The organism is Hymenobacter terrenus (assembly GCF_000972495.1).
GTDB lineage: Bacteria > Bacteroidota > Bacteroidia > Cytophagales > Hymenobacteraceae > Hymenobacter > Hymenobacter terrenus.
Genome location: NZ_LATM01000023.1, coordinates 1 through 57,671 on the forward strand (window position 1 = coordinate 1; position 57,671 = coordinate 57,671).

40 protein-coding genes and 1 riboswitch are annotated in these 57,671 nt (G+C 58.6%); of the genes, 8 read left to right on the forward strand and 32 right to left on the reverse strand.

The genetic code is table 11. The annotated features are described in order from the left end of the window. Positions 1 to 27 precede the first annotated feature (27 nt). The 9 genes from WX88_RS20425 to WX88_RS20465 all read right to left on the reverse strand — a co-directional run bounded on the left by WX88_RS20425 (position 28) and on the right by WX88_RS20465 (position 10,751). Positions 28 to 495: an SMI1/KNR4 family protein gene (locus WX88_RS20425; protein WP_082116181.1), complete on the reverse strand. Its 468-nt coding sequence runs from the start codon at positions 493 to 495 to the stop codon at positions 28 to 30. Between the two features lie 132 nt (positions 496 to 627). Beyond that, positions 628 to 1,086 carry an SMI1/KNR4 family protein gene (locus WX88_RS20430; protein ID WP_046246281.1) on the reverse strand — a complete coding sequence of 153 codons (459 nt, stop codon included), beginning with the start codon at positions 1,084 to 1,086 and terminating at the stop codon, positions 628 to 630. Further along, positions 1,083 to 1,619 (reverse strand): HNH endonuclease, encoded by a 537-nt coding sequence (locus WX88_RS28960; RefSeq protein WP_197076875.1) that lies wholly within the window; start codon positions 1,617 to 1,619, stop codon positions 1,083 to 1,085. The genes WX88_RS20430 and WX88_RS28960 overlap by 4 nt, the downstream gene beginning before the upstream one ends. Before the next feature lie 48 nt (positions 1,620 to 1,667). Beyond that, entirely contained in the window at positions 1,668 to 2,078 is a 411-nt protein-coding gene (tssD, locus tag WX88_RS20440) for a type VI secretion system tube protein TssD (RefSeq protein ID WP_046246282.1), read from the reverse strand. A gap of 226 nt (positions 2,079 to 2,304) precedes the next feature. Then, positions 2,305 to 2,925: a PKD domain-containing protein gene (locus tag WX88_RS20445; RefSeq protein ID WP_046246283.1), complete on the reverse strand. Its 621-nt coding sequence runs from the start codon at positions 2,923 to 2,925 to the stop codon at positions 2,305 to 2,307. Positions 2,926 to 2,984: 59 nt separating this feature from the next. Further along, positions 2,985 to 3,707: a LytR/AlgR family response regulator transcription factor gene (locus WX88_RS20450; RefSeq protein ID WP_046246284.1), complete on the reverse strand. Its 723-nt coding sequence runs from the start codon at positions 3,705 to 3,707 to the stop codon at positions 2,985 to 2,987. A 55-nt stretch (positions 3,708 to 3,762) separates the two neighbouring features. Continuing rightward, positions 3,763 to 7,365 (reverse strand): hybrid sensor histidine kinase/response regulator, encoded by a 3,603-nt coding sequence (locus tag WX88_RS28045; RefSeq protein WP_082116182.1) that lies wholly within the window; start codon positions 7,363 to 7,365, stop codon positions 3,763 to 3,765. A 134-nt stretch (positions 7,366 to 7,499) separates the two neighbouring features. Continuing rightward, positions 7,500 to 9,557 carry an OmpA family protein gene (locus WX88_RS20460; protein WP_052732907.1) on the reverse strand — a complete coding sequence of 686 codons (2,058 nt, stop codon included), beginning with the start codon at positions 9,555 to 9,557 and terminating at the stop codon, positions 7,500 to 7,502. Between the two features lie 126 nt (positions 9,558 to 9,683). Further along, on the reverse strand, positions 9,684 to 10,751 hold the full coding sequence (locus WX88_RS20465; RefSeq protein WP_156176310.1) for a tetratricopeptide repeat protein: 1,068 nt from the start codon (positions 10,749 to 10,751) through the stop codon (positions 9,684 to 9,686). Positions 10,752 to 11,430: 679 nt separating this feature from the next. Between WX88_RS20465 and moeB the strand changes: the two genes are divergently transcribed. After that, positions 11,431 to 12,534 (forward strand): molybdopterin-synthase adenylyltransferase MoeB, encoded by a 1,104-nt coding sequence (moeB, locus tag WX88_RS20470; protein ID WP_046246286.1) that lies wholly within the window; start codon positions 11,431 to 11,433, stop codon positions 12,532 to 12,534. Positions 12,535 to 12,742: 208 nt separating this feature from the next. Here the strand turns inward: moeB and WX88_RS20475 are convergent, their stop codons facing one another. Continuing rightward, positions 12,743 to 13,351, reverse strand: a complete 609-nt coding sequence (locus tag WX88_RS20475) for an HD domain-containing protein (RefSeq protein ID WP_046246321.1) — start codon at positions 13,349 to 13,351, stop codon at positions 12,743 to 12,745. A gap of 485 nt (positions 13,352 to 13,836) precedes the next feature. On the opposite strand from WX88_RS20475, the gene WX88_RS31525 reads away from it, so the two are divergent. From WX88_RS31525 to WX88_RS20500, 5 genes are all read left to right on the forward strand, one after another. Continuing rightward, positions 13,837 to 16,065, forward strand: coding sequence for an ATP-binding protein (locus WX88_RS31525; protein WP_052732908.1), 2,229 nt, complete (start codon positions 13,837 to 13,839; stop codon positions 16,063 to 16,065). Positions 16,066 to 16,222: 157 nt separating this feature from the next. After that, positions 16,223 to 17,611 (forward strand): sensor histidine kinase, encoded by a 1,389-nt coding sequence (locus WX88_RS20485; protein ID WP_052732909.1) that lies wholly within the window; start codon positions 16,223 to 16,225, stop codon positions 17,609 to 17,611. 499 nt (positions 17,612 to 18,110) lie between these two features. Then, positions 18,111 to 20,102, forward strand: a complete 1,992-nt coding sequence (locus tag WX88_RS31530; RefSeq protein WP_156176311.1) for a tetratricopeptide repeat-containing sensor histidine kinase — start codon at positions 18,111 to 18,113, stop codon at positions 20,100 to 20,102. A gap of 50 nt (positions 20,103 to 20,152) precedes the next feature. Further along, the gene (locus WX88_RS20495) at positions 20,153 to 20,530 is read left to right on the forward strand and encodes a response regulator (protein WP_046246287.1); all 378 of its coding nucleotides are present in this window, start codon (positions 20,153 to 20,155) and stop codon (positions 20,528 to 20,530) included. A 102-nt stretch (positions 20,531 to 20,632) separates the two neighbouring features. Next, entirely contained in the window at positions 20,633 to 21,679 is a 1,047-nt protein-coding gene (locus tag WX88_RS20500) for an adenylate/guanylate cyclase domain-containing protein (protein ID WP_046246288.1), read from the forward strand. Between the two features lie 154 nt (positions 21,680 to 21,833). Here the strand turns inward: WX88_RS20500 and WX88_RS20505 are convergent, their stop codons facing one another. The 10 genes from WX88_RS20505 to WX88_RS20550 form a co-directional block, all read right to left on the reverse strand. Continuing rightward, positions 21,834 to 25,136 carry a cyclic nucleotide-binding domain-containing protein gene (locus tag WX88_RS20505; protein WP_046246289.1) on the reverse strand — a complete coding sequence of 1,101 codons (3,303 nt, stop codon included), beginning with the start codon at positions 25,134 to 25,136 and terminating at the stop codon, positions 21,834 to 21,836. Then, entirely contained in the window at positions 25,133 to 25,723 is a 591-nt protein-coding gene (gene tssD / locus WX88_RS28055) for a type VI secretion system tube protein TssD (protein ID WP_262489854.1), read from the reverse strand. The genes WX88_RS20505 and tssD (WX88_RS28055) overlap by 4 nt, the downstream gene beginning before the upstream one ends. Then, positions 25,720 to 26,208: a YrhA family protein gene (locus WX88_RS30330; RefSeq protein WP_156176312.1), complete on the reverse strand. Its 489-nt coding sequence runs from the start codon at positions 26,206 to 26,208 to the stop codon at positions 25,720 to 25,722. Before WX88_RS30330 ends, tssD (WX88_RS28055) begins: the two co-directional genes overlap by 4 nt. Positions 26,209 to 26,216: 8 nt before the next feature. Next, positions 26,217 to 27,593: a type VI secretion system tube protein TssD gene (gene tssD, locus WX88_RS28060; protein WP_052732912.1), complete on the reverse strand. Its 1,377-nt coding sequence runs from the start codon at positions 27,591 to 27,593 to the stop codon at positions 26,217 to 26,219. Positions 27,594 to 27,961: 368 nt separating this feature from the next. Further along, positions 27,962 to 28,777, reverse strand: coding sequence for a PKD domain-containing protein (locus tag WX88_RS28065; protein WP_052732913.1), 816 nt, complete (start codon positions 28,775 to 28,777; stop codon positions 27,962 to 27,964). A gap of 30 nt (positions 28,778 to 28,807) precedes the next feature. Next, on the reverse strand, positions 28,808 to 30,325 hold the full coding sequence (locus WX88_RS20530) for a RagB/SusD family nutrient uptake outer membrane protein (RefSeq protein WP_046246292.1): 1,518 nt from the start codon (positions 30,323 to 30,325) through the stop codon (positions 28,808 to 28,810). A gap of 23 nt (positions 30,326 to 30,348) precedes the next feature. Continuing rightward, positions 30,349 to 33,531 (reverse strand): SusC/RagA family TonB-linked outer membrane protein, encoded by a 3,183-nt coding sequence (locus WX88_RS20535; protein ID WP_082116184.1) that lies wholly within the window; start codon positions 33,529 to 33,531, stop codon positions 30,349 to 30,351. Between the two features lie 1,094 nt (positions 33,532 to 34,625). Next, complete coding sequence (locus WX88_RS20540; RefSeq protein WP_046246293.1) at positions 34,626 to 36,551, reverse strand: 7TM diverse intracellular signaling domain-containing protein; 1,926 nt, start codon at positions 36,549 to 36,551, stop codon at positions 34,626 to 34,628. Between the two features lie 242 nt (positions 36,552 to 36,793). Then, positions 36,794 to 39,322 carry a DUF5686 and carboxypeptidase-like regulatory domain-containing protein gene (locus WX88_RS20545; RefSeq protein WP_046246294.1) on the reverse strand — a complete coding sequence of 843 codons (2,529 nt, stop codon included), beginning with the start codon at positions 39,320 to 39,322 and terminating at the stop codon, positions 36,794 to 36,796. 332 nt (positions 39,323 to 39,654) lie between these two features. Continuing rightward, positions 39,655 to 40,056 carry a hypothetical protein gene (locus WX88_RS20550; protein WP_156176313.1) on the reverse strand — a complete coding sequence of 134 codons (402 nt, stop codon included), beginning with the start codon at positions 40,054 to 40,056 and terminating at the stop codon, positions 39,655 to 39,657. A 216-nt stretch (positions 40,057 to 40,272) separates the two neighbouring features. Here WX88_RS20550 and WX88_RS20555 point away from each other — a divergent pair, with 216 nt between their 5' ends. Beyond that, positions 40,273 to 41,163 (forward strand): LysR family transcriptional regulator, encoded by an 891-nt coding sequence (locus WX88_RS20555; protein WP_046246296.1) that lies wholly within the window; start codon positions 40,273 to 40,275, stop codon positions 41,161 to 41,163. A 122-nt stretch (positions 41,164 to 41,285) separates the two neighbouring features. Here the strand turns inward: WX88_RS20555 and WX88_RS20560 are convergent, their stop codons facing one another. The 5 genes from WX88_RS20560 to WX88_RS20580 all read right to left on the reverse strand — a co-directional run bounded on the left by WX88_RS20560 (position 41,286) and on the right by WX88_RS20580 (position 47,528). Continuing rightward, the gene (locus WX88_RS20560) at positions 41,286 to 42,620 is read right to left on the reverse strand and encodes a family 1 glycosylhydrolase (protein WP_046246297.1); all 1,335 of its coding nucleotides are present in this window, start codon (positions 42,618 to 42,620) and stop codon (positions 41,286 to 41,288) included. A gap of 109 nt (positions 42,621 to 42,729) precedes the next feature. Then, the gene (locus WX88_RS20565; protein ID WP_082116186.1) at positions 42,730 to 44,424 is read right to left on the reverse strand and encodes a GMC family oxidoreductase; all 1,695 of its coding nucleotides are present in this window, start codon (positions 44,422 to 44,424) and stop codon (positions 42,730 to 42,732) included. Positions 44,425 to 44,682: 258 nt separating this feature from the next. Further along, positions 44,683 to 45,279: a gluconate 2-dehydrogenase subunit 3 family protein gene (locus WX88_RS20570; protein WP_046246298.1), complete on the reverse strand. Its 597-nt coding sequence runs from the start codon at positions 45,277 to 45,279 to the stop codon at positions 44,683 to 44,685. 255 nt (positions 45,280 to 45,534) lie between these two features. Beyond that, positions 45,535 to 46,380 carry an SDR family oxidoreductase gene (locus tag WX88_RS20575; RefSeq protein WP_046246329.1) on the reverse strand — a complete coding sequence of 282 codons (846 nt, stop codon included), beginning with the start codon at positions 46,378 to 46,380 and terminating at the stop codon, positions 45,535 to 45,537. Positions 46,381 to 46,754: 374 nt separating this feature from the next. After that, on the reverse strand, positions 46,755 to 47,528 hold the full coding sequence (locus tag WX88_RS20580) for a glucose 1-dehydrogenase (RefSeq protein WP_046246299.1): 774 nt from the start codon (positions 47,526 to 47,528) through the stop codon (positions 46,755 to 46,757). A gap of 156 nt (positions 47,529 to 47,684) precedes the next feature. On the opposite strand from WX88_RS20580, the gene WX88_RS20585 reads away from it, so the two are divergent. Further along, complete coding sequence (locus tag WX88_RS20585) at positions 47,685 to 48,041, forward strand: winged helix-turn-helix transcriptional regulator (protein WP_046246300.1); 357 nt, start codon at positions 47,685 to 47,687, stop codon at positions 48,039 to 48,041. An 80-nt stretch (positions 48,042 to 48,121) separates the two neighbouring features. On the opposite strand, the gene WX88_RS30335 is transcribed toward WX88_RS20585, so the two are convergent. From WX88_RS30335 to metH, 7 genes are all read right to left on the reverse strand, one after another. Beyond that, positions 48,122 to 49,267, reverse strand: a complete 1,146-nt coding sequence (locus WX88_RS30335; RefSeq protein WP_046246301.1) for a PA14 domain-containing protein — start codon at positions 49,265 to 49,267, stop codon at positions 48,122 to 48,124. A 744-nt stretch (positions 49,268 to 50,011) separates the two neighbouring features. After that, positions 50,012 to 50,452 carry a putative signal transducing protein gene (locus WX88_RS20595; RefSeq protein WP_046246302.1) on the reverse strand — a complete coding sequence of 147 codons (441 nt, stop codon included), beginning with the start codon at positions 50,450 to 50,452 and terminating at the stop codon, positions 50,012 to 50,014. 25 nt (positions 50,453 to 50,477) lie between these two features. Next, entirely contained in the window at positions 50,478 to 50,996 is a 519-nt protein-coding gene (locus WX88_RS20600) for a hypothetical protein (protein WP_156176315.1), read from the reverse strand. A gap of 91 nt (positions 50,997 to 51,087) precedes the next feature. Further along, positions 51,088 to 51,636, reverse strand: coding sequence for an energy transducer TonB (locus WX88_RS28070; RefSeq protein ID WP_197076876.1), 549 nt, complete (start codon positions 51,634 to 51,636; stop codon positions 51,088 to 51,090). Positions 51,637 to 51,781: 145 nt separating this feature from the next. Further along, positions 51,782 to 52,261, reverse strand: coding sequence for a tetratricopeptide repeat protein (locus WX88_RS20610; RefSeq protein ID WP_052732917.1), 480 nt, complete (start codon positions 52,259 to 52,261; stop codon positions 51,782 to 51,784). Positions 52,262 to 52,393: 132 nt separating this feature from the next. Beyond that, positions 52,394 to 53,350, reverse strand: coding sequence for a methylenetetrahydrofolate reductase [NAD(P)H] (gene metF / locus WX88_RS20615; RefSeq protein ID WP_046246304.1), 957 nt, complete (start codon positions 53,348 to 53,350; stop codon positions 52,394 to 52,396). An 84-nt stretch (positions 53,351 to 53,434) separates the two neighbouring features. Continuing rightward, positions 53,435 to 57,151 (reverse strand): methionine synthase, encoded by a 3,717-nt coding sequence (gene metH, locus WX88_RS20620; protein ID WP_046246332.1) that lies wholly within the window; start codon positions 57,149 to 57,151, stop codon positions 53,435 to 53,437. A 200-nt stretch (positions 57,152 to 57,351) separates the two neighbouring features. Next, a riboswitch (SAM riboswitch) is annotated at positions 57,352 to 57,458 on the reverse strand. Positions 57,459 to 57,671: the final 213 nt, after the last annotated feature.

Consider the following 57,671-nt stretch of genomic DNA (forward strand, 5'->3'; position numbering starts at 1 on the left):
TCAAACCACGTCCCTACTCTGTCCGGCTTAGCTAGACCACCTCACAGGGGTGTAGTCGCGCAACGAATCGCAGAACTCAGTAAAAGTGTCCGCTACAAAGTAGGTGTTGCCCTCTCCGTCCTTAGATTGAGGGAAAGAATCGTTGTGGTCCCAATAGTAGATGCCTGCTGTATCCTCGCCGGCTACCGTGTACAGTAAAAAACGGCCTCCTGCATCTTTGCCAATAATGAGGGTGTAGGGGTCAATTTCATCGCCGTATTCCTTCAACCAATAGGCCATTGTCAGGCCGCGAGAGGTAGGGTTAGTAAGCCCAAACAGCACATGCAGCATTACTTCTTGGTCGAGGTCCTTGACAAAAAACGTTTGGTCGAGAATGTCCACGCCGTTGGTCTGCAATAGAAACTGGCGGTAATCATCAGGCAAACGTGCGCCGAGTTGTTGCTCCAAGGTAACTATATCTTGCTCGGTGACTGCGCTAAAAGGCATGCAATTCATCGTTACAGGCTCTTGGACGTTTGGAAACTACCCTGCCCAGTCGAGGACGAAACGGCAACGCTGGGTGGGGTAGCAGCCGAGGGCTCTTCACCAGAGTTGGCTGCGCTTCCGATTAATCGGCGAAGGTCAGGGTTAAAGTTTTGCTGGGGTATAGTCCATAAGTGAATCGCAAAATTCTGCGAAGGAATCAGCAACAAAATACGTATTTCCTTCTTCTTCTGATGATTGAGCGAAGAAATGATTATTGTCCCAGTAGTACACTCCTTTTTCCTCACCACTGGTAGCGTAAAGCAAAAACCTGCCTCCTGGGTCAGAGCCGATAAGCAGATCCGTAGGCCCTATTTCGTCACCTAATTCCTTCAACCAATAACCGAGTGTGAGGGACCTAGACCGGTGGTGAGTAATCCCAAAAAATACATCGAGCATCACGTCCTGATTCAAATCCTTCACAAAAAAGACTTGGCGGTTCGCTTTAGCTCCATTGTTCCCTAGTAGGAAGTTTCGATAGTCTTCCGGTAGGGGGAACCCTATCTTTTGCTCGAAAGCTATAATGGCTGCTTCATCAAGCCTGCCCCAAGAGGTAATATTCATGATAGTTTGCCGCGTTTGGTGGATTTATATGTCTTACCAGTACTGATGGCCCTAGTCTGTTTGACCATGTAACGACCGCCATAATGCGTGAAGCGTTGGTGTATTTCTCGGTCTACTTCCTGCATTGTCCTCATGTTCTGCTTGTGATGCCACGTATTGTCCTCCAATTTTGGTCCGTTTGGTGCTTTTGCATCGGCTTTGTCAAAGTCAGTGGTGCAATCACCCTGCATATCGTCAATGTCAACCTGCTGACGGGTGTACTTGTCAAAATTGGGTTCGTCGCCCTCGTATTCAACCGAGTTGTGTTCCCAATCAGTGTATTGCCAATTGCCATTGGGAAGCACTTCAATAGAACCGCCTTTCTTATACCATTTGGCAATGGTAGGCGCATAGAGGGGCTTTTTTCTGGGATTAAGCGCGGTTTTGGGCGGTCGAGGAGATTCCGGCCGCGCCTTTGGTGTGGTGGGAGGCGGGGGCGGTTGCAGCGCAGCGGCCAGGTGGGGCGAGGGCAGCGAGGGCAGCGAGGGCAGCAAGTCGGCCGGTTTGCTCAGGGCGCGGAACCGGACCTGGGCATCCTGCTCTCACCACAGGTTGGAATGGGCTTCGACGTGAGCGCCGTTGAGGGCAACGGCCGCAGCGGCGAAGGACACGTCCACTGCCAGCGAGGGCTGCCCCTCCCGGCCGCGGGCATCGAAGCGAAGCTCATAGTTGACGCAGTAGGCGTTGTAGAACGTGAGCCGGTGCCGGGTGTGGCCTTCGGCCTGAAAAAAGCCTACGTGCCCGCTGATATGACGGAACGAGTCGAGGACTAATTGCTCCCAGATGGTCCAGAAAGCCGTTTCGCCGGTGAAGGTGAGTTTGAGACGGTCCAGTAGCACGGTGCTGCTGGGGCGTCCCCGCGCGTCGATGGGCTGGTAGAGCGAGTGACTGACGTGGGTGCAGCGCGCCCGCACGCCGGCCCCCTGAAACTCGGCATGTAGAATAGGAGGCATGGTAGCGTAGGGGAAGGAGTCCGCGAAAATACAGGATTGCTCCTACTGCCGGTGTGAGTACTCGCCTCCCTGCCAGGGGAAGGCTCATGCCGTTTCGCCGCTGGTGCGCGTTTAAAGGGGGGTAAGTTCTAAACGGTGGTCGCGTTTTAAGTTATGGCTACCAGATGTTTAGTAGGCGAAAAAGCCGCGATATGTGTTAGGAGGCAGCACGCACAGCGGCTGCCGGCTACGGCTCGACTACGATTTCGCGTGAGACACAGTGGCTGGCTATGCAGGCGTCGGACCCGTAGCCCCGCATGCTAAACCGCACAGAATACGTGCCGGGGCGCCGGAAAACGTGCTGGGCCGTGCGACCTTGAACCACGGTGCCGTCGCGAAAATCCCAGATGAGCTGCACGTTTTGGCAGGCGAGGAGCTGAGCCTCGGGGGCGGCAAAGGCGACGGACTGGCCAACGCGCACCCGGCTGGGCTGAGCAGAGAAATCCACCACGTCTTGCTGCACGAGGTTGATAGGAATGTATTTCTGGCCGGTGCGCACCTCGCCGGTATTATCGACTATGACGTCGAGCTGCACCACGTAGTTTTTGCGCTCCTTATAGCAATGATTCACGACGGGCCCCGTGAGGGTGGTGCCGTCGCCCATTTGCCAGCGATAGGTGAGAGGGCCGGCGGCGGGGTCAATGGACGCGCGACCGTCGAGGTCGACGCACAGCATGCGGGGTAGCGGCGGGCCACAATTTACACTGGTAGTATCGCCGGCTTGCTGAGCATTAGCGCCCGCGCTTGCCAGCAGCAATACCACGAAAGGAATAAGCGTAGCGCGGAAAGTAATCGGGCAAGCGCGCATACTGCAGAATTAAGCGGGAGAAATGTTGAATACAACCGGATGCCTGACAATAGGTGCGGCTAAAATTTATTGAGGCGTTGCAGGACCTCCCGTAGGTAGGTCTGGCCCACAGGAATGTGCTTACCTTCAATGATTACCGAGCTGTCTTCGAGGACTTGGATACGGTTGATATTAACGATGAAGGAACGGTGGACGCGCACGAAGCGGAGACTGGGAAACTTCTCCTCTACTGCCTTCATGGTGCTGTACACGATGAGTTTGCTTTGGCCGGTGACGATATGGACATAATCGCCGAGGGCCTCCACGTAAAGCACTTCATCAAACCCCACACGCACTAGTTTACTGTCAACTTTGACGAAGGTGAAGTCCGCATCGGGAGCAGGCGCCTCAATGGCATCGGCGCCGGGGGTGGGTTGGCGCTGGAAGGCCTCAAGAGCCTTTTGCGCGGCTTGCAGGAAGCGGGCGTAGCTAACGGGTTTTACCAGATAGTCGACCACGGCATGCTCAAAGGCCTGCACGGCGTAGTCTTTGCTGCTCGTAATAAGCACGACCAGAGGCTGGCGTTGCATGGTGCGCAGCAAGTCGATTCCCGACAGTAATGGCATTTCCACGTCCAGAAACAGTAGGTCGATGGGTTGCGTACGCAGTGCCTCGGCTGCTTCAATGGGGTTGGTGTAGCTGCCGGCGGTGGACAGAAAAGGCGTGTTGGCGATGCAATTGAGCACCACTTGAACTGAGAGCGGGTCGTCATCGACAACCAGGCAACGCAGAGCAGTAGACATACTGGCGGGCTTTTAAGGAATTCTGCTGGCGAATGTAGCTTGCCGGGAGCGGTTTTTAAGCTTCGGCGCGGGCTTCGAGCTGGGGGTAGAGCTCGGCCAACTGCTGGCGGATGGTGGCCACCAGGGGTTCGCAGTAGGGGCAGGCAGGGTGGCGGGCGGCGCGTTCCAACTCGTCGAGCTGCGTGTGTAGCACCGGCACGCCGAAGTATGCTACCTGACCTTTCAGCTTATGAGCAGTGCTGGCCAGAACCGCGGGGTCGCTCGGGCAGGTAGCGGCCAACAGGGCTTCGAGGGCGGGGGCCTCGGCGAGGAAAGTGCGCACAATCTGGCGGAGGAAACCCTCGTTGCCGCCGGCCAGCTCTTCCAGTAAATGCCAGTCGGGCGAGATGGTGGAATGAGTGGGTGAGTTAGCGGCCGAGCTATCGGCTTGTGAACCAGGCGACTGCTCGGCGGCTGGGCGGCCAGTGAAGTAAGCCAGACGAGCGTAAAGCACCGCTGGCTCGAAGGGTTTGGCCAGGGTATCATTCATGCCAGCGGCCAAGGCCAATAGCCGGTCCTCGGGCAGTACGGATGCGGTGAGGCCAATGATGGGAAGCCGCTGGGTATCGGGAAACTGCTGGCGGAGTTGCCGAGCGGCTTCGTAGCCGTCCATTTCGGGCATCTGCACATCCATCAGAATGGCGTCGAAGGGCTGGGAAGCGGCAGTGACGGCTTCCACGGCGAGGCGGCCGTTTTCGGCAATGACGACCTGAATATTCCAAGCTTCCAGGGTTTTGCGTGCTACGAGCTGGTTGAGGGCATTGTCTTCGGCCACCAGCACGCGAAGGGCGGGCTCGAAGGGTGCGAGCAAGCCGTGGTGCGCTTCGGGCTGGGCGGCGTCGGGGTTGGCTACTTCGTAGGTTAGCTCGAAGAAAAACTCGGAGCCTTGACCTTCTTCGCTCGTCACGCCTAGCTGGCCGCCGTGGAGCTGCACGAGGTTGCGGGCAATGCTCAAGCCCAGGCCTGTACCACCGAACTCGCGGGTGGTGGAGGTGTTAGCCTGCGAGAAATCCTCAAAAATGGCCCCCAGCTTGTTGGAAGGAATTCCAATTCCGGTATCGCGTACCGAAAAGCGAATAGAGGAGTGAGTAATCGAGATAGGGGAGGCATGCGCCTGGGCGACTACCGATACGGAAATGGTGACACCGCCTTGCCGGGTAAATTTGATGGCATTGCCGACGAGATTTACCAAAATCTGGTTGAGGCGCACCGGGTCGCCCAGCACGGCGGCAGGCACGTTGTCGGCTACGTTCACGGAGAAAAACAGCCCCTTGCTCTCGGTGGCAAATTTGAACATGGCAGCCAGCCGCCGCACTGCTTCGGGCAGCCGGAAGGGCACTTGCTCCAAGGTAAGCTTGCCGGCTTCCATCTTGGAGCTGTCGAGGATGTCGTTGATGATAACCAGCAGGTTTTGCGACGACGACTCGATGGCCGTGAGATACTCGCGCTGCTCGGTAGTGGGATGGGTGGCTTGCAGCAGGTTGGTGAGGCCGATAACGGCATTCATCGGGGTGCGAATTTCGTGGCTCATATTGGCCAGAAATTGCGCTTTCGCCTGGCGTGAGGCTTCGGCCGCGTCGCGGGCCACTACTAGGTCGGCGTTGATTTCTTCAATGTGAGCTTTTTGCTGCCGCAGCTCGGCGGTGCGCTCTGCCACGGTGCGTTCCAACACGAGCTGGGTGTGGCGCAAGGCGCGCTCACGGGCCCGCACGATGCCAAATACTGAACTCCCCACGCCCAAAATCACCAGTGTGGCAAACCACCAAGTGCGCCAAAACGGGGTGGCAATGCTAAAGCTAACGGTGCGGATGGCGCTCCAGGGGCCTTCGGCTCCGCGGCGAGCCCGCACCTCCAGCTTGTAGCGGCCCGCGTCGAGGCCGGGGAGCTGTGCTTCGGGCGCGGCACTGGGCCGGCTCCAGGCATCGGCGAGGCCCAGCAGGCGGTACTGGTATTCCAACGGCTCGCCGCTGGCCGCCAGGCTCAGTCCTTCGAAGCCAAAGCGCAGCCGGTGGCGGGTGGCCGATAACTGGCCCAGTCCTGCTACCGGGCGCGGGTCGCCGTCAACTTCGGCAGCGGTGAGCATCAGGCCCGGCGGCAGCTCCCGCGTCCGGTCGAGGGCCTCGTGCAGGTCGAGCCGCACGAGACCGGCGCGGGTGGCGGCCCACGCCACGGGTTTGACCTCGGTGGTCAGGGCCAGTGGTCCACGGCAGTCGCGTACCAGGGTGTCGGTGGCCGCGGCCAGTGGAGTGAATTTTCCGGTGCGCACCTCAAGCAACGAAAGCCCTTGCAGGTGCGAAAGCAGCAGCCACGCGCCTGCATCAGCAGTTTTAGTGAGGGCGGGAAGCGCGAGCAAGCCGTACACAAAGTTGGTGGAGCGGCTGCGGTCGGCACCATAATGTTGCCAGGTTTTGCCAGTCAGGCAGTACAAGCCCTGGCCCTCGGTGCCCACCCAGACGCGGCCCGTGGCGTCTTCGGCAAAGCTGCTGATGGCTACCCCGCCGCTGCTCAATTGATAGTATTCAAAATGCTGCGCAACAGGGTCGTAAGTCGCCAGGCCAGTGCCATGGGTGCCTACCCATACCCGGCCGGTGTGGTCGGCCAGTAGGGCGTATATCGTATTGTGTAGCAAGCCTTCGGCCGTGGTGAAGTGGCGTACCGGCTGAGTAGTGTCGGCGGGGATTTGGTAAAGGCCGTCGGCCGTAGTACCTACCCAGAGGCCGCTGCCCGCCGCGTAGGTCAGGGCCGTAACTTCAAGGTTGGTGGGGAGAGTAATGACCCGACGCGGCGGGCGCGAGGGCGTGTATTGCCAAAGCCCGTCGCCATCGGTGCCGGCCCAGTACCCGCGCCCAGAGTTTGGCAGCGGCAGCACGGCCCGTATCGGCATGGTCGGGCCGTTATTCAAGAGCTTGCTGAGCCTGCCATTGGGGCTGGCAGTTTGCAAACCGGCGGCGGTGCCGATAACCAATGTTCCCTGGGCACCGGGGCACAAAGCCACTGGCGGCGAACTGCCAGCCGGAGTGGGGTAGCGGCGCAACTGACGGTCGGAGTGCCGCCACAGGCCGTGCCCAGCTGTGCCCAGCCAAGTATTGCCCTCGCGGTCTTCGAGCAGACAGATGGGCACCACGTTGGGAGGCAGGCGCAGGTAATAGCGCCGCAAGTAGCGATTAATAGCCGTGGTATCGACGGGCGGCGGGCCATCGGCAGATAAGCGCAGGCTGGTGGGCACCGTGGCTCGGGTTGTAGCCGTGAAGACGCTCAGAGCATCTTTTTTAACCGAAATTCCACCCTGATAATGTCCCACCCACAACTGGCCACTGACCGGGTCTTCGCGCAGCGACACCACAAAGTCCTCGGCCAGTCCGTCGTCTTTAGTGAAGGTGACGAAGTGGGTGCCATCGTAGCGGAGGAGGCCTTCGCCCGTGCCCAGCCAGAGGTAGCCTTGCCGGTCTTGCAGCAGGGCGTAGATAAATGGCGGCCGTAGCCCTTCGGCCGGTCCAAACTGACGCAAAAAGGTTTGCTGAGCACTAGCGGGCCTTGTGAGCAGCAGCAGCGTTGTCAGCAGCGCCAGCAACAGCAGGCCCAACCGCCGGGTGTACAAAAAGTGAAGCAGTAATTTCAAGCAGAGAGTGTAGCCCGACCAGTTGACTAGTCGTTTGACACTGCAAGGTAGAGCGTCGAGCTTCCTTATTCGCTGACATTCCGATTGTCAGCCCATATGGCGGCATGAAAGCGGGTTTTTGCTCGGCTACGGTTCTACTTGGCGGTTACCTTAAACTCGGTACGGCGGTTGAGCTGCCGACCGGCTTTCGTGGTGTTGGGGGCTACGGGCTTGGCTTCGCCGTAGCCGGCGGCAGTGAGGCGCGTTGCCACGATGCCGTGCTGGGTGAGGTAGGTGACCACCGCTTGGGCGCGCCGTTTGCTGAGGTCCTGGTTTCTGGCGGCTTCGCCCACATTGTCAGTGTGACCGGCCATTTCCAGCTTCAGGGCCGGGGTTTCAACCAAAAGCTTTTGCAGGCGCTCCAACTCAGCCTTGCTTTCGGGGCGCAGAGTGGCCTTGCCAGTGTCGAAGAAAATGTTGCGCAGCACGATGGTGGTGCCCACTTCCAGGCGCTTCATGGGAATATCCTTTACTACCTCGGCATAGGCGGCGCCTACGGGTAGATTAAAGTTTTCGGAGTGAAAGAGGTAACCATCCTGCCGCACCACAATGCCGTAGTTGGTGCCCGAGGGCAAGCTCACCAGGTACTTACCCGAGGTGGCGTTGCTGCGAAACGAGGCAATGGTCTGCCCGCTGATGTTGTCGATGAGGTCGATGGTGGCTTCGAGTGGCTTTTTGGTGGCGTCATCAGTCACGGTGCCTTTGAGGATGGTGACTTGAGCCGTGGCTACTGCCACGGCTGGGGCTAGTATGGCCTGCTTCACTGGGGCGAGGCGGGAGGCCAGCAGCTGGTCTTCTTCGCTTAGAAGCGGCTGTTTTTCGGGGCCAAGGAAGGTGATGCGGTAGATGTCTTTGGCGCCCAGCCCACCGGGCCGGTCGCTGGAGTAGTAGCCGTGCCGTCCTGAGGCCGAGGTTACAAAAAACACATCATCGTCGGGCGTATTGATGGGCCAGCCGAGGTTTTCGGGCTCGCTCCATTTCCCATTTTCAAACACCGACTTAAAGATGTCGTAGCCACCCATGGAGTTGTGACCTTCCGAGGAGAAGTATATCGTTTTACCATCGGGCTGCATGAATACGCCTTCCTCGCCGTAGGCGGTGTTGATAATCGGCCCTAAGCTCACGGCTGGGGCACGGCTTTCAAGCTCTACTTTATAGATGTCGGAGCCCCCTGCGCCGCCCGGCCGGTCGCTCACAAAGTAGAGGTAGCGGCCATCAGGCGAGTAGCTGGCAGAGGTTTCGTGGCCGCGCGTATTGATGCGTGCGCCTAGCTGCTTGGGCTTACCCCACGTGATGCCGTGGAGGCTGGCTTCGAGCAAGTCGCCGCCATTGGTGCCCTCGTACACGAGCATGCGCTGGCCGTCAGGCGAGACGCCGACGGTTGCGTTGTGGTCTTCGGTGTTCACGGGCGTGCCTAAGTTGGTGGCGCGGCTCCAAGTCTTGTCCTTCCAGGTTGCCTCGTAAATGTCTTCAAAATAGCCATTCCCTTCAGGGTCCTTTTTGCCGCCCGTTGAGCCCGACCGGCGCGAGGTGATGAGAATGGTCGACTCGTCGGCCGATACCACCGGCCCGTAGTCCGAGTCTGCCGAGTTCAGCTCCGGCCCGGCATTGTCGATGAACACACGCGTGGGGTGCTCCATCAGTTGCTGGCCATTGCGGCACTCCTGAATGCGCCGCTGCAAGTCGTTGCCCGTTACCGCGCCGGCATCGCCGTTGCGGGTGTTGCTGCCCACGGGCTGGGCAAGCTGGTATTCGGCAATGGCCTCGCGCCACTTGGCGTTCAGGTGCAGGGCGCGGGCCAGCAGGTAGTGTGTGCGGGCATCGGCTGTAGCGTCGAGCTTGGCGGCTTTCTCCAGGTAGGGCAGGGCCGCGGTTTTGGTGGGCGAGTTGAGGTAGCAGTCGCCGATTTTCACATTCAGAGCCGCATTGTTGGGGTTAAATGTCTGGGCCTGCAGATAGTGGGGGAGGGCTTGTGCGTAGCGCGGCGGGTCGGCACGGTACTCGGTGTCGCCGTCCTTCAACGCGCGAAGGGCCTCGCGCAAGCCATCCTTGTCGCTGCCGAATTGGTCTTTGGTGAAGGCTACGCTCTGGGCAGCGGCAGAGAGGCCACTAGTTAGGAGCAGGAATAGCAGCAGGCGGAAAAAGTGGGACATTGCAGCAAGAAGGAATAATTAGGAACGCGCTCTGGTGCGTTCAATTGTCGGGCGGTGGCGGGAAGAGTGCGGAGGTATTTCGATGGGCGAATGCGATAAGGCAGCGCCGCCTTTCGCGTCAGAACGCTATTGGGCTTCGCCCGCGCAGCCGGCGGCGGCGGCGTAGTTATCGCCCACGGCGATACCCAACTCAGCGGCGCGGCGCCAGTCCTGGCAGGCTTGATCGGCTTGGCGGAGCATTTCACGGGCGTGGCCCCGGTTGAGATAAGCTTCCGCATACTCAGCTTTTAGCTTGATGGCTTCACTGGCATCGGCATCGGCTTCGGCGTATTTCTCCAGCTTGAGCTGGGCTGCGGCCCGGTTGTTCCAGGCGTAGGCGTACTTGGGGTCGAGCTTAATGGCTTGACTAAAATCGGCGATGGCGCCGGCGTAGTCCTTGTTTTCGAAGCGGGCGCTGCCCCGGTTATTGAAAGCGAGGGCATTGTCGGCCCTTTTGGCAATGTAGGCGTCGTAGTCCTGCAGGGCTTGGGGCAACTGGTTGGCATGGCGCTCCACAGTGGCCCGGTTGAGCAGGGCCGACAGCAAGTCGGGTTGCAGTGCCAACGCTTGGGCGTAGTCCTGGACAGCGGCGGGATGGTTATTCAACTTTTGGTTGGTGCTGCCACGGTCGTGGTAGGCGTAGGCCATTTTGGGGTCGGCCTTGATGGCTCCATCGAAATCATCGCGGGCGGCTTGGTATTCGCCTTTTTCGAAGCGCAACACGCCGCGGTTGTACCAGGCGGGGGCATAATCGGGCTTGACCTTCAGTGCTTCGGAGTAGTCTTGCTCAGCCTCAGTAATTTGATTTTGGGCCTCGCGGGCTCGTGCCCGGCCGAAATAGCTGGCATAGTTTCCAGGTTCCAGCTTGAGCGCCTGGTCGTAATCAGCCACGGCCTGCGGATAGTTTTTTAGCTCGTAGCGAGTAGCGGCGCGGTTGGTATAAGCCGCCGCAAAATTGGGCTTGGCCCCAATGGCCTGGTCGAAGCTGCGCAGTGCGGCCGGGTAGCTCTGGGCATTGAAGCTGGCGAGGCCGCTATTATAAGCTCTTTCGGCTAGCTGCGGGCCCGGCAACGTACTTGCCCGCACCGAATCAACTTGGGCACGCACCGCCAACGGAGTTCCCAATAACACGAAGAAAAGTAGACTCTTTTGCATAATCAATAGAAGGCATGCTAAACGCAACGCGTTTGCAGCGAAGTTATTGGATTTTTTGCTTTCGAGCCCAACTGCCGTCTGAATCTCACTAGGCAATGGGCCAGCATTGTCGGAATTCAAGCGCAGGCCTCAAGAGATATCCTACTGAGCGGCACTCATAGGAAGGGGCGTAGAGTTCGCCTAGATTAATGCTGATGAGCGAGTAGGATCAATGCATGGGCGAGTCTTGATTTGGCTCCTGCTTCTCTATTATCTATAGTTTAAGTCTCAGCCAACATACGCTTAAGTTGGTCAAGCACGGCCGCGAGGTAACGTCAGCATCACCACAGTTCGGCTTTAACTGGCAATACTAGAGAATCGGATACTATTGCCTTTCAAAAGCACCAGTTGGGTCGAAGCTTCTAGATTTGCTTTTGGCTATCAGGTAGTTATTAAACGCGGATTGCTGTTTATTTATTATGTTAAATAGAAAATTGCGCTTAATCGGAAGAGCTTTTCTTGCGAGGAACTTGTTGGAGCAGGCAAATTTAGCTCGTCATTATCAATGGTAATTGCGCCGGAAGTGTTGAGACAGCTTGTAGGTTAAAATATCGGCGCCAACCAGCCGAGATTGCAGTTACAGTTGTGCCGATTGGGGCACGAAGCTGTTTGGAAAAAGGACTATCCTTTGTCACCTCTGATGAATACCACCGAACCAACCTTTTCTGCTGCCGAAAACAACCGCTACAATCGCCACCTCTTGTTGCCCGAAGTTGGTCCTCTCGGCCAGCAGAAACTGAAGGCGGCCAAAGTACTGGTGGTGGGTTGCGGCGGCCTGGGTTGCCCCGTGCTGCAATACTTGGCTGCGGCCGGTGTGGGCACACTAGGCCTGCTCGATTTCGACACCGTTGACGATAGCAACCTGCAGCGTCAGGTCCTCTATTCTACTGCCGACGTGGGCCACCCTAAGGCCGTGGTAGCCGCTGCAAGGCTGCATGCCCAGAACCCATTTATTGAGTTGCGCACGCACCAAGTGCACCTTTCTGCCACTAATGCCTTGGCATTATTCGCTGGCTATGACGTTGTGGTGGACTGCTCGGATAATTTCGCCACCCGTTATTTGGTCAACGATGCTTGTGTAATTCTTGGCAAGCCACTGGTATTCGGGGCTATTTTCAAGTTTGAGGGCCAGGTTTCGGTATTCAATTACCAAGGCGGTCCTACCTACCGTTGCCTCTACCCTGAGCCTCCGGCGCCCGGCGATGCGCCCAGTTGCTCGGAAACTGGGGTTTTGGGAGTGCTACCGGGTCTGGTGGGCACCATGCAGGCGGCTGAAGCACTCAAAATTATTCTGGGACTGGGCGAGGTGCTCAGCGGGCGCCTATTGCTGGTTGATGTGCTAGGCATGCGGTTTCAAACCATCCGTTTCCGGGCCCTAGCGGCCAATCAGCAACTCACCGAGCTCGCTCCCGATTATACTGCCTTTTGTGGTGAAGTACGGCTAGCAGTGAATCCTGACCGCGCGCCCGAAATCGGTGCTGACGAGTTGAAGGCCTGGCAGCAGAGCCTCCGGCCGTTGCAGCTACTCGACGTGCGCGAGCCGCATGAGCAAGCACGGCGCAGCATTGGTGGGCAATTAATCCCGCTGGTCCAGTTGACGGAGCAGTTAGCTCAACTATCGCCCGAAGTGCCTGTGGTAGTACACTGCGCCAGCGGCGTGCGCAGCCAGAAAGCAGCCCAGCTACTCCTGGCAAATGGCTTTATCGAGGTATACTCGCTCCGCAACGGCTTAGCTGATTACTAATTTTAATCAAGTAGCAGTGTGTGAAAAAACTGCTTCCTACTCCTGGTGGCTTTGTAATTTGATATTGCCTGAAACACTGATTTGCCACACAGTCATATACTAGCTAATGAGCGCATGCAGCCTATCCGTAGTGCTTGACTTGCGGTGCATAGCACATCCGGTAGCTCAACTGCTTAATTATTAAAATTATTTAATATATTATGATAGCCTACGCGGGTGCATTCGTTTCGGGCCAGTCGGCCAAGCGGGCCAAGATGTGGTCTAGTCGTGCTTGCTTGGGGGCCGCACGCTGGGCCACTGCCGTGGCCGTCCAGTAATGGTGGCTTGCCAAAAAGCGCGCCTGCAACTGAAACCACGCGTGCTCGGTGGCAATGAACTGGCGGCCGGTCAACTCCTGGAAGAGAGAGTTAGAAATAGACTCGAAATCGGGTCGGCCGAGGTAGTCGAGGTCAGCATCGCAGAGAATTTGGGCTAGGTGGTTGTGGGGCTCCTGCGGGTATTTGGTAGCCATTATCATGGCGCATATTTGGGTCACCTGCTCGGGCGTGTAGCCAAAACCAGGCAGCACGGCGCGGGCCAGTTCGCAGCCTCGGGCTTCGTGGCCCTGGTAGGTATATAAAAAGCCGGCATCGTGGTAGAGGGCGGCCGTGCGCAGTAGAGCCAGGGTTTCCGGCTGCGTAATGCCTTCGGCTGCGGCGAGCTTCGCAGTGGCCTGCGTCACATCGAGGGTGTGGTGCAGGCCGTGGTAGTAGAGCGTGGGGGAGAGGCCGCGCTGCAATTCAGTTATAATAAAGTCCTCGGCGGCTTGTACTTGCATGCGGTTCGGGGCCAATCATAGTAGCTGGCTTAATGTAGCGGTAAAGCAAGCAATTAAAAACGGATGTTACACACGCCGCATCAGAACTATGCACGGTGCCGAATAGGTGCTTGTTGTTATCAGGTTCTTGTTTTTCAAGTGATAATGTACGTGAAAAAGTAATAGGCCGCTTTTTGCGCCGAAGAGCAAAGTGAAGTTTATATATAATGTGCAGCGGTGCTACATTATTACTCGAAATATGTGCGGATGCACCGGAATTAAGTCATCTTTACAGCCTTAAAATTTGTGGTCGGGCGCCGATAAAGCATTTTTGCCATAATGAGCCGGCTTTTTCCTCCTGGGGTTGCCTCCTTTCTCTCTCTGCCTGTGATGAGTCTCAAAAATGCCCCGCTTGTGTTATGGCTACCAAGGCTTTTCGTGGCACAGGTAGTTTTTAGCTGTTTGGTGCCCACTCCGGCCTTTAATCCTAACCTCAGGCTTCGCCTATGAAATGGATTTTGACGGTGTTTGTCCTGTGGCTGATGAGCGGCCCTCTGCTGGCCAAGCAGCGGTATTGGGACGCGAACTACGATTCGCTGGCCCGCACCTTGCCCCGGCAACGCACCGATTCGGCCCGGCTGCGCACCTTGGTTCACCTGCTCGACCTGCGGCCTACCAACGCGGAAGCCCTGCCTTTGCTCGACCAGCTGCTGACGCTCAACCAGCAGCTACGCCTAGTGGAAGACCGTCCGTACCGCTACCTGCGTGCTGGCGTGTTGCTCTGGCACCAGGATATCGACAACGCCGCGGCCCTTGATACCATGAAAGCCGCAGTGACCAGCTTTGACCACATCGGGCACCCCATTCCCCTGCTGTTGATGGACTTGGTTAATCTTTATAACCGGCGCAATGGCATGGAGGCGCGCCGGCGGTACTATGAAGAGAAATTGGCTTATTATCAGCTACGCGGCATCAATGAAAACGTCGCGGCCTGCTACATATCGCAAGGTGGTTACTACCGGCGCATGGGCGACTACAATCGCAGTCTGGACAACCTGTTGCGCGCCGCCGACGCGGCCCTGAGCTTTAGTCGCATTCTATACGTGGGGGAACTGCTAGTTGTGGGGGCCGTGTACGCCGACTGGGGCAATGATGCCAAAGCCGTATACTACCTGCGTCTGGCCCAGGAGAAACCCGAGTTCCAGCGGGTGCAAGACCTGAGCCGGGTGTATACTTACCTGTCCCTGTCGCGGCTGTATGCGCGGCAAGGTCGCTATTCCGATGCCTTACAGTCGGCTGATTGGGCCCTGGCAACCCACGTTTCGGACCTCTATGAGCGGCAGATGGGCCAGGCGTACGGACTGGTGCAAAAGGCGGCGGTGTTGCTGCAAAAGCAACTACCTGCCCAGGCCGAGCCCCTGCTCCGGCGCGCTCAGCAACTCGAAGATTCGGTGGGCTTTCCTCTTTCGGGCAAGCCTGGGGAGTTTGAACTCGATGCCACTTGGGCTCAGTACTACCAGGCTCAGCACGATTATACCCGCGCCGAGCGTCACTGGATGCTGGCGCAGCAAAAAGCCACCACGGCTAAGCTCAGAGTGTTGAAAACCAAGTATCTAAAGCAAATTGCGGAATTCTATGCCGCTGAAGGGCGCCCGGCGCTGGCTCAGCGCTATTCCCAGGCCTACATTGCCCTTACCGATACTATAAACGCGGCGCAGAATACGTTTCACGTGGCTCACTACGAAAGCGAACGGATTGAACAAGCCCAGAATGCCCAAATCAGCAACCTGCGGCAGGACCAGGCCGTGCAGGCCGAGCGGCTGCGCCTGAGCAGCTGGTTACTGGCCGGAGCATTGCTGACCATCGTGCTGGTTTCGGCCTTGGGAGTCTTTATCTACCGGCAGCTGCAGGTCAACCGACGCACGTTGGCCCAGCTGCAAAAGACGCAGCAGCAGCTGGTGCAGGCCGAGAAAATGGCTTTCCTGGGCGAACTCACGGCTGGTATTGCCCACGAGTTGCAGAACCCCCTCAACTTCATGAAAAACTTTGCTGAAGTGAGCACCAGTCTCGTCGATGGCATTAATAGCGAGGGACCCGGCCGGGCAGCGGAGCTGGAGCAGGAAATCCTGTCCGGCTTGAAGCAGAATTTGCAGCAAATCAGCCAGCACGGCCAGCGGGCTTCCTCTATTATCAAAGATATGCTGGAGCACTCGCGCTCCCGTACCAATCAGCGTGTGCCCAGCGACCTCAATGCTCTGGCCGAAGAATCGCTGACGCTGGCTTACCAGGGCTTACGCGCCACTGACAAGTCCTTTCAAGCCACGCTAGGCAAGGAATTTGACCCCAAGCTGGGCGATGTAGCCGTGGTGACGACGGATATGGGCCGCGTGCTGCTGAACTTGTGTACCAATGCTTTTCATGCGGTGCGCCAACGCCAGCAGGCAGCCGCGCTAGGCCTATCTGACCCGGCTTATGAGCCCATTGTGACCGTGAGCACCCACCGACCCACCGGCCAGCGGGTGGAAATCCGGGTGCGTGACAACGGTTCGGGCATGTCTGAAGCCGTGCGGACAAAGGTTTTCCAGCCGTTTTTTACCACTAAGCCCGCGGGCGAGGGCACTGGACTGGGCCTGTCGTTGAGCTACGACATCGTGACCAAAGGCCACGGCGGCACCCTCACGGTGGAGAGCCGGGAAGGTGAAGGCACCGAATTCCTTATTACGCTGCCGACATAGCCGTGGGGCAGATGGTAGCTCCGGTAGTACATTTCTGCCGTTTGGTTGAAGCTCAGTCTGCCTATCTTATCAGGCTTCGGCCGGGATATTTGACCTTGTCCAGGGGCAGACGTCGGAATTTCGCTCTGAACTGACAGGCCCCTGCTTATTTCTCGCTATGGCTCACTCGATTATTGACCTGCTTTTTGTGGCCCCCGCGGCCGTGCTTCTTACCCGGTTGCTGAGCAAAGCCTTAGAGCTACCCCAGCGCCTGCCCCGCTGGAACCAAGCCCTGAACTACATCTGGGTGCCGGCTGTGCTACTGTACTTCCTGACGGCCCTGTTCAAGCTGAGCATTCCATTGCTAGGGGATTATTATTGGCTATTGGTGCTGCTGGTGTGGCTGGCGGTGCTGTTGAAGGTGCGCTACTACCGCCCGGCTCGAATGGTGCTTTTTGGCCTGGTACCATTTGTGCTCTATAAAGTGCTCGAACTAGTGCTCGAAGACCCGAGGGGCAAGATGCCCAAGATCTACGACGACTTCATGGATACCAGCCAGGGGTTCGTCATTATTTGGGTGGTTGCATTCCTGTTGATTGCCCGCGGTCAGAAAAAGCAGCTGGAGAAAGAGCGGTTGGTGCGTGAAGAAGAAGAGCGCGCTAAGCGCCTTATTGAAGCGCAAAATGCGGAGTTGGAGCGGCTGGTGGCCGAGCGCACCGTCGCGCTCACGCATCAGGCTGAGGAGCTGCGCGGTGCCCTTGCCGAGCTGCGGGCGGCACAGGCTCAACTAGTGCAATCCGAAAAAATGGCCAGCCTGGGAGAACTCACGGCCGGCATTGCCCACGAAATTCAAAATCCGCTCAACTTTGTTAACAACTTCGCCGATGTGAGCGTGGAAATGCTGAGTGAATTGCGCGAGGAGCAGAACCGGGCCCAGCGCGACCCGGAACTGGAAGCCGAGCTACTCGATGACATTGCCCAGAACCTGCAAAAGATTCACCACCATGGGCAGCGGGCCGCCAGCATCGTGAAGGGCATGCTGGAGCACAGCCGCGCCAGCACCGGCGACCGCCAGCCCACCGACCTCAACCGCTTGGCCGACGAATACTTGCGCCTGGCCTACCAGGGCTTGCGCGCCAAGGACAAGTCCTTTAATGCCACCCTCAATACTGACTTCGCGCCCAACCTACCTCTGATTGCGGCCGTCGGACCCGACCTGGGGCGGGTGCTGCTCAACCTGTTCAGCAACGCTTTTTATGCCGTGCGCCAGCGCCAGCTGCGCGGTGAGGCTGGCTATGCGCCCACCGTGGCAGTCCACACCCATCAAGCGGGCGACCAAGTTGAGGTTCGCATCCGTGATAATGGCATGGGAATCCCCGAGACAGTGCGGCAAAAGATTTTTCAGCCCTTCTTTACTACTAAGCCTAGCGGCGAAGGAACGGGCCTGGGCTTATCGCTGAGCTATGATATCGTGACCCAGGGGCACGCTGGCACGCTCACAGTTGATTCTCAAGAAGGGAAATACACCGAGTTTCTTATTAGATTGCCTATTAATCAGGCCGGTTAATCAGTAGTCTGTCCTTTCCACGCTATCCTTGGCTGGTTGATACTGCAATATATTATGCATCAGTGCAGAAATAGGGCGTTATTGGCGAGGTTAAAGCGGCCTGCTGATAGTAGCAGCGGGAAGGCTGACACGTAGTACGGAACGTCTCAAAGCGCGTCCCAAAATCGGAGAATGAGATGTTAACAATTTTTTCACTTCTGTTTTCCACGTGCCTCGCTCACTTCAGTTATCTAAGCTTATCTCCGGGCCATGGGCTGCGGTGGCAATGCTTTTGAAGGGCCAGCGAAATGGCACACGCCGCAACCACCCAGACTGGTTAGGAGCCGTCCACCGCGAAATTAGCCGCTCCTTTCGCGCTGCCAAAATTACGGGCCAAACTAAAGGGTGGGGCTTACGGATGAGCTTGGCTGCTGTATCCACCGGCCGTGGTGGCTTGGGTATGGTAATGCAGCATAGGAGACAGAAGATTTATTAATTGTCCGTACTATTAATTAGTCTCTTGTCTAGTTTATTACACTTATCTACTGTCTTACGGGCGTGCGCGCTGCTACTGGGGTTGCTCTGCGGTTCGTCTTGTGCCGGTGCCACCCCGGTGCCAGTATCGGCCCAAAGCATTGCTATGGACAGCCTGCGCCAACTGTTGACCCATTCACGGCCGGATACTGACCGAGTGGTTCTACTGTGCCAGCTTAGCGACCAGCTTTGGACCCAGAATACTGATTCGGCGGCGGTGTATGCGCTTCAGGCGCTGTCGTTGGCCCGCCTTATTCGCTACCGCCACGGCGAAGGCGAGGCCCTGAACCGCCTGGGTGCGGCCTTGCGCGAAAGCAACCTAGCCCGTGCGCTGGAAGTATTTCAGCAGTCGCTGCGCATTGCCGAAACCACCCGCGACCAAGCTTTGGTCGCCCAGAATCTGCGCAGCATTGGCATCATTTACGTGTACTTGCGCGACCAGCGCCGGGGCTTGTCATACTACTTTCGAGCCTTGCAGATTGGCGAGCAGTTGCGCGATGAGCATCGGGTAGTGATTGAGTTAAGCAACATTGGGTTGGCGTACGACCTATTTAATCGACTCGATTCGGCGCGCCTTTTTCAAGAGCGGGCATACGTCTTGGCGCGCCGTCTGCACACGCCCACCAACTACATTCTGTACGGGCTGGGCAACGTGGCTCGCAAGGAAGGCCGCGTGACCGAAGCTCGCGCATTCTACCGCGAAAGCATCCGCGAATCGAAAAAGGTGCACCATTTGCGCAGCCTCAACTTTGCCTACGTGGGCCTGGCCACGCTTTACCGGCAGATGGGCCTCTCCGATTCGAGCATTTACTACGCCCGCCTGGGCTGCCAAGCCGCCCAGACCAACGGCTTTCTGCGGGGGGTGCTCAATGCTAGTACCCTGCTTACGCACGATTTTAAAGCCCGCCGCCAGGCCGATAGTGCTTTAAAATATCAGGGCATCATGCTGGTAATGAAGGATACACTATTTGGGCAGGAGAAGGTAATGCACTTGCAAAACCTGAACTACCGAGAGCAGCAGCGCGCCCAAGAAGCCGCCGCCAGCCAAGCGGCACTCAAAGTCCGGTTTCGGACTTACGGCCTTCTTGCGGGCGTAGTAGGCCTGCTGGCATTGGCACTACTGCTGGGCCGCCACGCCCGCCAGCAGCAACGCGCCCGGGAGGCCCTGGAGCAGTCGCTGGCCGAGCTGAAAGCCACGCAGGAGCAGCTGGTTCAGCGCGAGAAAATGGCTTTCCTGGGCGAGCTCACGGCTGGCATTGCCCACGAGCTGCAAAATCCCCTCAATTTCGTGAAAAACTTCGCCGAGGTCAGCACCAGTTTGGTGGATGAGATAACCGGCGAGCGCCGCGACCCCAATCGCAACGCCAGCCTGGAGCAGGAAATTCTGGTGGGCCTGAAGCAGAATTTGCAGAAAATCAGCCAGCACGGGCAGCGCGCCACGTCTATTATCAAGGGCATGCTAGAGCATTCGCGCACCGGCACTGGCCAGCGTGTCGCTACCGACCTGAACAATTTAGTTGATGAAAGCCTGCGCTTGGCCTATCACGGCCTGCTTACCAAAGACAAGGATTTCACGGCCCAGCTAACTACCATTTTTGACCCAGCCCTGCCCACTGTGCCGGTAGTGGCGCAAGATTTAGGGCGCGTATTAATTAATTTGTTTACCAATGCCTTTTATGCCGTGCAGCAGCGCCAATACCAGTACCCTGACCCCACCTATTCTCCGGAGGTAACTGTGACTACGCGAGCGGTGCCAGGCAGTGTGGAAATCCGCATCCGCGACAATGGCACGGGTATGTCGGAAGCGGTGCGGGCCAGGATTTTTCAGCCGTTTTTTACTACCAAGCCCGTCGGTGAGGGCACAGGTTTGGGCTTGTCGCTTTCGCACGACATCGTGACCACCGGCCACGGCGGCACGCTCACCGTGGTAAGCCAAGAGGGCGAGGGCACGGAATTCCTCATTGTTCTGCCCACCTAAGTCGCGCCGGGCCTAACTTTGGCGCAGGCCTGTACCTGAAAGCTTTCTCTATGCAAATCCTGGTTGTTGACGACGAAACCGACGTTAAAGATTTATTTCAGCAGCGGTTTCGGCGTGAAATCCGCAGCGGCGAACTCAGCTTCAGCTTTGCATTTTCGGGCGAGGAAGCGCTGACTTTTCTACGAGCGCATCATTCCGAAGTGCTTATTATCCTCTCCGACATCAACATGCCGGGTATGAGTGGCCTGGAACTGCTGGGCCACGTGAAGGAGGAGTTTGAGATGCCGCCCACGACCATGATGATGATTACGGCGTACGGCGACGACGAGAGCTATAAAAAAGCTATGAGCTTAGGAGCCAACGATTTTCTGACCAAACCCGTGGACTTTGCCGTGCTCAAGGATAAATTGCTGCATCTGTTGCCTTAAAGAATAGCTGCCGATTGCTGGTTGCTAGTTGGCAGAACAAATCCTGCAACCAGCCACCAACCACTAACGACTGACAGCTAGCAAATACCAACTGACAACTAAATGAAGACGAAAATCTTGGTGGTCGACGACGAAGCCGACCTCGAATTGCTCATCAAGCAGAAATTCCGCCGCAAAATCCGCGAGAGCACTTACGAGTTTGTGTTCGCCACCAACGGCAAAGAGGCGTTGGAGCGAATCGTGGAACACCCCGATACTGCCGTTATTCTCAGTGATATTAATATGCCCGTGATGGATGGGCTGACTCTGCTCACCCACACCCACGACCAGCACCCGGCCATGAAAACGGTGATAGTGTCGGCCTACGGTGACCTGGGCAACCTGCGCACCGCCATGAACCGTGGCGCCTTCGACTTCGTGGTGAAGCCGGTGGATTTTACCGACCTGGAGGTGACCATCGAAAAAACCGCCAACCAGGTGCGTCAGCTGCGCGATACGCTCCGCGCCATTCAGGAAAATAACATCCTGAAGATGTATGTCGACGAGACGGTGCTGAACTTCATGACCCGACCCGACTTCGAAAACCGCCTGCTAGCCAGCGAAACGGTGGAAGCCACTGTGGTTTTCCTCGACATTTGCGGCTTCACGGCCCTATCCGAAAAGCTGTCTCCCACCGATGTCGTGGGCCTACTCAATACCTACTTCGACCTGATAGTGAAGGAGGTAATTGCTCAGGGTGGCTATATTGATAAGTTTATGGGTGATGCCGTAATGGCTGTATTCCGTGGTGAGCACCACCTCGACCGCGCCATTGACGCGGCGCTGTCGGCGCGCACGGTTTTGCAGAAGAGCGATGCGCCGCTGCCCATCGGCTTCGACTACCGCCCCGAGGTCAGCATTGGCGTTAATACCGGCGAGGTAGTGTCTGGTAACATTGGTTCAGCCTCGCTCAAGCGTTTGGATTACACAGTCATTGGCGACGTGGTGAATACATCGCAACGGCTGCAGTCCGCCGCTAAAGCGGGTCAGATTATCATCAGCGAAGCCGTTTACGAACAAGTGAAAGAATCCTTTCAATGTGAGTTCGTGAGCGAGGTAACGCTGAAAAACAAGGCCGAGCCGGTGAAGATTTACGAAGTAGTGGAGTAGTGACGCGCATTCGTAACGCGTTTGTAGCGCGCATTCGTAGCGGGCAGCCTTTGCTGCGTGGCACGAGCGCAGCGAGTTCTTCACGTTAGGTTCTGATGCCTGATACTCGCTGCGCTCGTGCCACGCAGCAAAGGCTGCCCGCTACGAATGCGCGCTATTGGGCCAGCTCGCGCATTTTCTCGTTTTGCAGGCGAATGCGCTGGCACAGCAGGCGCAGGATGTTGCGCAGCACCTCACCGCGTTCTTCCATCACGTCGTAGAAATCCTCCTGGTCGAGCCGGAAGGCGAGCACCTGGCTAAGCGCGGCCGCGGAAGCTGAGCGCGGCTCCGTATCGAGCAGGGCCAACTCCCCGAAAAAGTCGCCTGGGCCGAAGGTAGTTAGTTGCTGATTGCCATTGAAAATGCCCACTTGGCCATCGTGCAGGATGAAAAGGGAGGTACCGATGTCGCCCTTGGCGAAAATTTCCTCGCCTTCGTGGAAGTTCACTTCCTTCATAATAGGCACGATGCTGCTCAACACGTTTTCGGGCGTGTGGGCAAAAAGAGCAGTGCTTTTGAGCACTACTACCCGTTCCAGGGCGGATATGCGGGCAGCGGCAGCGGGGGAGTGACTCATGGCGGGATAGGGAGAGAAATCGGATAAGGGCTGGCCCGTGTGGGCGGTCAGCGCGGCGGCGGCTAGCCGCGCACTTTCGACCAGCAGCGCATTGGTCGATTGTAGGTAGGGGCGCAGCAACTCAACGGCGTCAGCTTCGGTGGGCTGCCAGTGGCGCAGGGCTACCCCGAGCGTCCAGGTAGTGAAGGCCGCCGGGCCGCGTCGTAGCAATAGCGTGGGCAGCGCCTCAGTGGGCGGCAGGACCGGGATGAGGGGCTCGGAGGCGACGGCGCGGCCCGCGGCGGCAGCATTACCGGCCATGGCCATAAGCTGGGGGCGCACCGGGGCGCCGGGGGCAGTGAGTGTCGTGAAAATTGCGGCTTTCTCCGCCACCGGGGCGTCATCGAGCAGGGCTTGCAGGCCTTGATAAATGGACCGGGGAATGAGGTTGTCGAGAATTTCGAGGGCGTTGGCCTGGCGCTCGCGGGCGGCGTGGGCCACGTTGCGTTGGGCCGTGGCCACGAGGTCGGCATCGTAGAGCTGCGCCAACAAGCCAAACACGCGCTGGTGAATGAGCATCAGCTCGTAATCGACGGCGGTGTGGAGGTCGGGGAGCGGGCTGACCACGAGGCTGCGCAGCAATTGGGCCGCTAGGCTGAATTCCTCGCGCAGCAGCTGCTCGAATAGCGCAGCATCGGCTGGCACAGCCGGGAATCGGCGCAGGGCGCGCAAGGCCGCCGCCCGCGAAAACAGCTGCGGGCCCCGTGCCAACTCTATCAGCGCCGTCCGGCTGGCCGGGGCGTCGATGCGTTCGAGCACGGAAACCAGGCGCTGGGTCTGGACGTTGCCGGGGCTGCGGTGCAAGGCTTCGCGCACCATCGGCACTACGGCCGGGCCAAGGGCCACGAGGCTGTCGGCGGCAGATTGCCAGCGCTGTTTGTCGCCCAGCGCCAGCAGCAGGTGGTAGGCCAGCTTGGGGTGACCCACCGTGCCAATGGCGGCTAGGGCCGCAGACGCTATGCCGGGCTCGCTGCTTTCCAGGCTGCGCTTAATCAACTGGCTTTGGGTCTCGAATGGGAAAAAGGAGAGTAGCGCCAGCGCCGCCCGCTGCACGGCGGGCGAATGGCTCTGCAACAGCCCTTGAAGGCTTTTTTGCGCGGCGCTATGCTGGGGTGTCTTCTCAAGTACGCCGCGAATGGCTCCCTGGCGTGCTGCCAGGTCCGCGCTCGTCAGCAGCTGGGCTACGGCTGAGTGCTCGGGGTTGGTGGCAAGCTGTTGGGCGGCGGCTTCTCGCACGGCCGGTGCTGGGTCGCGCAGGGCCAGAGCTTGCAGGGCTTCCGTGGGTAGGGGACGGACTTCGGGGGTAGCCAGCAGGGCAAGGCGGACCCGCTCATCGGCGTGTTCGAGGAGGGCGGCCGCGTGGCTGCTGAGGGCGGCCGGCTCGCGTTGGCGCAGCCAGGCTACGGCGTTCAGAGCCTCGGTGGCGTGGGGGCTGCGCAGGTGGGCCAGCACCACTTGCAGCGCGGCATCGGGCAGGGCTAGGTCGGCGGTTTCGGTAAAGCGGCGGCCCAGGCCTTCCTTGAGCTCGGCGATGTAGCTGACGTAGGTGCGGCGCAAAAACAGCAGGGCCAGGAGGAGGAGCCCCGCCATCCAGACGAAGGGAAGGCCGCCGTCGAGCAAGCCGACGTAGCGAAAGCCGAAGAATAGCAAACCCGTCAGCCCCATGCCCAGCGGCTCGTAGAAGCCTTTGGCCAGCGTGTGGGCCGCCAGCCGCTGCTGCGGCGCCAGGGGCTGAAACAGCACCAGAAAGACCGGGTCGAACACGGTGCGACGCAGCACTTCCAGCAGCAGGTACAGGCCGGAGAAAAAGGCTAATTGCCCCATTTGGCCGTAGCCGCCCGCGGCCTGCAAGCCGCCGAACAGGGCCAGACACAGCAGCGCCACCACGGGCAGCAGCCGCAACGACCACTGCACGCCGTAGCGCTCCAGTGCCTGCCGGCTCACTAGCAGCTTAAAGAACATGGCCGCCAGGTAGGTACCCGTCAGCACCCAGCCCACCGAGCGGGTGATGTCGTCCGACTCGTGAAACTTGTGCTTCACGTTGAGAAAAAACATGTACTCCACGCCCGTGAGTACTGCCGCGATGGCCACCAGGCTCAGGCACATGGCCAGCACCAGCTCGCTGCCGCCAAAGAGCTGCCGGGCGAGCTGGCCCGGCGCCCGCTGGGGCCGACGCACGGGCCGCGCCGTCGCCTCAACCACGTGCGAGTTGAGGGTAGAGCGCAAGGCAAACAGTGCCCCCAGGTAGGCCACAAACGACACGCCCAGCAGCACCGGCAACTGCGTGTCGCCGTGGATAAGGGCCGCCAGAATAGCTCCGAGGGCCTTCGCCGGCATGTCGCCCGAGCTGATGACGCTGAAGAGCCGCTTGCTCTGCCGCACATCAAATACTACCGCCGACACGCCCCAGAATTCCAGATTGGTCAGCAAGTAAATAATCCGGTAGCCCACCATAATGGCCACCGCGGCTGCCACCGAATGGCCCACGGCTACCAGCACGCCCAGCACGCCGGTAAGGGCCACCACGGCCAGCAGCACGCGCACGGCCAGTTTCCGGAGCAGGTAGTGGTGCTCGAAATAAGTATAAATCTTGCCCACGGCCATCATGGCCAGCGCCCCCGCGATGTAGGCCAAAGGCAGGCTGTGCTCGGGGTCGTGCTCCAGCAGCAGCACGTTGGCCGCCACATACACCAGCACCGAGCCAATACCCAGCAGAAAATTGTGGAGCAAAAACAGCCCCACGGTACGGGTTTCACTGGCTTTGAAGCCAAGCAGACGTTGCAGATAGGTGGCTGAAATCATGCGAAAAGGGGGCCGGCACCACCAGGCGCAGCCGTAGCCAAAGATACGGGAACGCCGAATGGTATGCCGGATATTGGCGCTGGCGCTTCGCGCACGACGAGCTCGGCCCAGGGCAGCGGGTCAGGCGGCTTGGTCAGAGCGCGGAAGCTGGTAGCGGGGTCGGTCCGCCAGGGGATGACGCTGTAGGCTTCCACTCGCTGGCCCTGCACCTCCACCGTGGCGGCCGAGAAGTGAAGCGTCGTGACCAAGGCCGCCTGCTGGTGCTGGCCGCGTGCCTCCAGCCGGCAGTCGTAGTACACCAAGGCTGCGTCGTAGAAGGTGTAGCGCTTGGCTGTCTGCCCGGTGCCTTGAAAGAAGACCAAGTGCCCGCTTACCCGCCGGAAAGGGTCGAGTTTTAACTCGGGCCAGATGGATAAGCCGGCGGCGTGGCCGGTGAGCACCACTTCCACCAAGCCATTGCGCACCGTCGAGCTGGGGCGGCCCTGGTAGTCGGCGGCCTGGCGGAAGGAGAAAGAAGCGATAGCACAAGGCACCTGGCGGCTTAGTAGCTGAAGCTCGGCATGAAGAAGCCCCCTTTTAGCCTTTATTCTGCTTCCTCTGTGTCGTCACTGTAGCGGTCAAGCATATGGTTAAAAATAGTCTCAAAGAGTGCTTCCACGGTGGCGAATGTATTAAACACAGTTCGGCCAACCCGGTCGGCGACTTCAAAGCGGTTGGTCTGCAAATTGTGTTGGTAGAGGTCGCTACCTGACTCGGCAAAGAAAATGTAGTCGTTGTTCGGCGCGAACTCGCGCCAAATGACATTAGCCTCCACTAAACCTTGAATAAAACTTTCACGAGCTATGCCTTGGATGCGTTGTGTATGACTACCATACACCTGTATTCCATTACGTGCGATACCGTCAGTTATTTGCAGTAATTCCAAGTAGAATGCGGGTGGCGAGTAAGCCAATATGGTGGCTGTTCGCTGTAGGAGTGTAGTTATCAACTCCGAATTAGCAGCAGGCTGCAACTCATGAGGACGTTGAAAATCTTTTACCTCTGCTAATAAATTTAAAAAGGTTTGGTCCATGATGATTGCTACTTAACTGGGTAAACTATTCCAAGACATATTGGCCACTGAATTACGCGAGTCTGGCTAGCTTGCAAGCCACGCGTGGCAGTATTCTGTAAGTTGGTAATGGTTTTGTGATAGGGTTCATTTTTAATCAGCACCAAATTATCGAAGCTATTGTCTCCGCCATCGTCCAGCGGCAATTTATGGTGAACTTGGTAGTCAATAGGTTGAACCCCTTCTGCTATTTCAGCGATGTCATCATCATCGAAGCCAGCTTGTTTAAGTTGTGCTATGGAGTGAGGGTCGCTACCAATTTTCTTGAGAAAAGTCTTGCGGGCTGAGGAGTTAAACTTGTTGCGCAACAAAATCAAGTCGGCTTCAGACCGTTTGGTGTAAGCCAACGATATATAATGGAAACCGGGCAACGCGACCATGTTCCCCCGCAAAGGCCCGGCCACGTCCAAATCGCTCAGGCGGCTCACATGAACCCCCTTAACCTTGGCCAGCAGGGCAATCATTTCCGCTTCCTCGTCAGGGGTAAGCGTGCGCCGCGTGTGTTCGAGTTCTAATTCCGCAAGGCGCAACTGGTCGCGGTTCGGTAGAGGAATGGGGTGGTTCTTGCTAAACTGATTTTCCGGGGCATAGCCCGGCGCGTTCACGTCATTAGCCGGGGTGAGCAAAATCCCGGCCGTGAGCGAAGCCGCCCGCGCCACTGCCGCCGCACTCAGGCTCAAAATCTCGGTACTCAATACCCCAGCCGGCGTAATGACCTGCTTGACCAGCCCGCTGGCAAGCTGCTCGGCTTTGAGCAGGCTTTCGCGCACGACGACCCCGAGCCCGGCCCAGGGGAGTGGGTCGGGCGGTTTAGTCAGGGCGCGGAAGCTGGTGGCTGGATCGGTCCGCCAAGGAATGCGGCTGTAGGCCTGCACCCGCTGGCCCTGCACCTCCACCGTAGCGGCCGAGAAGTGTAGTGTCGTGACCAAGGCCGCCTGCTGGTGCTGGCCGCGCGCCTCCAGCCGACAGTCGAAGTACACCAGCGCCGCATCGTAGAAGGTGTAGCGCTTGGCCGTCTGCCCGGTGCCTTTGAAGAAGATAAGGTGGCCGCTCACCCGCCGAAAAGGGTCGAGCTTTAACTCGGGCCAGATAGGTAAGGCGGCGGCATGGCCGGTGAGCACCACTTCCAGCAAGCCATTGCGCACCGTTGAGCTGGGGCGGCCTTTATCATCAGTGGCCTGGTGGAAGGAGAAAGAAGCGCTAGCACAAGGTACCTGGCGGCCCAGGACCTGAAGCTCAGCATGAAGAATCGGCACGGCGGGTAGAGTTGAGTAGGCCCCGAAGATAGGGTCGGCTAGGCCGGAATTTCGGCTGCCGCGCATCAATACCGTGGGCGGGCCTCGCATGCTGCCTTGCCGGGTAGCAAGTCATGAAATAATTAATAACTCGCTACCGTATGGGTAGCGAGTTATTAATTATTTCATGACTTGCTACCGTATGGGTAACGAGCTATTTATTATTCCATGACTTGCTACCAAGTAGGTAGCAAGTCGACTTATTTTTCTTACGTTGATACCCACGGACACACCAGCCCTGTTTAGGCTACTGCCATGCCCCCGTTACCCCGGCTTCGGTGGCACCTACGTTGGCTTCTGGCACATTCAGAATCATGAAAAGCGGGTTCGAAGCTGGCCCCGGCCCACGGCCGACATAGTAAATGGCGCGGGAGCGGTTGTATGAGGAAGAGCAAAAGAGGCGTGAGCGAACCGGGCGGCTATTTCACCATGAGCTTCATGGTAAACACCACCGACGCCGTGGAACTGCCGGCGCGTAGCGTCATGTGCTGGTCGTCAATGTCAAGAATCCGGTAAATCAAATCCGGCGCGTCGGTGATGCCGATAAACGAGCCGGCAGTGGCCAGCGTAAGCTGCCCGACACCGGCTCCCGTGGCGGCCCCCAGCGTGAAGGGCGTGGAGGCGGTGCGTGGTGCGGCGCACGAAGCCCCCGCCACCAAGGTCTGGGCTTTGGCATCGTAGGAATACACGTTGGCGGTGGTGAAGGTGAACTCATCGTCGGCCTGGCACGGGGGCAGGCTACCGGCCGGCCCACCAGCGAAGTACTGAGTCGGATGGTCATCGTCGGGACCCACCACGATGGGGGCATCCACGGTATTATCTAGTTTCCAGGTGCGCGCCGAGCCTCCCGTGAGGTATTGCTTCACCAGGTTGAGGGTGGAAGGAATGACCACCGGCTTTTTTTCGGAGAAGCCCGTGCCCCCGCGGCCCGCCATAATCAGCTGTGTCTGGAAGGTGCCGCCCTTGCTGTACACGTGAGTCACGGTTTGTCCCTTACCCACCGAAGGCGCCCCGTTGGCCCCATCGCCGAACTCCCACTGATAGAGAAAGGCGTCGTTGGTAGGGGCCGCGGTAAACGTGACCTCCGTGGTGAGGCCCACGCTTCTGGCGCTGGTAGTGAAGGTGCCTTGGGGAACCGGTCCTTCCAGGCTGCCCGTATCGTTTTTATCGCAGGAGGCCAGCAGCACAGAGCCGCCAAGGAATGCCCAAACCGCGTTATTCCGAATGTCTTTCATGGAAAATCAGGCTAAAAATGAGGGAGTGGCTTAGTAGCCTGGGTTCTGAACCAGGGAAGGGTTGGCATCAAGCTCCGATTGCGGAATGGGCAGTACCAGGTTGGTGGCAGTGGGTACGCCCCGCGTAATGCCCACCCCGCGCAGGTAGGCGGCCTGAGCCGTCATCACCGGGATAAGCTTGTCGGTCCGCTTTAAATCAAACCACCGGTCAAATTCGAACGCCAGCTCGTAGAGGCGCTCCCGAAGCACGGCATCGGTGAAGTTGGGGGTGCTGGCCGTCAGGTCGTGGGCGGGGGAGGGCGCCGTCAGGCTGAGCCCAAAGGCGCGGCGCCGGACGGTATTGATGGCGTCCAAGCCTTCCGGCGTGGGGCCCACCGCCTCGGCCAGAATCAGGTACACTTCGGCCAGGCGCAGCACCGGCACGTTCAGCGGAGAGTCCCAGATGTTGGTATTCACCTTGCCCACAAACCACTTCTTGCAGTTGTAGCCAAACGGCGAGCCGGGCAGGTTGGCCGGCTGCGACCCTCCACCCGGGTAGGCATCGCCCGGCACCCACACGGTCACGGCCTTGCGCGTATCGCCGACCTCGTAGCCATTCACAAAGTCGGGCTCCGGAATGTTAAAGCCGTAGCCACCGCCCGCCGGCGTGAGGCCCGAGCCCCGGGGCGCGAAGAACTCGTTGCCCGCAAATCCCAGGCTGTTCCGGTCGTATTGGTTGCGCCCGTTAACATATTGCACCTCAAACAGCGACTCCTGCCCGTTTTCGTTGGCCACCTTAAAATTGTCGGCATAGTTGGGCCACAGGCTTTTCCCCGAGTTGTTGATAACCTCCCGGGCGCGCTGCGCCGCCTCAGTCTTTTTGCCTTCAGTGAGGTACACCTTCGCCAGCAGCCCCGTTGCTGCCCACTTGGTGGCCCGGCCGATGTCGTTGCCCGTGTACGTCGGCGGCAGGTTGCCAATGGCATCGGTCAAATCCTGCTCGATTTGCTTGTAAATCTCCGCGGCGGGCGTCCGGGGCCGTTTCACTTCCGCTACGTTGGCGGGCGGGGTCGTGAACAGGGGCACATCGCCGTACACGCGCACCAGGTCGAAGTAGAACTTGGCGCGCAAAAACTGTGCCTCGCCCAGGCAGCGCTTCTTAATAACCGGGTCGATGGCCGTAATGGCCGGCACCTTCTGCAGCACAATGTTGGCCCGCTGAATAGACAGGAAAGACCCCTGCCAGAGGCGCGTTGCCACCGTGTTGTTGGCCGGGATGTTGTAATTATCCAGCTGCGAGTACTCGATGCCGTCGCTCCCGCCCCCGCCGCCGCTCGTCGAAACGTCCGCCATGATGTCCATTCCCCATAAAGCAAGGTTGTACTGGCCCTCTTTCGTCAGCTCGCTATATACTGCCGTCACCGCCTGAATGGCGTCGCTCTCGGTTTTGTAAAAGTTGGCGTCCGTTATTTGGTCGGAGGGGGCTTCCTCCAGAAATTTCTCGCCGCAGCCAGCTACTAATCCCAACGACAGCAGGAAAGCGCCGCAAGTGTATTTTGAGATATTCATCGTTGTGTGGGAATTTAAAGAGGTTAGAACCCGATGTTCAGGCCGCCCATGAACACGCGCGACTGCGGGTAGATACCCAGGTCGATACCCGTGGCGCTCACCTCCGGGTCGTAGCCGCTGTATTTGGTGAGAGTGACCAGATTTTGAGCCGTGAAGTACACGCGCAGCTGCGTAGCTGTCAGCCGGGTGAGGATGCTCTGGGGCAGCGTGTAGCCAAACGTCAGGTTTTTGAGGCGGGCGTAGGAGCCATCCTCGATGTAGTAGGTCGATACCCGCAGGTTGCCGTTCGGGTCGCTGTCGATGGCGCGGGGCACACTGTTGCTCGTGCCCGGGCCCGTCCAGCGGTTCAGCACGCGGGTGGTGCCACTGTTGGCGCCGTACAGGGCGCTTTCCGTGATGTAGCGGTTCAGGTTGTACACATCGTTGCCCTGCGAGCCCTGAATAAAGAGGCTGAGGTCAAAGCCTTTATAGGTAAAGGTGTTGGTAACGCCGTACGTGAAATCCGGGTTGGGATTGCCGATGAACGTCCGGTCGGTGGCCGTGATGGTGCCATCGCCGTTGGTATCCCGGAACTTGATGTCGCCCGGGGCCGTCCCCGAGTTCTGATAGAAATCAGCCTTGGCCCGGCCGGTTTTCGCCCCGGCATTCAGGGCCGTCAGCTCCTCGGTGGTCTGAATCAACCCATCGGCCACGAAGCCGTAGAACGAGCCGAAGGCCTGGCCCGCGTCGTAGCGCACCACGTTGTAGCCACTCAGGTAGTTAGGCCCGTTGTAGGGCAGGCCGGCGCCCAGCGACTCCAGCCGGGTCTTGTAGGCTGATACGTTCAGCGTCGTCGACCAGTTCAGGTCGCCCCCGGTGCCGGTGAAGTTGTGCGAGGTCAGCGAAAAGTCCACACCCCGGTTGTAGGCCGATGCCGCGTTGGTATTCACGCTCTCGTACGTGCCCGATACGTAAGACACGGGCACGGGTGCAATCAGGTTGGGCGAGCTGCGGTTATAAACGTCGATGCTGGCCTCAATGCGATTTTCCAGGAAGCCCATGTCCAGACCAATGTTCGTTTGGTTGTTGTTCTCCCAGCGCAGATTAGCATTGGCCAGCCGGGTAGGCGCGCCGCCGGTGTTGATGGTCCCATCCGGCCCGAACGGATAAGTGATACCGAAATTGATACCGTACAGATAAGCAAATCGGCCGGCGTTCAAGGGGTTGCCCACTTTGCCGTAGCCCGCCCGCAGCTTCAGGTTGCTGATGGTGTTGTTGCCCTTCATGAAATCCTCTTCCGAGATGCGCCACCCCGCTGACACGCCGGGGAAAAAGCCGAACTTCTCGCCGGGCGGAAATACCGAGGAGCCATCGTAGCGCACGACGGCCGAAAACAGGTACTTGCCCGCAAACTCGTAGTTGAGCCGGCTGAAGTAGCTGGCCAGATGCTGCGGCGTGTTGACGGTGCCCGCGTTAGCCAGCTGCGCATTGATGGGGCCGGAATTGATGACCGGCAGGTCGTTGCGCAGGTAGCCCGTGCGGTAGGCTTCCACATTGCTGTAGTTGAATTCCTGCGCCGACTGCCCCAGCAGCAAGGTTACCTGGTGCTTGTTGGCGAAAAGATGGTCGTACGTGGCCGTGTTTTCAATCAGGTAGCTGGGCGCGTAGCTGGCCGTGGCTGTAGCCCCCGCGCCGGCCACCGTGTAGCGCGACGTGTAGCCCGACAACACCGGAGCCGCGGGCCGGAAGGTATTGTAGTTATCGAAAATGAGGTCGGCCCCCACGTTGGTTCGCAGGCGCAGGCCTTTTAGCGGCTCCAGCTCCGCAAACAAAGTGGTAAGCGCCCGATTGCGACTAAATTTCTGAGGCTTGTTCAGCAGCGCGCTGGCCAAGGGGTTCTCCTCAATAAAGTTGTCGGTAGCGCCGTTGGGCTCGTACCAGAAACCATCGGGCCGGTAGGGCTGCACGGTAGCCGGAATGCGCAGCATCTGCTGCACCGTGCCGTACTCGCCGTTGTTAGTCGTAATCTGCCGGTCTTCTATGTGCGTCAGCTGAATGCTGTTGCCCAGCTTCAGAATCTTATTCACCTGCACGTCGCCATTCGCCCGCAAGGTAAAGCGCTCGAATTGTGAACCGACAATGGTGCCATCCTGCTGGAAATACGTGCCCGATAATGCGTACCGCGCCTTTTCGTTGCCGCCGGTAGTCGAGAGCGAGTAGTTCTGAATCTGGGCCCGGCGGAATACTAAATCCTGCCAGTTGGTGCCTTCCCCCAGCGCGGCGGGGTCGCGAAGCTTATCTACCACAATGGGCAGGCCCGCCGCAATCCGGCTCTCGTTGTTGATGACCGCATACTCCTGCGCATTAAGCAGGTCGAGCTTGCGGACCACCGTTTGCACGCCGCGGTAGGCATCCACATTGATGGTGGTTTTGCCTGCTTTGCCGCGCTTAGTGGTAATCAGGACCACGCCATTGGCCGCCCTCACCCCGTAAATAGCCGTTGCGGAGGCATCCTTCAGGATGTCGATTGTCTCAATGTCGTTCGGGCTGATGGCGTTCAGCTGGTTTTCCTGCACGTTGCCGTTAGCGTCCCTGGACTCTGGCAGCGGAAACCCGTCGACTACGTACAGCGGGCTGTTGTTGCCTGCCGAAGTGATGCCGCGCACGCGCACCGACGTGCCCGCTGCGCCACCGGGAGCGCCACCGTTGGATATAATTGTAACACCAGAAACCTTGCCTTGTATCGACTGCGTCACGTCGGGCACGGGCTGGCGCACCAGCTCCTGCGCGCTAACCGACGAAATAGCCCCCGTGACGCTACCCCGCTGCTGGGTACCGTAGCCAACCACCACTACCTCATTGAGCTTTTGGGTGTCTTCCTTCAGGATAATGTTGAGGGCACTGGCATTGGCGGCCGTCACTTCCACTGTTTGGGTCGTGTAGCCAACAAAGCTGAACACCAGCGTGCTACTCTCCGGCGCATTTAGGCTGAAAGCCCCATCGGAGTTGGAAATACTACCGATGGTGGTACCACGCACCAGGACCGTTACGCCGGGCAGCCCGGCGCCGTCGGGCCCCGTTACCCGGCCCGAAATGGGCACATCTGCGGCGGCTTGCAGCAGGAGGGGAGTGGCCGTGGGAGCGGCGGCGGCCACTGCAGGTAGCCCGCAGGCTAGCAATACTGCAGTACGGCGCACCAACGCAATCATGTAAAAAGTTCGCTTCATGGTGGGAGTTTTTTAAGTGATAAGCGAATGGTGAAAACATTTGTAACCAATTATTTGGAATAAGCTGCCTGGATGCGGTGGTGTCGTCGCTATGCCCGGAGGCAGCGGCGCCCGCATAGCGAAACCGTGCCGACTGCGGCCCTATCCAGAGGGTGTACCATCCGTCTTCCACTTGGGCCTGTCCTTGGCTATCAGGATGGCTGAGGTCGCGTAGTGAGTGGATGTTGATGGTCAACACGTGGGCTTGGCCGCTGACAAAGGCTCGTTCTTTGAAGGGCGTCAGTAAGCGCATTGGCCAGGTAATGCGCTGCAGAGCCCCCGAGTACCACATCCACTGTGGCACCGGCAACGCATCCCCATTAATAAAAGAATCAATATGAAAATTCCGAGCTAGCGCTGGTGCCTTAGCTAAACTTAATCTAATATCCCTGCCTTCGTCAATTGCATTTATCGCCGATAGGTTGCGTCGCGTGACATGCCCGCTTTCCCCTTCCAAGGTTATGTGTGCTAGTAACTGCCGCACGCGCGGACTAAAGGAAAGGGCTCGTAAATCAGCCAGACCTTCTGGCGCTACCGAGACCCCTGCGGCAGCAGGTGTAATAGGCACTATACCCCGTCGGCGGACGGCTAAGAGTGGTGGCGCAAGAGTCATATTACGCCACACTCGGAAGCCTCTAAGAGTAGCTACGGCTGCTTGAGCTTTTGCTACTGAAAAGGAAAATTGGGCGAACCGAAACAAGAACATTGGGCGGAAGGTGTAGCCCAAATGTATAGGGGTGTGTTTTGCAAATACAAGCAAGAAAATGCCTCATCAGTGTTGTTTTGGGCATTTATGAAGTGAGTACACGCACTTGCTATACGTTTGCTACACACGCAAAAGGTCTTGATTAGCCCCGAAAAGAATAAGCGTGGTATTTAAGCGATACAGTCTTTCGCGCTAAAAAACAACTAAAAAAATTATGGCTTTGCGAAAGAAAAATGAAGGTAGGAATTCGCGAACAATAGCAATCATGACATAACCACTTAAATTCCCAATAATGCCAAATCTGTTAATGTGAGTATCAGCAATCGATACCGGAGTATTGAGTGAATTATTATCCTGGTTTTTCTTGCTCATTTTCTATTAGTTCAACCTCATTTGTAGTATCTAACAGCACGTGGGTCCACGCTTCGCCTTCTTCGTAATCGGGCGCCTGAAGGCGGCGCTGAAGTGCGGCCAGCACTTTCTGAGCAAAAGCCCAACTGGTAGCCTGACGCAGTTCGAGCACCCGCGCTAATTCAGAGGATGAGTAATTGCCTTTATGGGCGTGCAGAAGAAATACAGCGTACATGGCTTTGACAATCGAGAATTTGCACTTTTGCAACAAAGTGCCTGCCGTAGCCGATTCTACGTAGCGGCAGCGGGTGCAGCGGCGAGCGTAGGGTTCGCGCGCTTCGCAGCTTTTTTCGTGGCCACACTTGCGGCAGCGGTAGGTGCTCTGGCCCCATTTCAGGTCGGCTAGATAGCGTAGGCAGGCGTCCTTGTCTGGGTAGATTTGGCTGAACTCACCAAAGTCTACTTCGCGGGCTTCAATACGGGCCGCTTTTTCGGCGTGCAGGTCGCGGCTGAGGTCACTATTGAGCTTCTCGATAGCTGCCGACTGCAGAGCCAGCAAGCTGTTAGCTTCTAACAGCTCACGATTACGAGCCGCTACGGTATCATTTTGGCGGCGCAACTCGGCAGTGCGCTGGGCTACCAGGGCTTCCAGCTCGGTGTTGAGTTGGTCTTTCAGCTCCTGGTTTTCGCGCATCTGCTCTACCAAGCGGTGCTGAGCCTCCTGCTTTTTGTGGAGTTGCTTCAACAGGCGGCTCTGGGTCAGCAGGGTCATATCCATCAGCCCTTTGAGCTTTTCACCCAAGGCATAGCTCAGGATGACTACTTCTAGCACAAAAGCCACGTTCAGGCTGTACACCGTGTAGGCATTGCTGTAAAAGTTGATGCCCAACTTGCGCATAATGAGAAACAGGAGGCTGGTGGCTACCAGCGCCTGGGCCAATAGCAGGTAGCGGGCCGGCCGGAGTCCGGTTTTATACGCTTTGAAACCGATGTAATAGAGTAAGCCATAAGGTAATAGAAATAGCCAGAAGCTAAAGCCTGAGTGCACCAATGCGGCATCGAGTGCCAGTAAAGTCGTGCTCGCGCCTATCACCCAGCGCCCTATGCGGTGTAAGGCGGGGAGGCGGGAGGCAGTATCCAAAAAGCTGCTCGCGTAGTTAGCAAACGTCAGCATCAACAGCACTGGCGCTGCCGCTCCAATAAAGTGGTTGAGGCCTGGCCCACGAGACCACAGGTACTGGAAGCCTAACCCATCCTCTGTCAGGAAAAGTAATGTGCCGCTCAGCACGTATAGTACGTAATGGAGGTAGGTCTTTTCTTTTAGAAAGAAGTATAGAATCAGGTTGTATAGCACCATGATAATCAGGATGCCATAGAAAATGCCGAGTAGCCAGTATTGCAACGACAGCTCAGGGATGAGCCCGGCACCGCTGTGCAGCATGGCCCGGAAGCTGGTGCGGGTATCGGAGCGCAGCCGGAGGTAGTAGGTAGTGGTCTGGCCGGGGCGGGGGGGCAGGTCGAACAGAAAGTTCTTGTAGGGATGGGGCCGGGTGGCAAAGGACAGCGCAGCGCCCGTCGCTACGCTGTCGTAAGTGGCGGTGGTGCCCAGTTGAGGACGGAAGAATACCGCCCGGCCAATGTGTGAGTCGTAAAGCTCCAGATACCAAGCGGTGGTTTCGATGGGAGGGTGGCGCACGGTGATGCGTAACCAATAGGCACTGTGCGGATGCTCGATGTTGGGAGGGTGTCCCGAATCGCGCATCTTGATGAAGCGCCGGGCCCAGGCCGGAGACTGGACATCGGCGATGCTGAGCCGACCGCTTGGGTCTTCGAGTACGCTGTAGTAGTTCTCTTCGAGATAGAGTCCGGGCCGGGCCAAGCTCACAGCCAGCGTGTCTTCGGGCGCGGCGTGGGCTCCTTGCATGCTCAGTAAGCTAAGCAGTGGAAGGACGTAAAAGCGAATGCACAGTAGGCGAACCCAACCGCGCATCCAACAAGCTAAATGTGCAGGAGTAGTAGACATAGCAACTCTAACTTACGAAAAAGGCTGCTGCCAGTGAAGCAATAAGCCGCCGCAGTCGTTGGGAAAGCCCTGATAGAAAAACGAAAAAGCCCCGCCATGTTCATGGTGGGGCTTTGGTCATTACCGAGATTTAGCCTGGCAAATCAGAGTCGAAATTGAGCTCCCACTCTGATACCGAACTTGGTGACCCCAGGAGTGTCGCGGTAAGTGAGCCGGTGGATGAAGTCGACCCGTACAAACTTGAAAATATTCTCAATGCCGTAGCCAACTTCGATATAAGGAGTAGTGCCGGGACCCGGCAAGTCCTTCTCTGCGATGTTCTGCCGACGGTTCCGATCTGATAGCTTGCCATAGAGGAGGTTGCCCGTGGCCACGAGCCGCCAGTTGAGGGCTCGAACTCCAGGAATAGAATTTACGAGGAAGCCTTCGAAATGGTGGTCGAGGCGTAGAGTGAACGAACGGTCAGTGATGAACTCGAAGTAGTTCATCAGGTTGAACGCGTTGGCGTTGTAAAAGGGCGTCTGGTTCCCGAGTGGTGATTTCAGGACGAGGTAGGGCAGTGCCGTGGGAATGTAATTGCCTTCGGTGCGGTAGTTGAGGCGGCCCATATGGCTCAGCGATACGCTGTGGGCTACCGATAGATTAAACTTGTGATACAGAAAGTTACCGTCTAGCCAGTCGATGGTACCCAGGGTGTAGCGGAAGCCGAACACGGGCAACCGCTTCAGGCCAATGGCGCGACGGCGGTTCTCGCTTTGCACCAGGTTTTCATCGGGAGCGTAGCGCGATTCGGCAACCAGTTCGGTGAGGTGGAGAATGCTGGAAGTGCTTTCGCCGGCGGGTGGCGCATCGGGGCCCTTATGGCGTTTGAATTCGAATAGTGGGTTGATGTTCTGGTAGCGCAGGGTCATGGTTTGGGTGAAGCCATGGAACAGGTCGCGCTGCAGGCTCAGGGCTGTCAGGTCGCGCATCACGGGCCGGCCCTGTTGGAAGCGGCCCCAGCGCGAAGCGGCAATGAACAAGTTGTTGTCGGGCAGGAAGTCGTTGTCAAGCAAGGCCACTTGCTCTACGTCGTGGCGAAATTCGCCCGTGAATACTGTCCAATGGCGGCGCTCGGCGATGTAGCTGGTCTTGATACCGTACTTGAACCGGTCGTCCTGGGTGCCGTAGGCCGCGTACGCCTGCGTCACCCAATTACGGCTGATTTGGGGCGTGGTCCGGAAGCCGATGCGGAAGCGACTACCTTCAAAGTCATTACGGGAATACGAATTCAAAATCGGCCCCAACTCAAACTTGCCCACGCGCTTATAGCCGTTCACAAACAACTCAATCCAATCCAGCGTGCTGCGCACCGAAGGCAGGTCGCGGGCCGAGTCCAGCACGGCAAAAACCTGGCGCTCCGAAAGGCTCAAGGTATCGGGCCGGTGCTGGTCGAAATAGCTACTGGAGCCGTCATGAGGCCGCCCGCTCACCAAGCCACTGCCGACGCCATTCTCTGCCGGCTCCACGAGGGCCGATACGATGGGCTGGTCGTAGAAGCCGGGCTCGTTGTGCAGCTGATTGCGCACGAAATTGGAGTTCACCGTGGTGAAGCGCACGCGCATGGCGGCCTGTTTGTCGTAGGGGCGCACGGCCATTACAAGCCTGGTGCGGGTAGGGAGGCCCGGCCCTTCGTTGGGGGAGGTCAGGTCCTGAAATACCCGCAAGTCACTCACGAAATTGATGTTGGCTTTGGGGCTTGCTACTACGTCGATGCGGCGCAGCGCGTAGCCTTCAGCCGTAATCCAGATGGTGCCTTTGAAGGCTAGGTCGTGCTCGCGCTTGGGCGAGACGGCAATTTTGTAGCACCAATCCTTGTCAATAAAAACCGAGTCCTGAAGGTCGTATTCGTAGGTCAGGCGGCCACCTTCGGCAATGGGCGAGATGAAGTCCTTGCCCAGTACGTTCTGCCAGTTGGGATAAAAGTCGAAGTTTTGAAAGTTCGAGCCCAGCATTTGCGAAAGCACCGAGCCTTCGCGTGGGCCCGCACCGCGCATCTGCTTGTGCAGCAAATCTTCGCGCCGCCGCAAGGGCGTGTATTTCTGATAAACCCGGGAGCCTATTTCGGAAGCGAAGATGGGCAGTGGGGCGTCTGGGTCGGCAGCAGCGGCGGCCCCGCGGCGTACGGCTAACGCCCGCATATCCTTGACGACCTTGCGCTTGGCCATTGAGGGCGGTAGCTCCGTCAGGCTGGTTTCGATGCGGTTGTAGGAGTCAAATTCAGCGGCTTGCAGGGCGTTGCGCTCGTTCTGAGGCTTGTGTTTCTGCACTTCGCGCAAGATGCGGAAAGCTGGGTTTTCGCCGGGCCGCACTACTACTTCGGCCAATGCCACACCGCCGGGCTTGAGCCGAAAGAGAATGGTTTGCTCAGCCTCGCTGCCAAGCTTGCGCCGCATGGTGGCAAAGCTGAGTGCGGAAGCCGCGATAGAGTCAGGAGAGCCGGTGAGGGCGAGCTTAAATTTACCATTCAGGTCGGCGGTGACCCCGATGCTGGTCTTCGGTACGAAGATGGAGGCGAAAGGCACCGGCTCACCGGTAGCCGCTTCCACTACTTGGCCACTGATTACCATCCGCTGAGCCACGGCTGGCCCTGCAAGCAGGCAGAGCAGGAGTAGCGAAGCAAAAAATCTCATACAAAGTACTTAGAAGCCAAACTGTGAGCACTTACAGCAGTTGCGCAATTTACGCAAAGCACCAGTTGGCCCCAAGTAGTTCCGATATTAAAATAGGAAGTTTTTGGGTGAAGGGTTACCTCTGCCTGACGAACGACCGTCGAAGCCAACTGACACGTAAGTCGGCATAAGGAGTCGGCAGGCAACTAGAAGGTTGTATTGACCAAGGCGGCGGGGCGCGGGGCAAGCTTGGCCGCTTGCTTTCACTCACCTGAAGCTAGCGGAGGGCTCTGGCTCCGGATTTGGGCTTGCAGACTCATACCGGAGTGCCCCGGCCCCGCCGCATGGGCAGCTTAGCGATGCTCTCGCGAGTCGCTACGGATGCCCACTACTTGCCACTGCCCATATTGCAGACGCAGCTGCATGTAATGGGTTATGCGTGAGCTTTTGAAGCGAGTTTCAACTTGTGCCGAGGCCCTGTCAGTTTCCACCAGCACGTTCCGAATCAGGGGCGTTTGGGTGGGTGCTGAAGTTTGCGAATAGAGGTAGCTTGTGAGGGCATCAATTACCTCAATCCGCTGAATCTGCGCCTCATTAGCGCTAATCGACGGGGAGGTGTTGCCGGGCCGATAAAGGCAGGTTGGCGGCGTGTAAAGGTCGACGCGACCGGAGCGGTCCAGCCGTTGGGCCAGTGCCGGGCGGCTTATCAGGAAAAATACAAGAATCAGGCTGAATGCAAAATGAAGAGTGCGCATGACAAACGCTGGGAAAAAAGGGGTGAAATACCCCGCCGCTTGGGGCCCGGAGCCCGGGTCGCCTGAAGGCCGAATAGCGGAAGGCGCTGCAAAGGCGCTGGGCCGTTTCACGCCGAAAAAGCGACTTTTTCTCACCGTTATCATGAGGAAATTTCACCATTCGGCCGGGCCGGTTCTTGCAGCCACCGCCGTAGTTTTGAGGTAATTATTCGCCTTATGGAAATCCGTCACCTGCGTCTGGTGCGGGCCATTGTGGAGGAGGGCAGCATGGCCCGCGCCATTGATAAGCTGCACCTTACTCCCAGCGCCCTCAGCCACCAGCTCAAAGAAGCCGAGTTGCAACTTGGCGCGCCCATTTTTTACCGCATCAATAAGAAGATGGTGCTCACGCCGGTGGGCGAAAAGGTGCTCGACGCGGCCCACACTATCCTGGCAGAGTGGAGCCGCGCAGAGGCCGAAATCAAGGAACTGATTGGTGGGGAAAAGGGCGTCATTAGCCTCAGCACCGAGTGCTACACCAGCTACCACTGGCTGCCGGGCGTCATGAAGCGTTTTGCCCGGGACTTCCCCTACGTGCAAATCTGTATCGACTTCGAAGCCACCACCAACCCTATCCCGCGGTTGCTCAGCGGCTGCGTGGATGTGGTAGTAACCAATACGTTGGTAGTTGACCCTAATATTGAGTTCATCGACTTGTTCAGCGACGAGCTGTTGGTCCTCGTGCCAGTCGAGCACGCCTGGGCCAGCCGTCCCTACGTCGTAGCCGAGGATTTTGCCGACGAGACGCTCATCATCTATTCGCGGCCCCTGAGCAGCGTGGTGGTGTATGAGCAGTTGTTTGGCCCGGCGGGCGTCGAGCCCGGGGCAGTCAGCATCGTGCCGCTCACCGAGGCTTCGGTGGAATTGGTGAAGGCTGGCTTAGGGGTGAAGGTGATGCCCAGCTGGGCCGCCAAGCACTACCTGCATTCGGGCCAGATAAAGGCCGTGCGGGTAGGAGCTGAGGGGCTGTTTCTGCAATACTACGCCGCTCGCCTCCGGAACAAGGACTACCCCTTGTACTTCGAGTGCTTTCTCAATACGTTGCGGCAGGAAATATTGGTGCACTGATTCTTAGGTGCAGTAAACTACATCCAGACTTCTCTCCTGTAGAGGGCGCCGGAGACAGATTGGAAGCAAAGAGTTAAAAACGGTATCGGTTTCAACCCTTTACTTGTAAACCGATGCGGCTGCTACACTTCCACCTTCAGCGTGGCGGGCCGTTTGCTTACCTCGAACAGCTCGCCGTGGGGCACAATGGTGATTTGGCCGTATTCCTCCAGCAGCTGCTTGTAGCAAGTGGCCACGGGGCGGGGCTTGCGGTCGAGGTCAAAAAGGCCACAGGTGTTTACACGGCCCACCTTGCGGGCCAGGCCAATGTCCCAATCAACCTGGTCGATGAGCGAATACCAAGTGAAGCCGAGCACCGGCACGCCCTCGTCGCGCATGCGCAGGATGTTGACCCACTGCTTCCAGAGCCAGGTGGGGGCATCTTTGGCATCGAATACGTTGGTTTCGGTGTGCATCACCGGCTTGCGGTAGCGGTGGTAATAATCGAGCGTGATATTGTACCAACCCAGTACGTCCATGCTGGTGCACAGCTGGCCATCGGGTAGGATTATTTGCTCGTTGCGGCCGTAATAGTCGTTGCCCATAATCTGGTAGCCGGGCGGCTCGCCGGCCATGAACCAGTCGTATTCGCGCCGTGTCAGGCCATTGTCGAACAGGTAGTTCATCACGTCGCCATCGGGATGATGGGCGTACAGCAAATCCAGCGACAGGAAACGCAGCTTATTATCGAGCGTGATTTGGGGCGAAGGAATGGCCCGCAGCTCGTGGATGTATTCGGCGGATTCGCTTTGCACGATGATGCAATCGGGCCGCTGCTTGGCAATCTGCTGGGTAGCCATGATGCTGGCCGCCACCAAATGCTTCATCGCCGTGACGAAGCCCTTGTCGGTTTTCAGCTGCTCGTTCCAAACCCCGTCTTTCGCGCTGGAGCGGGCCGTGACGTAAATTTCGTTTATCGGCGTGTAGTAGCGCACCCAGGGGTAGCGCCGGGCCACCGCGCCCGCGTACTCGGCAAAGTGCACCGGCAGCTCGGGGTTCTGAAAATTGCCGAGCCAATCGGGCACACCGAAGTGCAGCAAATCCAGAATGGGGGTGATTTCCAGGCGCTGCATTTCAGCCATCACCAAATCGGCAAACTCCCAATTGTATTTATCTGGCCCGAGGTGGGTTTTGTAGTAGGGGAGGCCGTAGCGCAGCACTTTCAACCCCAGGCTCTTCACCAGGCTCAGGTCTTCCTGCCAGCGCTCGTAGTGGCCGCACTCTTCGAGCAAGTCGCGTCGTGTGCGGCCGTGGTCGATGGTCGGGTTCGAGCACTCGATGCCGGTTGCGAACATGAAATTGTTTGGCAACCCCGTGGGCAGGCCGCGCCCGTCGTGGCCGCCCGCCCCGCCGTATTGGTCGCCCTCGTAGTTGCCGTGGCCAAAATGGTCTTTGATGTTGGTCAGGAAGGACTTCATTAGTTAATGCGTCTTGGTACTTGGTACGTAGTAGCTGGCTATTAGCTCGTCGTGTGTTTATCAGCCTGTCATGCTGATAACCCAACAACCAAGCACTATGCACCACTCACTACCCATCGCGCCGCTGCTCTTTTGCCAGAAACTTATCGGCCGTGCGCAGGCTCAGCGCCATAATGGTCAAGGCTGGATTCACGCTCAGAGCGCTTGGGAAAGTGGAGTTGTCGCAGATGTAGAGATTGGGAACGTCGAAGGCACGGCCGTCGGCATCTACCACCGCGTCGTCGCCGCTCAGGCCCATGCGGGCCGTGCCGATGACGTGCGCCGAACGCGGAAACGCCCAGATATCCGTAGCCCCGGCGGCGGCCCAGATGCGGCGCATCAGTGCTTCGGCGTGGGCGTTCATCCGCCGTTCGTTTTCCTGAATATTGAAGTGCAGGCGCGGCTTGGGCAGGCCGCGGGCGTCTTTTTCTTCGGCCAGCTCCAGGTAGTTGTCGGCGTGGGGGAGGCAATCGCCGAGGATGTTGATGCCGGCCACGTGATTGTAGCCCTGCATGTAGTCGCGCAGCTGCTTGCCCCAGTACTTGCGGCCCCGCGCCACCTGCCCGGCGAAGGTAACCGGCATGACGCCAATGCTCTGGAGCAAGTACCCTCCCACGAAATCCGCATCCTTCGGCCGGTGGGTGTCCTGCGAAATCAGCCCGCCCGGAATGCCCTTGTAGGGCCGCACGGCCTCGGCAAAGGTGCCGAAAACCTGCACGCCGGGGTGCGCCATCAGGTTGCGGCCCACTTGCCCGCTGGTCAGGGCCAGCTCGTTGAGCAGCAACAGGCGCGGGGTTTCCACCGAGCCACCGCAGAGGAACAAGTGGCGGCAGCGCTGGCGCTGCTGCTCGCCATTTTGGGTGTATACCACGCCGGTGACGCGGCCCCGCTCGTCGCGCTCAATCTCGGTCACGAAGCTGTTGGGGCGAATGTCGGCCCCGTGCCGCACGGCCAGGGGAATAAAGGTGACGTCCATGCTGGCCTTGGCCCCGTTGGAACAGCCGGCCTGGCAGAAACCGCGGTTGGTGCAGGCCTCGCGCCAACCTATGCCCTCCTGATAGTAGCGGGCCGAAAGCGCCGCATTGGCCGCCGGCGAAGTTGCGATGCCGAGGGCTTCGGCGCCGCGCACCATGAGCTGCGCGGCGCCGTTCAGCGGCAGTGGCGCCAGCGGGTAGCCCTTGCGCCGGGCGGGCCCCCAGGTGTAAGGCGTGGGCCCGGAAATTCCCAAAAACTGCTCCAGCTCCTCGTAGTAAGGCTCCAGCTCTTCGTAGCCGAAAGGCCAGTCCTCGCCTTGGCCAAAGTCGCGCTTCAGATGCAAGTCGGCGGGCAGGGGGCGGGGCGTGTAGGCGGTGTAGTGCAGCGTGGAGCCGCCCACACCGGTGCCAGAGTTGTTCTTGCCCATGGCCAGCGGGTCGGTGCCAGCGCATAGCCGCTCGTCGTTCCAAAACAGAAATTCCTGCGCTTTTTCGTCGGTGGCGAAATCCTTTTCGGGGGTGTGCCAGGGGCCGGCTTCCAGCGCCACCACCTTCAGGCCGGCCATGGTCAGGCGGGCCAGCAGCGGCGCCCCGCCCGCGCCCAGGCCAATCACCACGCAGTCAACTTCGTCGGCCTCAGCTAGGATGGCCTGCGGCTGCTCCACTGGGGTAGCAATGGGTGTCGCTGCCGCTACGGGGTCATCGGCCAGCAAGGCGCGGAGCAGCGGGTCCTGAATTTCTGGTTCGACGGGGTTGATAACGCCTTCTTCGATGATTTCTTCGTCGGGCATAGGGTGGTGATTGGGGTAGGAAGAACATAACTCCCCTCCTTACCAAGGAGGGGATGTTCGAGCCAACGGCTCGAACGGGGGTGGTTAGCTTCGCTGAACTTCGTTTGGGGGCGTTGAACGGTAGTTACTGTGACGTTCCTCTGTTGTCGTTCATTCGCTATCGTTCAACGCCCTCAAACGAAGTTCAACGCCCCAACCACCCCAGCTGGCGCTTCGCGCCAGCGTCCCCTCCCTGGTAAGGAGGGGAGTGTGTGCCGTTCAGCTCACGGGCTCCCTGGGTTCGCGCTCATCCAGGCCAATGCGCGTCCAGGTGGGCAGGTCGGCCATGCCGGCGTAGCCGATTTCTTCCTGGGCCAGCGGGTGGGCGTAGTAGGTTTCAGTGAGCTCGGCCATTAATTCTTCGAAGAAGCGGCCGGCGTCGAGGGTTTGCCAGGTAGTGCCGGGTGGGTTACCGTTGGCCAGAAGTTGCAATGCCGCGTCTTGCTGCGCGGGGCTCAAAGTCGTGAAGTCGGCTTGAAATCGTGATTGGGCTATTTCCTGGATGCCGCCCAGGCCCAGGCGGTAGGCTTCGCGGTCGGGCGGGAGGGCGTCGTAGCGCCAGCCATCGGCGCGGCCCTCGGCCAGGCGCTGGTCCACGGCGGGGGCCAGTGGAATAGACTGCTCCAGGCGGTCGGGCTGCGGAAACAGGCGGGCGGCCACAGCTTCGAGCAGGGCAAAGGTTTCGGGCGCCAGGAACTGCGGCTCGTAAGCAGGCGCTTGGAGCCGGGCTTGCAAGGCGGCGCGGGTGGCTTCGGAAACGTGCTCAGTGCCCAGCAGGGCACGAACAGTGCCGCTCGGATAAACGGGGACGGGCATAGAAAAAGGCTTTGGCTGGGGCTACACCACAGCAAACGGTTCAGCTAACAACCCCTTACGTGCAAAATCTTCCCGAAGACGGAGGCTATTCGGATATTTATCAGGTTTTCAGCTTAGGCCATCCGCCGAGCTGTGGCGCAGCATACAACCTTCATAAAAAGAAGATAGGGCCAGGGAGTGCCACGCTATTATTGCTCAAAAAGTAGAAGGGGAATTCGCCTCAGCAGCCAAGTTCCTCTTTCATCAAGCCCAAGGCTATTCGTCGTTGCTGAGCTTGCCGCCGGTTACGTGAACGAGGCTGCCGGTCATGAACGAGCCGTCCTGACTGGCCAGTAGCACGTAGGCGGGCGCCAACTCTTCGGGCTGGCCGGGGCGCTTGAGGGCGACTTCGTGGCCGAATTTCTCGATTTCAGCCAGCGGCATGGTCGCCGGGATGTTGGGCGTCCAGACCGGGCCGGGCACCACGCAGTTTACCCGAATGCCCCGCTCGCCCAAGTACAAGGCCAGCGACTTGGTGAGGGCATGGATGCCGGCCTTGCTGGCCGAATAATCGACCAAAATGGGAATGCCCGTAATGCCCACGATGCTGCCCGTATTAATGATGCAGTCGTCCTGCTTGAGGTGCGGAATAGCGGCCTGCGCCATCCAGATGTACCCCAGAATATTGGTGTCGAATGTGCGCCGGATTTGCTCCTCCGGAATGTCTTCGAACTTCTCCTGGCTGGTTTGAAAGGCGGCGTTGTTCACCAAAATATTCAGCCCGCCCAGCTCGGCCAGGGTGCGGCGCACGGCCTGCTTGCACTGTTCCGGGTCGCGCACGTCGAGCTGGAGCAGCAGGCACTTGCGCTTTTCCTGCTCCACTAGTTGCTTGGTTTTCTCGGCATCGGCCACGTTTTCGTTGAACACCACGGCTACGTGGGCGCCTTCTTTGGCGAAGGCAATGGCCACGGCCCGGCCAATGCCCGAATCGGCCCCGGTGATGAGGGCAACCTTATCCTTGAGCTTGCCGGCGGCTTTATAGTTGGCAAGGTCCGAGTCGGGTTGCAGCTTCATATCGGCCTGGCTGGCCGGGTAGGGCAGCTTTTGGGCAACCGTCTTCATTTCCTTGGCGGTGGGGCGGCGCTCGGTTTTGGCGGGAGCAGGCTTGGCCGTAGCAGGGTTACGGGCTGATTTAGCCTTGGGCGAGGAGGGAGAGTCAGCGGACTTTTTAATGGGCATAATGGGCCGGTTTAGGGGGCTGCGTCAGTTTACGGGAAAGTGAGCTGAACAGCGAGATTTCACCCAGTGGGCGGTTGCCTGGAAACACCACTGCCCTAACCATATCGTGGCTAGGGCAGTGGTGTTTTCAAGCAACCGGCCATAACGGATATGCCAGCCAACCGTGAAACATATTTGCCAACAACTAGCTAATATGTTTCACGGTCGAGCCCCGTAAGCTATTGGTTAGCCTAGTCGCAGTCGGTGTGGCGGCCGACCTAGCTGCGGGCTACGCCGGCCGCGGCCACGGTGCCGTAGCCGCCATCAACCAACAGCTCTTCGCCTACCACGTAGCTCGAATCGTCGGAAGCCAAAAAGAGCACAGCTTTGGCAATTTCGGCGGCGGTGCCAGGGCGGCGGAGCGGCACTTCGCCCGATACGTGGCTGTAGAAGCCTTCCACCTGCTCATCGTCGTAGCCGGCCCGCCCGATGATGGGCGTCCGGGTGTAGCCCGGGCTCACTACGTTCACGCGAATATTACGGCTGGCCAGCTCGTTGCTCAGGTTGCGGGCCAACTGGCGGACGGCGGCCTTGGAAGCCGCATAGAGCGAGGCGCCTGGCATGCCGGCATGGATGACCGTGCTGGCGTTGATGACCACCGCCGCGCCGTCGCGCAGCAGCGGCTCGGCCTTTTGGATCGTGAAAAACACGCCCTTCACGTTGATGTCGAACGTTTCGTTGTACAGCGCTTCGGTACTGTCTTGCAGGGAGCCTCCCTTGAAGATGCCAGCATTGGCAAATACAATGTCCAGCCCGCCAAACTGGGACTTTATTTGCGCGAATAGCGCGTCTAAATCAGTCGGCGTGCTCACGTCGCTTTGCACCGCTAGCGTATTGGGGCCAATCAGTTGGGCGGCCTCGGTAAGGGTCGCCTGGTCGCGGCCAGTGATGATGACCTGAGCCCCTTCCTGGGCAAATAGTTGGGCCGTGGCCAAGCCAATTCCCGAATTACCGCCCGTTACGAGGGCCACTTTTCCTTGAAGCTTTGTCATGTGATGGTTGCTTGCGCAGCGTAAGCTCCGGCCGTCATTGGCCGGAGGCAGGGCAAAAGTGAGCTGGCTAAGAAGTCTTTATCAAGCAGGCACCAAAAAGTAAGGTCAATACCCCGACGAAACTGTTGCTGACAGTCAACGCTATAATTTCATGTCATGAAGAAAGAAATTCACGCTCCCTTTTGTGCCATCACGGCAACGCTTGATGTGCTGGGCGGAAAATGGAAAGTTTTCGTGCTCGCGCGCTTGGCTACGCATGGCATCCTGCGCTTTTCACAACTGCAAAAGCTCATCCCCAACGTAACCCAAAAAATGTTGACTCAGCAGCTCCGCGAGCTGGAAGAAGCTGGGCTGGTGAGCCGTCGCGTCTACGCCGAAGTGCCGCCCCGCGTCGAATACAGCCTGACTACCCACGGCCTCACGCTACAGCCCGTCTTGGCGGCTCTAAACGAATGGGGCAACCTGCATAGCCAAGCCCTCAACCAAGTGGTTACGGAGCGCGTCATCTGCTAATGGTTTGCCAAACAAAGGTTTCTTGTGCGGCGCGCAGCCCAGTACCGCCGGTTTTTTCGAAAGCCCAGGTGTCCGTTGCCCTACAGCCGCTGCAACACCACGCGGCGGTTACGGGGGCGCTGTGCGGGGTCGGCATTGTTGGCCACGGGCCGGGTGCCGCCGTAGCCTATGGGCCGCAGCTGGCTGGGTGCGACGCCGTGCGCCGTGAGGTAGAGGCACACCGCTTCGGCGCGCTGCTGCGAAAGCTGGCGGTTGAGCTCGGCATTACCCACGTTATCGGTGTGGCCCTGCACTTCGAAGCGCAGGGTAGGCTGCTTGCGGAGCAAGATGGCCAAGCCCGCCAAAGCTGTGCGGGCTGCGAGCGGCAGCACGGCTTGGCCCTGGTTGAAATACAACTCGGGCAAGGTCACCGTTTCCCCCACCTTGAGGCGCAGCAATTGGTCGCTGCTACCCGAATCAGCAACTACCAAAGCCGGAGCCGCAACTGCCACTCGGGGCGCCGTCACGGCGGCGCGCCGGGTGGGCGCGGGGCGGGCGTGGGGCGGCGGGACTGCCCGTCGTTTGATAGGGGCTCGGCGCGGAGGCGGACGTCTTTTTGCTACTCTCGGCTTATCTACTACCGGTGGCTTGGGGTGGGGCTTCGGCAGCCTCTTCGGTGCAGGGGTGGCCCGGGTGGGCGCCGGCCGTGGGTTGCGACTGAAAAGGAAGCTGGTAGGAATAGGTTCGGGCTTCGGCTTTTTCTTCGCAAAGCCCAATAAGTTGCGCCACAACGAAGACGGCGAGGTCAGCAGCCTATCGGGCCGCTCCCAGGTAAGGAGGGCGCGGGTATCCATAATCTCCTCGAAGTACTCCACGCGCAGCCGGTAAGGCTCGCCGGCCGTTAGCTCGATGGCGGCAGTGAACTTGTGCACAGGCTGCGCGCGCCACTCGTCCATAATCAGCCGGTCGTTTAGCCAAATGCGAATGCCATCGTCGACGGTTGCGTGAAAAACATAGCGTCCGCTGGCCGGCGGTACCAGCCAACCTGTCCAGCGTATCGAAAAGTATTCACTCATCATGCCCCGTGCGGGGGGCTGGTGTGCCCAGTTGAAATCAATGTTAGCATCGAGCCGACTCAGTACGAACTGGTCGAAATCAGGACCGTTATAGTAGTCGCCCTTGAGGCCATCACCGGTGGATGAAGGCTGGGCATGGGTAGGTGATAAGCTAAGCAGCAGCAGAAGCATAAGTAGCGTTGGCCATCTGAGCCACTGGTTATTCTCCTGAGCCATCATGCAGAAACGACAACCCCCATGGTTATGGTATTTTTATAATTAATGAAGCTATTGCACGTACTATAGAAACAATTATTAAGCTCCGGATGGGCTGGCAGAGGCCCTGCTATACGTACACGGTTTCCCAAACAGTTCTGCTTAAACCGCTATAGCAAAGGCAGTGCCCTGATTTTCTTGATATCGGGCCTCGGTGCACCATCAGCCAGAAAGCATTGTTGTGCCGGATTATTATTCTGCTTTCGTCAGAACGCAATACTCACTCAGGTCTGCTTTGAAGTACTAAAGGCAACGTTTCGGTCTTTTGCTTAATCTTCCCTTGAAACTCATGAGGTCACGTAATCAATTGATTTATCACATAAGTAAAAACTGAGAATATTATCATCGGAGTTCATGATGCGAAGGCCGTAAGCAAGCTTATCCAGAGCTTGCGCCTTTGCTACTCCTGGTGCCAAGGTGACGATGAGCGGCGATTTAGCACGGAAACATGATAAACAACTTAGACTATAAAACCAATCAGGTTCTAATAGTCAATTAATTAGTAAGCAAGTAGACAAGGATGCTTATTGATTTCACCACAAATGTATAATCGTATAGTGCTTAATGCTGAAGAAGGGCATGCCATCCATGAGCTGGTTGCCGTAATCATCTTATAATAAATACAGAAAAATAAAGCTGCCGCTGCTGCCTGCCCGGTGGCTACTTAAACTCGTTGCCGCAGTGGAAGCAATGAAACCGCTTGTCCCGCACCGGAAACCGCAGCAACACCGAGAGTAAGCCCGACCAGAACCCGTAGGTATTGCGCGTGGCTGGCCCATAAGCCACATCCGAGGAGCCACAGTGTGGGCAGCGGGGGGCCACGGGGTCGGGCGCATCGGCGGCAAAGGAGGCAACGTCGGGGCTGGTGGCTGGTGGCACGGGCACGGTGCGCAGGATTTCGAGAGCCGCCTCGGCATCGCGCTGGCGCACGTGCAGCCGTACGCCCCCGGTAATGGGGCTGTAAAGCGGCATGAGCGACACTAAATTCTCGTTGCTGAGAAAGCAGGGAATGCCAGCCGCTTCGAGCCGGGTGCGAGCCAGATTAGCTGCCATCGGCTCGTAAAACGATTCGAGGAAAACGATGGAGTCAGAGCTGGACATTGCCGGGCGGGGTCAGGCTGGGCGGCTATTTGGCGGCTGACGGCTGTTTGGCAGCTTCGCCGATGCCCTTGGCGGCGTGGCCGGCTTGCAGGGCCACAAATTCGGCCTGCCGGGCGCGCACCCTTACTTCCTCGCGGGCCGGCATGTCCATGCGAATCTGTTTGAGCTGGTCGTTCAGGCGCTGGTATACGGCGCGGGCATAGTCCCAGTCGCGGTCGGTCCAGGTGGCGCGCTGGGTGCGGGCTGAGCGTATCAGCTGCGCATAGGCGTTGGGCAGGTCGGCGGGGGTGAGGGCATTGATTTGGCCGGAGTAAGGGCCCAGCAGCTTGCTTTCCATCGCTATTTGCTGGCGTGGGTCGAGGGGCCGGGCGCGGCGGGCGCGGTTGGCTGCGTCGTAGCGGGCTGTGGCTTTGCCCACATTGGCCAGCTTCCGGCCTGCCGAGCGCGCCAGGGTATCGAGCTCACGGGCGCCTTTGCGGGCCACCTCCTGTCGTTCGCGCGGGGTTGAATCGCAGCTGGTGATGAATAGAGCAGCTAGCAGCATGCCCGAAAAAAACCTCAGTTGCAGTTTCAAGCCCTCAAGCTGTCGTATCATGTCGTGGTGCAGTTGCCAATTAAAAAAGCCTGGCTGTCTTCTACGGCTTGGCCAGGCGAAAGGTAAGCGTCAACTCGTATTCCGTGAGCACAGATTGGTTGCCTATCTTGGCCGGTATCCATTCGTTGGGAATGCTGCGAGCCACGCGCATGGCTTCCTCATCGCAGCCCCCCCCGATGCCGCGCAGCACTCGGTGGCGGTTGATTCTTCCGAGTGTGTCCACGGCAAACGTTATGGTTACCGCCCCCTGAATGTTATTGTCCTGCGCCCGCTGCGGGTATTGCATCTGGGTGGTGTAAACGGCCAGCGCCGCGTCGCCACCGATGAACATCGGCGGCTGGTCTACCGCCCGCCGCTGCCACTGGCCGGGAGCAATTTCCACATTGTAAGTTTTTTCGCCCACGGGCCGGAAGTATAGCAGCTTTTGGGTGGTGTGGTCGTAGCGCTGCACCACCACCATTTCTTTCGAAGCTGTTATCCCGTAATATTCCCACACGCCTACCTTGTTGCGGCGGTCCATCATGCCACTTTCCCATTTGGTACTATGCAGCTTCTGTGCATTGCTAGTAAAGGCTAAAGCTAAGAACAACAACTGTGAATAATAGTAAAAGTATTTCTTCATTTATAAATTTGTAAATAACGAATTAGACTGTTTGCTCCCTCCTAATGGTAGTTGGCGGAGGAGCTAAGAGGAAAGATACTAAAATGTTCTATTTCTCACCAAGCCACCCCGATTACCCTTGGTCGTCAAGGAGCTCACGCAGGCTCAGCTGTTGCTCGTACAAGCCCGGCAAGTGTGGGCAGATCACAGACAGTTTATTCAGGATAGTAAGTGCCCGGCGGTACTCGCCTAACTGCCGCATAATGCTCGCCTGGCCCCACAGGGCCCCAAAATGACGCGGTTCGCGCTGTAGCGTCTCATCAATATCGTGGAGCGATGCCCGGTATTCGCCCCGCAGGTAGTGGGCCGTGGCACGCTTGTTCCAGCCTTCGGCAAAGGTGGGTTTAAATATAATTATCCGGTTAAAATGGTCGATGGCCAGCGTGTAGTCGCCAGCCTGCATGGCCCGCATGCCGGCCTCCAGTTCCTTGTCGAGCGCGGCGTCGCCCGTGGTCAGCCACAGTTGCCAGATGCCGCTTTGCAGGGCCTCAATCTCGGCCGGTGCGGTGGCCAGCCGCAAGCGGGCAAACAGGTCGTCTAATTCATGTAGCATCTAACAATTATCATTTAACAGGCAAGTTGGCGGGAGCCGTGACTTGTATAAAGCTACCCAATAACCGGCACTACAGCTAGTACCTCTTGTACGGCTGTTAAATGCTAAATGATGATTGTTAGATAAAAAGCCTTAAAACAACTCTTTGGCCACGCGCCGAATGCTTTCCGCCTTGCCCATTGAATAGTAGTGCAGGCACGGAACGCCGTGGGCCATCAGCTCGCGGCTCTGGTTGAGGCACCACTCGATGCCGACGGTGCGAACGGCGTCGTTGTCGCGGCACTGACTCACGGCTTCCACCAGCGGCTCGGGCAGGTTGAGATAGAACGAGCGCGGCAACATGGTGAGCTGAGCCTTGGTAGTAAGCGGCTTGAGGCCCGGAATGATGGGGACGTCGATGCCCGCCGCGCGGCACAGCTTCTCGAAGCGAAAGAACTCCTCATTGTCGAAAAACATCTGGGTCACGATATACTCGGCCCCGCGGTCGACCTTATGGCGCAGGTAGCGGATGTCGGCATTATAATTCGGGGCTTCGAAGTGCTTTTCGGGGTAACCAGCCGTACCGATGCAAAAGTTGGTGGCCCAGGCTTCGTCCTGCTCCTGGTCGAGGTATTCGCCCTTGTTGAGGTTGGCTACCTGCCCAATAAGGTCGCAGGCGTAGGCGTGGCCATCGGGCTCAGGCTTAAAAACGCCTTCCGACTTGATGGGGTCGCCGCGCAAGGCCAGAATGGAATCAATACCCAGGAAGTGCAGATCAATCAGCGCATTCTCGGTTTCCTCCTTCGTAAAGCCCCCGCAGATGAGGTGGGGCACGGTATCCACGTCGAACCGGTTTTTGATGGCCGCGCAAATGCCCACGGTGCCCGGCCGGCGGCGCACGGTTTTCTTCTCCAGCAGGCCGTTGGGGTGGTGGCGGTACACATACTCTTCCCGGTGGTACGTCACGTCGATAAACGGCGGCTTGAACTCCATCAGCGGCTCAATATTGGAGAACAGCGTGTGGATGTTTTCGCCTTTTTTCGGCGGCAGGACCTCGAAGGAAAATAGGGTTTTGCCGTCGGCGCGGCGCAGGTGTTCGGTAACTTTCATTGAGAGTAGCGCGAACTTTTAGTTCGCGCCTGGGGAGGTAGGCGATGGTTGGGAAAAGGCTCAGGCGCGAACTAAAAGTCCGCGCTACTTCGGCTCGTAATTCAAATTGGGCATCAGCCAGCGCTCCAACTCGGCCAAGGGCATGTTCTTGCGCCTGGCAATGTCCTCCACTTGGTCAAGCCCAATCTTGCCCAGCCCGAAGTAGCGCGAATCGGGGTGCGCGTAGTACATGCCGCTCACCGACGAGGCTGGGTACATGGCCAGGTTTTCGGTGAGCGTGATGCCGGTTTTGCCCTCGGCGTCGAGCAGTTGGAAGAGGGTGATTTTCTCGGTGTGGTCGGGGCAGCCGGGGTAGCCCGGGGCGGGGCGCACGCCGCGGTATTGCTCCTGAATGAGGTCGTCGCCGGTAAGGTGCTCGTCGGGCGCGTAGCCCCAGAACTCGCGACGCACCCGCTCGTGCAGGCGCTCGGCAAAGGCTTCGGCCAGGCGGTCGGCCAGCGCCTTCACCATGATGCTGGAGTAGTCGTCGTGGTCAGCCTCAAACTGCTCGATCAGCTTCTCAATGCCGATGCCGGCCGTGACGGCGAACCCGCCCAGGTAGTCCTGGCGGCCGGTTGCTTTCGGGGCCAGGAAGTCGGAAAAGGCAATGTTGGGAATTTTGGGCCCCTTTTCGCCCTGTTGGCGCAACGTGAAAAACTCAGTGGCTACGGTCTCGCGCGAATCGTCGGCGTAGATTTCGATGGTATCGTAATCCACCGTATTGGCGGGCCAGAAGCCCAGCACGGCGCGGGCTGTGAGCAGCTTTTGGTCGATGATTTTCCGGAGCATGGTCTGGGCATCATCGAAGAGCTTGGTGGCGGCCTCGCCTAGGGTTTCATCGGTGAGGATGCGCGGGTAGCGGCCTTTCAGCTCCCAAGTGTGGAAGAAGGGCGTCCAGTCGATGTACTCGGCCAACTCGGCGAGGTCGTAATCCTCCAGTACCTTAGTACCCAGGAAAGTAGGTTTGGTGATGGGTGTAGTTTCCCAATCGGCCTGAAAGCCGTTGGCCCGGGCGGCCTCAATGGTCAGGTAGTTCTTGTCGCGCTGGCGGCTGGCGTAGTCGGCCCGCAGGTTGGCATAGTCGTCAGCTACGGTCTGGGCATAAGCCACTTCGCCCGAGCCTAGCAGGCCGGCCGCCACGCCCACCGAGCGCGAGGCGTCGTTGACGTGCACCACGGCGCCGCTGTAGGCCGGCGCGATTTTCACCGCCGTGTGCAGGCGCGAAGTGGTGGCGCCGCCGATGAGCAGCGGCACCTTCATGCCGCGCTTCTGCATGGCCTGGGCCACGTACACCATCTCGTCGAGCGAAGGCGTGATGAGGCCGGAGAGGCCGATGATGTCCACCTGCTGCCGCTGGGCTTCGTCGAGAATCTTCTCCAGCGGCACCATCACGCCGAGGTCCACGATGTCGAAGTTGTTGCAGGCCAGCACCACGCCCACAATGTTCTTGCCGATATCGTGTACGTCGCCTTTCACAGTGGCCATGAGGATTTTACCAGCCGTCTGGCGGTCCGAGCCTTGCTTATCGGCCAGAAGGTATGGTTCCAGGTAGGCCACGGCCTTTTTCATCACGCGAGCCGATTTAACGACCTGCGGGAGGAACATTTTGCCGGCCCCAAACAAGTCGCCCACCACGTTCATGCCAGCCATCAGCGGGCCTTCAATTACTTCCAGCGGCCGGCCTACTTGCTGGCGTACTTCTTCGGTGTCCTGGTCGATAAATTCGGTGATGCCCTTTACCAACGCATGTTGCAGGCGCTCCTGCACGGGCAGGCTGCGCCATTCATCGGCTACGACGGCCACCTTGCCTTTCTGCTGCACGGTATCGGCAAACTCCACCAGGCGCTCGGTGGCGTCGGGGCGGCGGTTCAGGAGCACGTCTTCGCAGAGTTCGAGCAGGTCTTTGGGTATCTCGTCGTACACGCCCAGTTGGCTGGGGTTCACGATGCCCATGTCCAGCCCGGCGCGGATGGCGTGGTAGAGGAAGGCCGAGTGCATGGCCTCGCGCACCACGTCGTTGCCCCGGAACGAGAAACTAATATTCGAGACCCCGCCGCTGGTGAGGGCACCGGGCAGGTTGGCCTTAATCCAGCGCACGGCCTCGATGAAGTCGACCGCGTAGTTGCGGTGCTCGTCCATGCCCGTGCCCACGGTCAGAATGTTGGGGTCGAAGATGATGTCTTCGGGTGCCATCTGCACCTCGTTCACCAAAATGTCGTAGCTGCGCTGGCAGATTTGAATGCGGCGCTCCAGCGAATCGGCCTGGCCATCTTCGTCGAAGGCCATCACCACCACGGCGGCGCCGTACTGGCGCACGGTGCGGGCACGCCGCTTAAACTCCTCCTCGCCTTCTTTCAGCGAGATGGAGTTGACAATCGGCTTGCCCTGGGTGCATTTCAAGCCCGCTTCCAGCACGCTCCACTTCGATGAGTCAATCATCAGCGGCACCCGCGCGATATCGGGCTCCGAGGCAATGAGGTTGAGGAAAGTGGTCATGGCCTGCTCCGAATCAAGCATGCCCTCATCCATATTGATGTCGAGCACCTGGGCGCCCCCTTCCACCTGGGCGCGGGCTACCGCCAGTGCTTCCTCATACGCGCCGGTCCGGATGAGGCGGGCGAAAGCGCGGGAACCCGTCACGTTGCAGCGCTCGCCCACGTTCACAAACAGGCTGTTTGGGGCGATGTTAAAGGGTTCGAGGCCCGAAAGGCGCGTCATGCGAGTTGCCTCATCCCCCCGGCTCCCTTCTTCGGAGAAGAGGGAGCTAGGCGAACTAGGTATAGAGTCGTCAGGCTGCCCATTCTCTGAAGGAGAAGGGGGCCGGAGGGATGAGGCAAGCGGACGTGGCTTGTACTTCTTCGCCAGCCGGCTTAGCTCGGCGATGTGCTGGGGCGTGGTGCCACAGCAGCCCCCCACTACCGTCACGATGCCATCCTGCAAATACTCTTCTACCAGCGCCGCAAACTCCTGCGCCGATTCATCATAGCCCCCAAAGGCATTGGGCAAGCCGGCGTTGGGATACGCCGAAATGTGCACGTCCGAAATGCGGCTTAGCTCCTCCACGTACTGTTTGAGCTGGTTGGCCCCGAGGGCGCAGTTCAGGCCCACGCTCAGCAGCGGCAGGTGGCGAATGGAATTCCAGAAGGCCTCCACCGTCTGGCCCGAAAGCGTGCGGCCCGAGGCGTCGGTGATAGTGCCCGAAATCATGAGTGGCACCTGGCGGCCCCCATCATCGAAGAATTTCTGCACCGCGTAGAGCGCCGCCTTAGCGTTGAGGGTGTCGAAAATCGTTTCGATGAGCAGCGTATCTACACCGCCGTCCACGAGGCCGCGCACTTGCTCCAGGTAGGCCGTGGCCAGCTCATCAAACGTCACGGCGCGGAAGCCGGGCCGGTTCACGTCGGGCGAAAGCGAGGCCGTGCGGTTGGTGGGGCCAATGGCGCCGGCCACGAAGCGCGGCTGCTCGGGGGTCGAGTATTCGTCGGCGGCCTCCCGGGCCAGGCGGGCCGATTCATAGTTCAGCTCATATACCACGTGCTCCAACCCATAATCGGCCTGGGCGATGGTGGTACCCGAGAACGTATTGGTTTCCACCATGTCGGCCCCCGCCGCGAAATACTCGGCGTGAATGCCTTTGATAATGTCGGGGCGCGTGAGCGAGAGCAAGTCGTTGTTGCCACGCAGGGGCTTGGGGTGGTCCGCGAAACGGGTACCACGAAAGTCCTCCTCCGTCAGCGGGTGGCGCTGAATCATTGTGCCCATGGCGCCGTCGAGAATCAGCAGGCGCTGGCGCAGTAAGTCGGAGAGGCTGAAGCGCGGACGTTGGCTTTCGCCGACCTGTGGTTGGAGGTCGCGTTCCGGGCGGGCAGGGAGGGTGGCGGTGGACATTTCTTTCAGATATGAATAGCGGGCAACTTAGCGCCTATCCAGAAAGAAACCCGAACGGTAGCGTCCGGTTTCGGCTGTCATCTTCTTTCACCAAAACGTGGTAAAACGGGAGTTGGCACCTATTCGTGGTAGGTTGCCAAGACGTCATCGGGCCCGGTCCCTCGGTCTTTCTGGATAGCAGCGCAGGGCGAAGATACAACACGACGGCAGGAAAATAGTTGATTTGGCACGAGCCGCGGGTGGAGCCTGTCGCGGCTCCACCCGTCTACATCTAATCCACGAGTGTTATTCAGCATCGTACTGAGTGCAATTAGGCGCTTGGTCATCTCCAGTTGTTAGCGGTTGTTTTTGAGGAACAGCCAGGCGTGGTCCACACGCTCATTCGTCTCAATGT

Bases quoted from the DNA above. Each gene is read 5' to 3' on its own strand.
- WX88_RS20540 (WP_046246293.1), bottom strand. From the start codon at position 36,551: ATGCAAGGAGCCCACGCCGCGCCCGAAGACACGCTGGCTGTGAGCTTG.
- WX88_RS20555 (WP_046246296.1), top strand. From the start codon at position 40,273: ATGGAAATCCGTCACCTGCGTCTGGTGCGGGCCATTGTGGAGGAGGGC.
- WX88_RS20535 (WP_082116184.1), bottom strand. From the start codon at position 33,531: ATGAAGCGAACTTTTTACATGATTGCGTTGGTGCGCCGTACTGCAGTA.
- WX88_RS20445 (WP_046246283.1), bottom strand. From the start codon at position 2,925: ATGCGCGCTTGCCCGATTACTTTCCGCGCTACGCTTATTCCTTTCGTG.
- WX88_RS20465 (WP_156176310.1), bottom strand. From the start codon at position 10,751: ATGCAAAAGAGTCTACTTTTCTTCGTGTTATTGGGAACTCCGTTGGCG.
- WX88_RS20475 (WP_046246321.1), bottom strand. From the start codon at position 13,351: ATGCAAGTACAAGCCGCCGAGGACTTTATTATAACTGAATTGCAGCGC.
- WX88_RS20595 (WP_046246302.1), bottom strand. From the start codon at position 50,452: ATGTCCAGCTCTGACTCCATCGTTTTCCTCGAATCGTTTTACGAGCCG.
- WX88_RS20500 (WP_046246288.1), top strand. From the start codon at position 20,633: ATGAAGACGAAAATCTTGGTGGTCGACGACGAAGCCGACCTCGAATTG.
- WX88_RS20495 (WP_046246287.1), top strand. From the start codon at position 20,153: ATGCAAATCCTGGTTGTTGACGACGAAACCGACGTTAAAGATTTATTT.
- WX88_RS20530 (WP_046246292.1), bottom strand. From the start codon at position 30,325: ATGAATATCTCAAAATACACTTGCGGCGCTTTCCTGCTGTCGTTGGGA.
- WX88_RS20485 (WP_052732909.1), top strand. From the start codon at position 16,223: ATGGCTCACTCGATTATTGACCTGCTTTTTGTGGCCCCCGCGGCCGTG.
- WX88_RS20585 (WP_046246300.1), top strand. From the start codon at position 47,685: ATGAAGAAAGAAATTCACGCTCCCTTTTGTGCCATCACGGCAACGCTT.
- tssD (WP_052732912.1), bottom strand. From the start codon at position 27,593: ATGCGAGGCCCGCCCACGGTATTGATGCGCGGCAGCCGAAATTCCGGC.
- WX88_RS20450 (WP_046246284.1), bottom strand. From the start codon at position 3,707: ATGTCTACTGCTCTGCGTTGCCTGGTTGTCGATGACGACCCGCTCTCA.
- WX88_RS20570 (WP_046246298.1), bottom strand. From the start codon at position 45,279: ATGCCCGTCCCCGTTTATCCGAGCGGCACTGTTCGTGCCCTGCTGGGC.
- WX88_RS20545 (WP_046246294.1), bottom strand. From the start codon at position 39,322: ATGAGATTTTTTGCTTCGCTACTCCTGCTCTGCCTGCTTGCAGGGCCA.
- WX88_RS20550 (WP_156176313.1), bottom strand. From the start codon at position 40,056: ATGCGCACTCTTCATTTTGCATTCAGCCTGATTCTTGTATTTTTCCTG.
- WX88_RS20610 (WP_052732917.1), bottom strand. From the start codon at position 52,261: ATGCTACATGAATTAGACGACCTGTTTGCCCGCTTGCGGCTGGCCACC.
- tssD (WP_046246282.1), bottom strand. From the start codon at position 2,078: ATGCCTCCTATTCTACATGCCGAGTTTCAGGGGGCCGGCGTGCGGGCG.
- moeB (WP_046246286.1), top strand. From the start codon at position 11,431: ATGAATACCACCGAACCAACCTTTTCTGCTGCCGAAAACAACCGCTAC.
- metH (WP_046246332.1), bottom strand. From the start codon at position 57,151: ATGGGCACAATGATTCAGCGCCACCCGCTGACGGAGGAGGACTTTCGT.
- WX88_RS20580 (WP_046246299.1), bottom strand. From the start codon at position 47,528: ATGACAAAGCTTCAAGGAAAAGTGGCCCTCGTAACGGGCGGTAATTCG.
- WX88_RS20560 (WP_046246297.1), bottom strand. From the start codon at position 42,620: ATGAAGTCCTTCCTGACCAACATCAAAGACCATTTTGGCCACGGCAAC.
- WX88_RS20425 (WP_082116181.1), bottom strand. From the start codon at position 495: ATGAATTGCATGCCTTTTAGCGCAGTCACCGAGCAAGATATAGTTACC.
- WX88_RS20460 (WP_052732907.1), bottom strand. From the start codon at position 9,557: ATGTCCCACTTTTTCCGCCTGCTGCTATTCCTGCTCCTAACTAGTGGC.
- WX88_RS20600 (WP_156176315.1), bottom strand. From the start codon at position 50,996: ATGCTGCTAGCTGCTCTATTCATCACCAGCTGCGATTCAACCCCGCGC.
- WX88_RS20505 (WP_046246289.1), bottom strand. From the start codon at position 25,136: ATGATTTCAGCCACCTATCTGCAACGTCTGCTTGGCTTCAAAGCCAGT.
- WX88_RS30335 (WP_046246301.1), bottom strand. From the start codon at position 49,267: ATGCTTCTGCTGCTGCTTAGCTTATCACCTACCCATGCCCAGCCTTCA.
- metF (WP_046246304.1), bottom strand. From the start codon at position 53,350: ATGAAAGTTACCGAACACCTGCGCCGCGCCGACGGCAAAACCCTATTT.
- WX88_RS28065 (WP_052732913.1), bottom strand. From the start codon at position 28,777: ATGAAAGACATTCGGAATAACGCGGTTTGGGCATTCCTTGGCGGCTCT.
- WX88_RS20430 (WP_046246281.1), bottom strand. From the start codon at position 1,086: ATGAATATTACCTCTTGGGGCAGGCTTGATGAAGCAGCCATTATAGCT.
- WX88_RS31525 (WP_052732908.1), top strand. From the start codon at position 13,837: ATGAAATGGATTTTGACGGTGTTTGTCCTGTGGCTGATGAGCGGCCCT.
- WX88_RS30330 (WP_156176312.1), bottom strand. From the start codon at position 26,208: ATGGACCAAACCTTTTTAAATTTATTAGCAGAGGTAAAAGATTTTCAA.
- WX88_RS20565 (WP_082116186.1), bottom strand. From the start codon at position 44,424: ATGCCCGACGAAGAAATCATCGAAGAAGGCGTTATCAACCCCGTCGAA.
- WX88_RS20575 (WP_046246329.1), bottom strand. From the start codon at position 46,380: ATGAAGACGGTTGCCCAAAAGCTGCCCTACCCGGCCAGCCAGGCCGAT.